At 35.4% G+C, this 57,671-nt stretch carries 45 protein-coding genes, 1 tRNA gene and 1 pseudogene (2 of these 47 running past the window's edge); 30 read left to right on the plus strand and 17 right to left on the minus strand.

Going from position 1 to position 57,671, the window contains the following annotated elements; all coding sequences use genetic code 11:
• A protein-coding gene (locus R2782_RS04010; RefSeq protein WP_371266783.1) for a mechanosensitive ion channel family protein crosses the window boundary here: on the plus strand, positions 1 to 77 show its 3' end. The gene continues 766 nt to the left of window position 1, outside the view; the window shows 77 of its 843 coding nt (coding positions 767-843); its start codon lies beyond the left edge, outside the window; the stop codon is at positions 75 to 77.
• Here R2782_RS04010 and R2782_RS04015 read toward each other — a convergent pair whose 3' ends face one another.
• Together R2782_RS04015 and R2782_RS04020 are read right to left on the minus strand one after the other, a co-directional pair.
• On the minus strand, positions 78 to 872 hold the full coding sequence (locus tag R2782_RS04015; RefSeq protein ID WP_371266784.1) for an alpha/beta fold hydrolase: 795 nt from the start codon (positions 870 to 872) through the stop codon (positions 78 to 80). It abuts the gene before it with no gap.
• Between the two features lie 257 nt (positions 873 to 1,129).
• Positions 1,130 to 2,422 carry an aminopeptidase P family protein gene (locus tag R2782_RS04020; RefSeq protein WP_371266785.1) on the minus strand — a complete coding sequence of 431 codons (1,293 nt, stop codon included), beginning with the start codon at positions 2,420 to 2,422 and terminating at the stop codon, positions 1,130 to 1,132.
• A gap of 126 nt (positions 2,423 to 2,548) precedes the next feature.
• Here R2782_RS04020 and R2782_RS04025 point away from each other — a divergent pair, with 126 nt between their 5' ends.
• The 7 genes from R2782_RS04025 (at position 2,549) to R2782_RS04055 (ending at position 13,934) form a co-directional block, all read left to right on the plus strand.
• The gene (locus tag R2782_RS04025; RefSeq protein ID WP_371266786.1) at positions 2,549 to 5,374 is read left to right on the plus strand and encodes a glycosyl hydrolase; all 2,826 of its coding nucleotides are present in this window, start codon (positions 2,549 to 2,551) and stop codon (positions 5,372 to 5,374) included.
• A complete protein-coding gene (locus R2782_RS04030) occupies positions 5,352 to 6,236 on the plus strand; it encodes a ChaN family lipoprotein (protein WP_371266787.1) in 885 nt (294 codons plus the stop codon). Before R2782_RS04025 ends, R2782_RS04030 begins: the two co-directional genes overlap by 23 nt.
• Position 6,237: 1 nt before the next feature.
• Positions 6,238 to 7,119, plus strand: coding sequence for a hypothetical protein (locus R2782_RS04035; RefSeq protein ID WP_371266788.1), 882 nt, complete (start codon positions 6,238 to 6,240; stop codon positions 7,117 to 7,119).
• A gap of 159 nt (positions 7,120 to 7,278) precedes the next feature.
• Positions 7,279 to 8,151 carry a succinate dehydrogenase cytochrome b subunit gene (locus R2782_RS04040; protein WP_371266789.1) on the plus strand — a complete coding sequence of 291 codons (873 nt, stop codon included), beginning with the start codon at positions 7,279 to 7,281 and terminating at the stop codon, positions 8,149 to 8,151.
• A gap of 19 nt (positions 8,152 to 8,170) precedes the next feature.
• The gene (locus R2782_RS04045) at positions 8,171 to 10,180 is read left to right on the plus strand and encodes a fumarate reductase/succinate dehydrogenase flavoprotein subunit (protein WP_371266790.1); all 2,010 of its coding nucleotides are present in this window, start codon (positions 8,171 to 8,173) and stop codon (positions 10,178 to 10,180) included.
• Positions 10,181 to 10,186: 6 nt separating this feature from the next.
• Positions 10,187 to 10,945: a succinate dehydrogenase/fumarate reductase iron-sulfur subunit gene (locus R2782_RS04050; protein ID WP_371266791.1), complete on the plus strand. Its 759-nt coding sequence runs from the start codon at positions 10,187 to 10,189 to the stop codon at positions 10,943 to 10,945.
• A 181-nt stretch (positions 10,946 to 11,126) separates the two neighbouring features.
• A complete protein-coding gene (locus tag R2782_RS04055) occupies positions 11,127 to 13,934 on the plus strand; it encodes a GH92 family glycosyl hydrolase (protein WP_371266792.1) in 2,808 nt (935 codons plus the stop codon).
• 113 nt (positions 13,935 to 14,047) lie between these two features.
• Here the strand turns inward: R2782_RS04055 and R2782_RS04060 are convergent, their stop codons facing one another.
• Entirely contained in the window at positions 14,048 to 14,611 is a 564-nt protein-coding gene (locus R2782_RS04060; protein ID WP_371266793.1) for a hypothetical protein, read from the minus strand.
• 71 nt (positions 14,612 to 14,682) lie between these two features.
• Between R2782_RS04060 and R2782_RS04065 the strand changes: the two genes are divergently transcribed.
• Positions 14,683 to 15,450 carry an amidohydrolase gene (locus R2782_RS04065; protein ID WP_371266794.1) on the plus strand — a complete coding sequence of 256 codons (768 nt, stop codon included), beginning with the start codon at positions 14,683 to 14,685 and terminating at the stop codon, positions 15,448 to 15,450.
• A 35-nt stretch (positions 15,451 to 15,485) separates the two neighbouring features.
• Here R2782_RS04065 and R2782_RS04070 read toward each other — a convergent pair whose 3' ends face one another.
• Together R2782_RS04070 and R2782_RS04075 are read right to left on the minus strand one after the other, a co-directional pair.
• Positions 15,486 to 17,078, minus strand: a complete 1,593-nt coding sequence (locus R2782_RS04070) for an Ig-like domain-containing protein (RefSeq protein WP_371266795.1) — start codon at positions 17,076 to 17,078, stop codon at positions 15,486 to 15,488.
• A gap of 82 nt (positions 17,079 to 17,160) precedes the next feature.
• On the minus strand, positions 17,161 to 17,625 hold the full coding sequence (locus R2782_RS04075; RefSeq protein ID WP_371266796.1) for a ComF family protein: 465 nt from the start codon (positions 17,623 to 17,625) through the stop codon (positions 17,161 to 17,163).
• Between the two features lie 332 nt (positions 17,626 to 17,957).
• Here R2782_RS04075 and R2782_RS04080 point away from each other — a divergent pair, with 332 nt between their 5' ends.
• From R2782_RS04080 to R2782_RS04105, 6 genes are all read left to right on the plus strand, one after another.
• Complete coding sequence (locus tag R2782_RS04080; protein WP_371266797.1) at positions 17,958 to 19,499, plus strand: glycine--tRNA ligase; 1,542 nt, start codon at positions 17,958 to 17,960, stop codon at positions 19,497 to 19,499.
• A 352-nt stretch (positions 19,500 to 19,851) separates the two neighbouring features.
• Complete coding sequence (locus R2782_RS04085) at positions 19,852 to 20,919, plus strand: LytR/AlgR family response regulator transcription factor (protein ID WP_371266798.1); 1,068 nt, start codon at positions 19,852 to 19,854, stop codon at positions 20,917 to 20,919.
• A 209-nt stretch (positions 20,920 to 21,128) separates the two neighbouring features.
• A complete protein-coding gene (locus R2782_RS04090) occupies positions 21,129 to 21,362 on the plus strand; it encodes a hypothetical protein (RefSeq protein ID WP_371266799.1) in 234 nt (77 codons plus the stop codon).
• 105 nt (positions 21,363 to 21,467) lie between these two features.
• Positions 21,468 to 23,492 carry an ATP-binding protein gene (locus R2782_RS04095; RefSeq protein ID WP_371266800.1) on the plus strand — a complete coding sequence of 675 codons (2,025 nt, stop codon included), beginning with the start codon at positions 21,468 to 21,470 and terminating at the stop codon, positions 23,490 to 23,492.
• Between the two features lie 78 nt (positions 23,493 to 23,570).
• A complete protein-coding gene (locus R2782_RS04100) occupies positions 23,571 to 24,116 on the plus strand; it encodes a hypothetical protein (protein ID WP_371266801.1) in 546 nt (181 codons plus the stop codon).
• Positions 24,117 to 24,206: 90 nt separating this feature from the next.
• Positions 24,207 to 24,872, plus strand: coding sequence for a response regulator (locus R2782_RS04105; protein WP_371266802.1), 666 nt, complete (start codon positions 24,207 to 24,209; stop codon positions 24,870 to 24,872).
• A 926-nt stretch (positions 24,873 to 25,798) separates the two neighbouring features.
• Here R2782_RS04105 and thiL read toward each other — a convergent pair.
• Positions 25,799 to 26,845, minus strand: a complete 1,047-nt coding sequence (gene thiL, locus R2782_RS04110; protein ID WP_371266803.1) for a thiamine-phosphate kinase — start codon at positions 26,843 to 26,845, stop codon at positions 25,799 to 25,801.
• 151 nt (positions 26,846 to 26,996) lie between these two features.
• Positions 26,997 to 28,793 carry a translation elongation factor 4 gene (lepA, locus tag R2782_RS04115; protein WP_371266804.1) on the minus strand — a complete coding sequence of 599 codons (1,797 nt, stop codon included), beginning with the start codon at positions 28,791 to 28,793 and terminating at the stop codon, positions 26,997 to 26,999.
• Positions 28,794 to 29,011: 218 nt separating this feature from the next.
• Between lepA and dusB the strand changes: the two genes are divergently transcribed.
• Positions 29,012 to 30,004, plus strand: a complete 993-nt coding sequence (gene dusB, locus R2782_RS04120) for a tRNA dihydrouridine synthase DusB (protein WP_371266805.1) — start codon at positions 29,012 to 29,014, stop codon at positions 30,002 to 30,004.
• 65 nt (positions 30,005 to 30,069) lie between these two features.
• On the opposite strand, the gene R2782_RS04125 is transcribed toward dusB, so the two are convergent.
• The 3 genes from R2782_RS04125 to rbfA form a co-directional block, all read right to left on the minus strand.
• A complete protein-coding gene (locus tag R2782_RS04125) occupies positions 30,070 to 31,497 on the minus strand; it encodes an MATE family efflux transporter (protein ID WP_371266806.1) in 1,428 nt (475 codons plus the stop codon).
• 156 nt (positions 31,498 to 31,653) lie between these two features.
• On the minus strand, positions 31,654 to 32,853 hold the full coding sequence (locus R2782_RS04130; protein ID WP_371266807.1) for an ABC transporter permease: 1,200 nt from the start codon (positions 32,851 to 32,853) through the stop codon (positions 31,654 to 31,656).
• A gap of 1 nt (position 32,854) precedes the next feature.
• Positions 32,855 to 33,247: a 30S ribosome-binding factor RbfA gene (gene rbfA / locus R2782_RS04135; protein ID WP_371266808.1), complete on the minus strand. Its 393-nt coding sequence runs from the start codon at positions 33,245 to 33,247 to the stop codon at positions 32,855 to 32,857.
• Between the two features lie 132 nt (positions 33,248 to 33,379).
• Here rbfA and R2782_RS04140 point away from each other — a divergent pair, with 132 nt between their 5' ends.
• Positions 33,380 to 34,525: a cystathionine gamma-synthase gene (locus R2782_RS04140; protein ID WP_371266809.1), complete on the plus strand. Its 1,146-nt coding sequence runs from the start codon at positions 33,380 to 33,382 to the stop codon at positions 34,523 to 34,525.
• Between the two features lie 52 nt (positions 34,526 to 34,577).
• Here R2782_RS04140 and R2782_RS04145 read toward each other — a convergent pair whose 3' ends face one another.
• Positions 34,578 to 35,366, minus strand: a complete 789-nt coding sequence (locus tag R2782_RS04145; protein ID WP_371266810.1) for a glutamate dehydrogenase — start codon at positions 35,364 to 35,366, stop codon at positions 34,578 to 34,580.
• A gap of 266 nt (positions 35,367 to 35,632) precedes the next feature.
• On the opposite strand from R2782_RS04145, the gene gdhA reads away from it, so the two are divergent.
• Positions 35,633 to 36,976, plus strand: coding sequence for an NADP-specific glutamate dehydrogenase (gene gdhA / locus R2782_RS04150; RefSeq protein ID WP_371266811.1), 1,344 nt, complete (start codon positions 35,633 to 35,635; stop codon positions 36,974 to 36,976).
• Positions 36,977 to 37,099: 123 nt separating this feature from the next.
• Entirely contained in the window at positions 37,100 to 39,394 is a 2,295-nt protein-coding gene (locus R2782_RS04155) for a two-component regulator propeller domain-containing protein (protein ID WP_371266812.1), read from the plus strand.
• A 378-nt stretch (positions 39,395 to 39,772) separates the two neighbouring features.
• On the opposite strand, the gene R2782_RS04160 is transcribed toward R2782_RS04155, so the two are convergent.
• The 3 genes from R2782_RS04160 to R2782_RS04170 form a co-directional block, all read right to left on the minus strand.
• Positions 39,773 to 39,846: transfer RNA gene (locus R2782_RS04160), tRNA-Asn, on the minus strand.
• An 89-nt stretch (positions 39,847 to 39,935) separates the two neighbouring features.
• Positions 39,936 to 41,258, minus strand: coding sequence for an RIP metalloprotease RseP (gene rseP / locus R2782_RS04165; RefSeq protein ID WP_371266813.1), 1,323 nt, complete (start codon positions 41,256 to 41,258; stop codon positions 39,936 to 39,938).
• Positions 41,259 to 41,336: 78 nt separating this feature from the next.
• Entirely contained in the window at positions 41,337 to 43,289 is a 1,953-nt protein-coding gene (locus R2782_RS04170) for a M1 family aminopeptidase (protein WP_371266814.1), read from the minus strand.
• Between the two features lie 158 nt (positions 43,290 to 43,447).
• Between R2782_RS04170 and serS the strand changes: the two genes are divergently transcribed.
• The 5 genes from serS (at position 43,448) to mgtE (ending at position 49,109) form a co-directional block, all read left to right on the plus strand.
• Positions 43,448 to 44,719 (plus strand): serine--tRNA ligase, encoded by a 1,272-nt coding sequence (gene serS, locus R2782_RS04175; RefSeq protein ID WP_371266815.1) that lies wholly within the window; start codon positions 43,448 to 43,450, stop codon positions 44,717 to 44,719.
• A 74-nt stretch (positions 44,720 to 44,793) separates the two neighbouring features.
• A complete protein-coding gene (locus R2782_RS04180) occupies positions 44,794 to 46,572 on the plus strand; it encodes a tetratricopeptide repeat protein (protein WP_371266816.1) in 1,779 nt (592 codons plus the stop codon).
• 65 nt (positions 46,573 to 46,637) lie between these two features.
• Positions 46,638 to 46,967: a DUF4286 family protein gene (locus R2782_RS04185; RefSeq protein ID WP_371266817.1), complete on the plus strand. Its 330-nt coding sequence runs from the start codon at positions 46,638 to 46,640 to the stop codon at positions 46,965 to 46,967.
• Between the two features lie 20 nt (positions 46,968 to 46,987).
• Positions 46,988 to 47,767 carry a 16S rRNA (adenine(1518)-N(6)/adenine(1519)-N(6))-dimethyltransferase RsmA gene (gene rsmA, locus R2782_RS04190; RefSeq protein ID WP_371266818.1) on the plus strand — a complete coding sequence of 260 codons (780 nt, stop codon included), beginning with the start codon at positions 46,988 to 46,990 and terminating at the stop codon, positions 47,765 to 47,767.
• Positions 47,757 to 49,109, plus strand: coding sequence for a magnesium transporter (gene mgtE, locus R2782_RS04195; RefSeq protein WP_371266819.1), 1,353 nt, complete (start codon positions 47,757 to 47,759; stop codon positions 49,107 to 49,109). The genes rsmA and mgtE overlap by 11 nt, the downstream gene beginning before the upstream one ends.
• Positions 49,110 to 49,167: 58 nt before the next feature.
• Here the strand turns inward: mgtE and R2782_RS04200 are convergent, their stop codons facing one another.
• Positions 49,168 to 49,821 (minus strand): hypothetical protein, encoded by a 654-nt coding sequence (locus tag R2782_RS04200; RefSeq protein WP_371266820.1) that lies wholly within the window; start codon positions 49,819 to 49,821, stop codon positions 49,168 to 49,170.
• A 69-nt stretch (positions 49,822 to 49,890) separates the two neighbouring features.
• On the opposite strand from R2782_RS04200, the pseudogene R2782_RS04205 reads away from it, so the two are divergent.
• From R2782_RS04205 to R2782_RS04215, 3 genes and pseudogenes are all read left to right on the plus strand, one after another.
• Positions 49,891 to 50,835: pseudogene (locus R2782_RS04205) on the plus strand (2-hydroxyacid dehydrogenase); the annotation flags it as partial.
• A 15-nt stretch (positions 50,836 to 50,850) separates the two neighbouring features.
• Positions 50,851 to 51,243, plus strand: a complete 393-nt coding sequence (locus R2782_RS04210; protein ID WP_371266951.1) for a VOC family protein — start codon at positions 50,851 to 50,853, stop codon at positions 51,241 to 51,243.
• 43 nt (positions 51,244 to 51,286) lie between these two features.
• The gene (locus tag R2782_RS04215; RefSeq protein WP_371266821.1) at positions 51,287 to 51,610 is read left to right on the plus strand and encodes a TM2 domain-containing protein; all 324 of its coding nucleotides are present in this window, start codon (positions 51,287 to 51,289) and stop codon (positions 51,608 to 51,610) included.
• 34 nt (positions 51,611 to 51,644) lie between these two features.
• On the opposite strand, the gene R2782_RS04220 is transcribed toward R2782_RS04215, so the two are convergent.
• Complete coding sequence (locus tag R2782_RS04220; protein WP_371266822.1) at positions 51,645 to 53,438, minus strand: GNAT family N-acyltransferase; 1,794 nt, start codon at positions 53,436 to 53,438, stop codon at positions 51,645 to 51,647.
• A 178-nt stretch (positions 53,439 to 53,616) separates the two neighbouring features.
• On the opposite strand from R2782_RS04220, the gene R2782_RS04225 reads away from it, so the two are divergent.
• From R2782_RS04225 to R2782_RS04235, 3 genes are all read left to right on the plus strand, one after another.
• Positions 53,617 to 54,378, plus strand: coding sequence for an exodeoxyribonuclease III (locus R2782_RS04225; protein ID WP_371266823.1), 762 nt, complete (start codon positions 53,617 to 53,619; stop codon positions 54,376 to 54,378).
• A gap of 25 nt (positions 54,379 to 54,403) precedes the next feature.
• Positions 54,404 to 55,369 (plus strand): OmpA family protein, encoded by a 966-nt coding sequence (locus R2782_RS04230; protein WP_371266824.1) that lies wholly within the window; start codon positions 54,404 to 54,406, stop codon positions 55,367 to 55,369.
• A gap of 92 nt (positions 55,370 to 55,461) precedes the next feature.
• Positions 55,462 to 56,496 carry an NADP(H)-dependent aldo-keto reductase gene (locus tag R2782_RS04235; RefSeq protein ID WP_371266825.1) on the plus strand — a complete coding sequence of 345 codons (1,035 nt, stop codon included), beginning with the start codon at positions 55,462 to 55,464 and terminating at the stop codon, positions 56,494 to 56,496.
• A 167-nt stretch (positions 56,497 to 56,663) separates the two neighbouring features.
• Here R2782_RS04235 and R2782_RS04240 read toward each other — a convergent pair whose 3' ends face one another.
• Positions 56,664 to 57,671 carry the 3' portion of a PQQ-dependent sugar dehydrogenase gene (locus R2782_RS04240; RefSeq protein WP_371266826.1) on the minus strand. 369 nt of this gene lie beyond the right edge of the window, so only the last 1,008 of its 1,377 coding nucleotides appear in the window; the start codon falls outside the window, past its right edge — the gene reads right to left on this strand; its stop codon occupies positions 56,664 to 56,666.

Below are 57,671 nucleotides of genomic sequence, written 5' to 3' on the forward strand. Positions count from 1 at the left end.
AAGTACTCATGCGTTTAACGGAAGAAGGATTTAGTTTGCCTTCAAATATTGTTGAAATTAAACAATATGAAGGCTAATTATATTTTTTTTAAAAAGTTAACCAAAACCGACTTCAATTCTGATTCATTTTCAATATGACTCATGTGTCCGTCCGAGAAAGAGACTAATTCAACTTTGGTGTTTTCAATTTGCTCTAAATTGTCTATGTAATTTAAAACACCGTCTTTTTTTCCTAAAACCAACAGCATCGGATAAGGAGCAAAATGAAGAATGACTTCTCTGTCTTTTCTGATTTTCATGCCTTCTAAAGCAGCAACAATGCCTTGAAGTGGCGTTTTTAACGCTTCGTTACGAACTTCTTCGATTTTATCCGCTAAACGCTCCCGATTGTCTTCACTAAATAAATTAGCGATACTCATTCGAACAAAAGCTGAATAGTTTTGTTTCACGGCAGCTATCGCTCGGTCTCTATTCCCCTTGCGTTCCTCGCTATCGGCACGCGAAGTCGAGTTGAGCAAAACCAAACCTTTTACATTATCTGGATACAATTCGGCGAAAGCCAATGCCACATAACCGCCCATGGAATGCCCGATAAAAATCCCTTTTCTAATTTTGAGTTCGTGCAAAACGTGATGAACCATATCCGCCTGATCTTCCATCGTGTGAATGTAACCTAAACATTCAGTAGCTCCATGACCTAGTAAATCAATGTTGATTACACGGTTTTTCTTTGAAAATTCATCCACATAAGCATTCCACATGGAAAGGTTTTCCAAAAAGCCGTGTAATAGCACAACAGCCGTTCCTTTTCCAATGTCGGTGTAGTTGATTTTGGTGTTTTTATAGAGGATGGTTTGGGTTTCAGGTTTCAAGTTTAATGTTAAAAAGTTACGCTTACAAAGTAAATTATTACCAAACTAAAATCCTATTTTTTGAGAAAAGGAATTTTGAGATGAATAGATTAATAGCAATAAATCCCGTGTCATTTCGACGAAGAAGAAATCACATAAAGTTGTTCAGATAATGAGATTCCTCCTTCGTCGGAATGACAACTTTTTGGGCAAAAAAACGACCTACATTCCTGCAAGTCGCCTTTTAAACTTATAAACCTTTAAACTTTTAAACCAAACTAAGCATTCATCAAAGATTCAATCTCCTCAATTTCAATCGGAATATTTCGCATCAAATTAAACGGTTCGCCACTTTTTTGAATCACCACATCATCTTCCAATCGAATACCAAAACCTTCTTTTGGAATATAAATGCCGGGTTCCACGGTAAAGACCATATTGGCTTGCATGGGTTCATGCAACAATCCGTAGTCGTGCGTGTCTAATCCCAAATGATGCGAGGTGCCGTGCATAAAATATTTTTTATAAGCCGGCCATTCCGGATTTTCATTTTGCATATCGGCTTTGTCCAACAGACCTAAACCTAATAATTCTGAAGTCATTATTTTACCCACTTCCACATGGTATTCTTTCCATAATGTGCCGGGGACTAAAAGTTTGGTAGCTTCGTTTTTTACATTCAAAACCGCATTGTAAACGGCTTTTTGACGGTCGTTGAATTTCCCTGAAACCGGAATCGTTCGCGTCATATCACTCGAATAATTGGCATATTCCGCACCCACATCCAACAAAATCAAATCGCCTGCTTTGCATTGTTGGTTGTTTTCAATATAATGTAAAACATTCGCATTATTACCAGAAGCAATAATCGGCGTATAAGCAAATCCTTTCGAACGATTTCTAATGAATTCGTGAGCAAATTCGGCCTCAATTTCATATTCCATTACGTTCGGTTTTACAAAAGATAGCACTCTTCGAAAACCTTTTTCAGTTAAATCACAGGCTTTTTGCAACAAATCAATTTCTTCACTTTCTTTTACCGAACGTAAACGCTGCAAAATCGGATTGCTTTTTTCCACTTTGTGAGCCGGATAATTTTCTTTCCACCATTTGATAAAACGAGCCTCGCGGGTTTCTGTTTCAATCGAAGCACGGTAATGCTCGTTGGTGTTGATGTACATCGTATCAGAATAAGCCATGACTTCTTTCAAAATCTTATGAAAATCACTTAACCAATACACCGATTTAATACCTGAAACTTCAAAAGCTCGTTCTTTAGTGAGCTTTTCACCTTCCCAAACGGCAATGTGTTCATTGGTTTCTCGTAGAAATAAAACCTCCTTCAAATGTTGATAAGGAGCATCGGGAAACAAAAGCAAAATACTTTCTTCTTGATCAACACCAGACAAATAGAGGATGTCACGGTGTTGAGCAAAAGGCAACGTCGAATCAGCACTCACCGGATAAATATCATTCGAATTAAAAACCGCCACACTATTTGGCTTCATTTGAGCTGTAAATTTTGCTCTGTTTTTGATGTATAAATCGCGATCAATCGGATGGTATTTCATAATTGAAAAGATGTAAATTGTGTAAAAATCAAAATTAGTAAGAATACAACGATTTGCTGTTAATTCAACGATAAAATTTTGTCAACAGCGTAGTTATGCCTAATTTTCCGTACTAAATTTAATCAAATGAGGAAAGAACGCGTCGGTTTTGTTTGGCTTCTCTTTTTTGTTTCCTTTTCATGGGCTCAAAATGCCACTGTTTCAAACGAAAATTCTCTCGTCAAAAACATTGCTTTTCAAAGTGTTGGACCAACCATTATGAGTGGAAGAGTGGTGGATGTAGATGTGAATCCCAACAACCCAATCGAATTTTATGTAGCATATGCCTCTGGCGGACTTTGGTATTCCAACAATAATGGAATGAGTTTTGAACCGGTCATGGATACTGCTCCAACTATAAATGTAGGTGAAATTGCTGTAGATTGGAAAACCGGAACCATTTGGGTGGGAACCGGTGAACACAATTCCTCTCGTTCTTCTTACGCCGGTATCGGAATTTTAAAATCCACCGATAAAGGGAAAACATGGAAAAATATGGGCTTAACCGACAGTCATCACATCGGGAAAATTGAAATTAATCCCAATAATTCAAACGAAATAATAGTAGGCGTTACCGGACATTTGTATTCCAAAAATAATGAAAGAGGAATCTTCAGATCAACCGATGGAGGACAAACGTGGAAACAAACGTTGTTTATTGATGATGAAACCGGAGTTATTGATATTTCAGTTTCGCCAAAAAATTTCAACATTCAGTATGCTGCGGCCTGGAAAAAAGACAGAAAAGCTTGGAATTTTTTAGGAAACGGCTCTACTTCCGGAATTTATAAAAGTGAAGATAGCGGAAATTCTTGGAAATTAATTTCAACCCCCGAAAGTGGTTTTCCAACTGGAGATGGAGTAGGAAGAATAGGCTTGGCAGCATTTGATAATCAAACGGTGTATGCAGTGTTAGACAACCAATTCAATCGTCCTAAAACTGAGGAGAGGCAAAACGATTTGCCAACCATGTTCAGTGTACCGGGTGATGTTTTTATGCAGATTTCAGACAAAGAAATTAACACTGTTTTAAAAAAGCACGGACTTACCGAGAAATATAGAGCTCAAAATTTAAAAAATATAGTCAGTAACGGTGATATTCTTCCGGAAGAATTGTTAGCTATTTTTAAAGATGCGAACAAAGCCTTGTTTGAAACCGAAGTCATTGGAGCCGAAGTTTATAAATCAACCGATGGAGGGAAAACATGGAAAAAAACACATACCGATTTTATTGATGATTTCTTTTATACGTATGGATATTATTTCGGAAGAATTGCAGTAGATCCATCAAATGTAGATAAACTTTATGTTTGTGGTGTACCATTGATTAAATCGGACGATGGCGGAAAAACTTTTGTTTCCATCAATCGGGAAAATGTGCATTTAGACCATCATATCGTTTGGATAAATCCGAAGAAACCAGGGCATTTAATCAACGGAAATGATGGTGGATTAAATATTTCGTATGACGATGGAGCAAACTGGACAAAATGCAATTCACATGGCGTGAGTCAGTTTTATTCAGTGAATGTTGATTATCAAAAACCGTATAACATTTATGGAGGAATGCAAGATAACGGTGTTTGGTTTGGTCCAAATAATTACAAGTACAACGTAGAATGGCACCAAGAGGGAAAATATGCCTACGAAAGTTTAATGGGAGGCGATGGTATGCAAACGCAAATTGACCGAAGAAATCCTGACATTGTTTTTACCGGATTTCAGTTTGGGAATTATTATCGCATCGATAGAAGTAAAAAAGAAACCAAATACATTTCGCCAAAAGCCAATAAAGACGAAAAACCATTGCGATTCAATTGGCAAACCCCAATTTTGCTGTCTTCGCATAACCAAGATATTTTGTACATGGGTTCGCAGTATTTGCATCGTTCCTTCGATCAAGGTGAAACGTGGACACCTATTTCTTCTGATTTAACGCAGGGTGGAAAAGAAGGAAATGTGGCTTATGGAACCCTCACCACCATTAGCGAAAGCAAAAACCAATTCGGAGTAATTTATGTGGGGAGTGATGACGGTTTGGTGCATATTACGAAAGACGGCGGCGTGAATTGGCAGAACATTTCAACTACTTTTCCAAAAGATTTGTGGGTTTCCAGAGTAGTTGCTTCGACTCACAAAACCGAACGGGTTTATGTTACTTTAAACGGTTATCGCTGGGATGATTTTAAATCGTATGTATATGTTTCGGATGATTATGGACAAACCTGGAATTCTATTGCTCCACAACTCGAAACACTTTCTGTGAATGTTTTGGTAGAAGATAATGTAAATCATAATATTTTATATTTAGGTTCGGATAATGGTGTTTACATTTCGTTCGATCAAGGAAAAAATTGGCAAGTTTTTAATAACGGAATGCCTCCCGTTGCTGTACACGATATGGTTATTCAAACCGAAGCACATGATTTGGTGGTTGGTACGCACGGAAGATCAATTTTTAAAGTGAATTTAAAATCAATTCAGCAATTGAACGAGGAAACATTAGCGTTAGAACTAAAAATATTTTCATTGGATAATCTTCCACATTCGAAATTCTGGGGAAGCACTTGGAGTAAATGGTTGCCTGCCAATGAACCAAAAATCGATGTAGATTATTACGTAAAAAATCAAGGCGAAGTAATCATTCAAGTTATTCACGAAAACGGAATTGTTGTATTCGAAGAAAAACAAACTGCGTCAACCGGAATAAATCAATGGAACTATAACGTTGAAATTTCAAAATCCGGAATTGAGAAATGGAAGAAAAAAAATAAAAAAGTTACTTTAACCGAATCGAAAAACGGAAAAACGTATCTAATTCCGGGAAAATATCAAATTAAAATCACACAAGGGAAAGTTTCACAATCAACCCCTTTTGAAATCATAAAAAATGAAAGAAATAAAAAAGAATAATTTTTCAAGTAAATATCTGTTAGTAAGGCTCTTATTGTTGTTAATATCAGCATTTTCATTAGCCCAAAACAAATCCCCCTACCAAGTTTTCGATAAAAACGGCAAAAAATCATCCTATGAAAAAATCCTAAAAGCAGCCGAAAAATCAGAACTTGTTTTGTTTGGAGAGCATCATGATAATTCAGTCGTGCATTGGTTACAATTGGAATTTACAAAAGATTTAGCTGAGAGAAAGTCACTAGTTTTAGGAGCAGAAATGATTGAAGCCGATAATCAAAAGCAGTTAAATCAATACCTGAATGACGAAATCGATCAAAAAAAGTTTGATACGACAGCTCGTTTGTGGAATAATTACAAAACCGATTACAAACCATTAGTTGATTTTGCGAAAGCGAAAAATTTTCCTTTTATCGCTACAAATGTTCCACGTCGATATGCCAGTGTAGTTTTTAAAAAAGATTTTGTTGGTTTAAATGATTTATCAGATGAAGAAAAAAGCTGGATTGCTCCGTTACCCATCCCGTTTGATATCAATTTAGAGGGTTATAAAAAAATGTTAGAAATGATGGGTGGTCATGCAGGTGAAAAAATGCCTAAAGCTCAAGCTATTAAGGATGCAACAATGGCTCATTTTATTGTTCAAAACCTAAAAAGCGGCACCGTTTTTGTGCATTATAATGGCACCTATCATAGTGATTTTTTTGAAGGAATTAGTTGGTATGTTAATCAATACCGTAAAAACACCAAAATTATTACAATAGCTACTGTTGAACAAAAAGAGTTAACCAAATTAGAGCAAGAGCATTACAATAAAGCCGACTTTATTCTCGTTATAGACGAAGACGTGACCAAAACCTACTAATATGACCAAATGGATTAAATTGACCGCTGTAATTTTTCTCTTAGTGATAAGTTACGGATTTTTCTCTTGTAGTTCCGAAGACGGAGCTTCCGAGTCGGCTAATTTAATCATCAAAATTAAGTTTGATCCTAACCAAACTCGATTAAACAACTTGGGTCAACCTTCCGTCATTCCGGATGGAAATGCTGCTCAAACCCCCGATATGAAAAACATTAGTGCTCATTATTTAGAATTAGCACCCTCGGCAACCACTTTATTAGGACAAGGAAAAGTTTTGTATCACGCACCAGAAACTGATTTGGGTGGTGCATTGGCGATTGATTTCAGTCAGGCAAAAATTGTAGGTCAAAACGAAGTCTTTTTAACTATTCCCATCACGCCACAATTGGCAGGCTCGTATGAGTGGGTGCGACTTTCCCTATCTTACCAAAGTGGAAAAATTCAAGTATTAAGTCAAGGAACAACCTATAATGGGACTTTAGATAGCTTTTTAGGATACAATACCTATATCGGCTCACATAGTATAGGAAATAATGTTTTTCCTGTAAATGGAAATAAATTACAAGGCTATTGGGCATTTGCTTTAGATTCTTTTCCGTATATGACTTCCGGACAAGCTCCTCCCGGGGCGACAACAGTTCCTAACCCATTATTTCAAACTTCACCTATTCCACAAGGTTCCTGTGTCGTGACCGGAAAATTTGAAAATAGCCTAACTCTAGTCGGAAATGAAAAGTCCGATGTAGTCGTAACATTATCACTTTCAATTAACAACAGTTTTGAATGGACAGAAGTAATTGAAGACGGTAAATACCAACCTTCAGTTGGAGAAAATGTTGTAGATATGGGGATACGCGGTATGGTTCCTAGCTTTATTAAATAAAAAGAGTAAATATACTTAGTATCAAGACTAAATTAATTTCTTTTAAACAGATGTTAATCCTTCTTTAAAATCGTTTTAAATAATAGCGAAAAGGTTGTAGTTAATACTAATTAGCTGTAAATTTGTGTGAAATTTTTAAAAATTTATTTACACAACGTTATGGCAAAATCTGCACTTCTAAAGTCATCTATCGGGAAAAAGTATTGGATGGCTCTTACGGGTTTATTTTTATGCTTGTTTTTAGTGGGTCATTTGGCGGGTAACTTACAGTTACTAATGCCAAATAGTCAATTGCAATTTAATCAATATGCATTGTTTATGACTACTAATCCGGCTGTAAAAATTCTTTCTTATCTTACCTACATTTCTATTTTATTCCATGCTGTTGATGGAATTCTTTTAGCAATTCAAAACAAAAAAGCAAGACCGGTTGGTTATGCAAAATCAAACCCTTCCGCAAACAGTAGTTTCGCATCAAGAAATATGGCGGTATTGGGAACATTAGTGTTGGTATTTATTGCTACACACATGATTAATTTTTGGGCAAAAATGCATTTTGACAAAAATATGCCTCTAATGACCCAAACAATTGAGCCTGCTCCGGGGATGAAGAGCGAATATTATGTTGGGAGAGCTACTGGTCAATACTATAAAATAGATCAAGTAAAATTACCCGGAGAAAAAGAACTTGAAGCAGGTTTTCCTCCAAAACAAATGGAAATTAGAAACGGTACAGATTTATACAATGTGCAAGCAAATGTAAAAGTAGGTGAGGTTTACAAAGATTTATATAAAATTACGTTTGATTTTTTTAAAGATAAAAAGTACGGGTTGTATTTTACAATTTTTTATGTCTTTTCTATGCTTGTTTTAGCTTTTCATTTATGGCATGGTTTCCAAAGTGCTTTTCAATCATTGGGATTAAATAGTTCAAAATGGACGCCTGTGATAAAATTTACCGGAAAAGTTTTTGCAGTAATCGTTCCGTTACTATTTGCAATTATTCCGCTTTATATTCATTTTAGTAAATAATCAACATCAGAAATATATCATGAAGTTAGATTCAAAAATTCCGGAAGGTCCATTAGCAAATAAATGGACAAACCACAAAAATCATTTAAAATTAGTTGCTCCCAATAATCGTCCGAAAATTGATGTTATTGTTGTTGGAACCGGTTTAGCAGGGGCTTCAGCAGCCGCTTCTCTTGGTGAAATGGGATATAATGTGAGTGCTTTTTGCTTTCAAGACTCTCCTCGTAGAGCTCATTCCATTGCCGCTCAAGGAGGAATTAACGCCGCTAAAAATTATCAAAATGATGGTGATAGTATATACCGTCTTTTTTACGATACTATTAAAGGCGGTGATTACCGTGCTCGTGAAGCAAACGTGCATCGTTTAGCTGAAGTTTCCGGTAGTATCATCGACCAATGTGTGGCTCAAGGTGTTCCTTTTGCTCGTGAATACGGCGGAATGTTAGATAACCGTTCCTTCGGTGGAACACAGGTTCAACGTACATTCTATGCAGCGGGTCAAACCGGGCAACAATTGTTATTAGGGGCTTATTCTGCTTTGTCAAGACAAATCGGTTTAGGGCGTGTTAAAATGTACAACCGCCACGAAATGTTAGAGTTGGTGAAAGTGGACGGTAAAGCTCGCGGAATTATTGCTCGAAACTTAATTACAGGTGAATTAGAAAGACATTCTGCTCATGCTGTAATTATTGCTTCTGGAGGTTACGGAAATGTATATTTCCTCTCTACTAATGCCATGGGAAGTAACGTTACTGCTTCATGGAAAATTCACAAACAAGGTGCTTTATTTGCCAATCCTTGTTATGTTCAAATTCACCCAACGTGTATTCCGGTTCATGGCACCAATCAGTCTAAATTAACGTTGATGTCTGAGTCATTGCGTAATTCCGGACGAATTTGGGTGCCTAAAAAGAAAGAAGATGCCGAAGCAATTCGTGAAGGGAAATTAAAACCAACACAAATTGCAGAACAAGACAGAGATTATTATTTAGAAAGAAGATACCCTGCATTTGGGAACTTGGTTCCGCGTGATGTTGCTTCTAGGGCAGCGAAAGAACGTTGTGACGAAGGATTTGGAATAGAAGCCAACGACACCAACGAAGGCGTTTACCTTGATTTCTCTACAGAAATTAAAAACAAAGGAAAGCAAGCTGCGTATGCACAAGGGAATCATAATCCTTCCGAAGAGGAAATCATTAAATTAGGTAAAAAATGGTTGGAAGAAAAGTATGGTAACTTATTTACCATGTACCAAAAAATTACTGACGAAAATCCCTACGAAACTCCGATGAAAATTTATCCTGCCGTGCATTATACCATGGGAGGTGTTTGGGTAGATTATAATTTAATGTCTACTATTCCGGGATGTTTTGTGGCGGGAGAAGCTAATTTTTCTGATCACGGTGCCAACCGATTAGGTGCTTCTGCCTTAATGCAAGGTTTAGCGGATGGTTATTTCGTATTACCTTATACCGTTTCCAACTATTTAGCAGACGAAATCAGAACCGGAAAAATTTCAACTGATTTGCCGGAATTTGCCGAAGCCGAAAACAATGTTAAAAACCAAATTGACAAGTTTTTGAATAATAACGGTACCAAAACGGTTGACCATTTCCACAAACGTTTAGGATTAATCATGTGGAATAAAGTAGGTATGGCTCGTAACGAACAAGGTTTAAAACAAGCTATTTCCGAAATTGCTCAACTGAAAGAAGAATTCCATAACGATGTATTCGTACCAGGAAGTGCTGATGAGTTAAACCCTGAATTGGAAAAAGCTCTTCGCGTTGCCGATTTCATCGAACTCGGACAATTAATGGCTATGGATGCGTTGCAACGTAACGAATCATGCGGTGGTCACTTCCGTGAAGAGTACCAAGATGCTGAAGGAGAAACATTACGTGACGATGAAAACTTCAAATTTGTGGGAGCATGGGAATACAAAGGTTCAGATATTTCAAAATCAGAACTTCACAAAGAAGAATTGAAATACGAAGAAATCAAAATTGCAGCTAGAAATTATAAATAAAAGACTATGAGTGCAGCCAAAAATATAAACATCACCCTAAAAATTTGGCGTCAAAAAAACGCAAAAACTAAAGGGTCATTAGAAACATACAAACTAGATAATGTTTCAACATCGAGTTCGTTCTTGGAAATGTTAGACCAATTAAACGAGCAATTAGTAAATGAAAGAAAAGAGCCGGTTGCGTTTGACCACGATTGTCGCGAAGGAATTTGCGGAATGTGTTCTTTATACATTAATGGACGTGCCCACGGTCCGGATACAGGCATAACAACTTGTCAATTACACATGCGTATGTTTAACGATGGCGATACCATCTATGTAGAACCTTGGAGAAGTAAAGCTTTTCCGGTAATCAAAGATTTGGTGGTAGATAGAAGTGCGTTTGACCGTATCCAACAAGCTGGAGGTTTCGTGTCGGTAAACACTTCTGGAAACACGATTGATGCTAATTCGCTTCCTATACCTAAGGCTGATGCAGACAAAGCATTTGAAGCAGCCGCTTGTATCGGTTGTGGAGCTTGTGTGGCGACTTGTAAAAACGGTTCTGCAATGCTTTTTGTTGGAGCAAAAGTGTCGCAATACGCTCTTCTACCACAAGGAAAAGTAGAAGCAACAGAACGCGTTCTAAACATGGTGCGTCAAATGGACGAAGAAGGTTTCGGAAACTGTACCAACACGGGTGCCTGCGAAATCGAGTGTCCAAAAGGCATTTCCCTCGAAAATATCGCTCGTATGAACCGCGAATATTTAAAAGCGAGTTTATAAAATAATTTGCAGCAGTATATCAAAAGCATTCAGCAACAGTTGAATGCTTTTTTTTGTGGGCGTTCCCCAAGGGTCGGGCTTTCCGCTATATCTTTTGTTCTCCCGATTGCTATCGGAAGAACAAAAGGGTGCCACTGCAATCCCTAACGCAAATCCTGCTTAAAAAGAAAAAGTAGTATATTTGAAGGACAAACAACCAATCATGCGAATTTATATTCTTTCAGTTTTTCTTTTCATATCCGGACTAACTTTCAGCCAAAATTACCAACAATACGTTAATCCTTTCATCGGGACAGGTGGAACGGGTCATACCTTTCCTGGGGCTACTGTACCCTACGGAATGGTACAACTTTCCCCAGACACCCGAATCGACGGCAGTTGGGAAGGCTGTTCCGGCTATCATTATTCCGATAATCGCATTTATGGTTTCTCGCACACCCATCTCAACGGAACCGGCGTTTCCGATTATGGCGATATTTTGCTAATGCCAACCATGGGAGAACCATCCTTTGACAATAAAATCTATTCTTCTACTTTTTCACATGCCAACGAAAAAGCCTCAGCCGGATTTTATTCCGTCAAATTAGATAAACATAACATCGATGTTCGATTAACTACATCAACCCGAGTTGGTTTTCACGAATATACCTTCAATGAAAGCGGCTTAGCCAATATTATTTTAGATTTAAATCATCGGGATAAATTGCTGGAAGGCTATGTTCGAGTTATTGATGACAAAACTATCGAAGTATTGCGAAGAAGTGAAGCATGGGCTCAAAATCAATATGTTTATGCCAGAATTGAGTTTAATGTTCCTTTAAAAATAAACAAAGAAAAAACCATTTTTAAAGGTGTAAACGGAGAATATCACGGGACAGAACTTGCTTTTAGTTTCTCCAAAAAAGTAAAAAAAGGTGAAAAACTACTCGTAAAAGTAGCTCTTTCACCCACAGGATTTGAAGGTGCACAACTCAACAGCACTGAAATTCCACATTGGGACTTCAATAAAGTAAAAAAAGCAGCAGAAGAATTATGGAACAAAGAACTATCCAAAATTGAATTGACTTCTTCCGATAAAAACAAACTCACCATTTTCTACACGGCCTTATATCACACGATGATGCAACCCAACATCGCTCAAGATTTAGATGGAAAATACCGAGGTCGCGACAACAAAATTCATCAAGCCGAAGGATTTGATTATTATACCGTTTTTTCACTTTGGGATACGTTTCGAGCTGCTCATCCGCTGTATACGTTGATCGATAAAAAGCGAACATCCGACTATATCAACACGTTTATCAAACAATTTGAACAAGGAGGTCGCTTACCCGTTTGGGAGCTCGCTTCCAATGAAACCGATTGTATGATTGGATACCATTCCGTTTCCGTGATTGCCGATGCTATGGTCAAAGGCATCAAAGGTTTTGACTATGAAAAAGCGTATGAAGCGGCAAAACATTCCGCTATGCTCGATCATTTAGGATTGGAGGCCTACAAAAAACAAGGTTTTATTTCGATTGATGACGAACACGAAAGTGTTTCCAAAACCCTAGAATATGCCTATGATGATTGGTGTATCGCTCAAATGGCTCAATTATTAGACAAAAAAGAAGATTATCAGTATTTTATGCTTCGTTCTCAAAATTGGAAAAACCTTTTTAATTGGGAAACCGGATTCATTCAACCCAAGAAAAATGGCGGATGGGACAAACCCTTCGACCCAAAAGAAGTGAACAACAATTACACCGAAGCGAACGGTTGGCAATACACGTTTTTTGTACCTCAAGATATTGAGGGACTGATACAAGCAATGGGCGGACATGAAAAATTCGAAGCCAAATTAGACGAAATGTTTAATTCTGCTAGCGAAACATCAGGTCGTCATCAAGTCGATATCACCGGTTTAATCGGGCAATATGCTCACGGAAACGAACCTAGTCATCACGTAGCGTATTTGTACAATTATGTCGGTAAACCCGAAAAAACAAAAGAAAAAGTACATTTCATTTTAGATAATTTCTATAAAAATGACCCCAACGGTTTAATTGGAAACGAAGATTGCGGCCAAATGAGTGCGTGGTATGTGTTGAGTTCAATGGGGATTTATAATGTGACTCCTGGTCAACCAAATTGGATGACTTCAGAACCTTATTTTGAAAAAATAAAGGTGAATTTTGAGGATGGAACTATGGGAACGATTGACAAATCAACCAATGACCGTATGTTTGGATTAAGTTTAAATGAAATGCCCGACAAAAATTATTTTATTAGAAATCATTCTGTTGTTCCGGTAATTGTTGCTGAAAGTAAGGCTTTTCAAAACAAAATGGATATTTCTTTTGATTCTCAAAATAATGAAGTTGAATTTTTCTATAGTTTGAATGGTAGTGACTTTAAAATGGCTAATAAGAACACTTTAACTCTTGATAAAACAACAGAAGTAAAACTTTATACAAAAAACGGTAATGGTCAACAAAGCAACACCGTCTCTGCCAAATTCTACAAAAAACCAAACAATTTCACCATCGATATCAAATCAACCTACAATCCGCAATACCACGCCGGTGGTCCGGAAGGCCTGATTGATGGTATTTTTGGTACAGAAAACTGGCGAAAAGGCGATTGGCAGGGCTATCAATCGCAAGATTTTGAAGCAATCATTGATATGCAATCTACCCGTGAAATCAGTCAAATTACGGCCAACTTTTTGCAAGACACCCGCTCTTGGATTTTGATGCCCATCAAAGTGGACTACTATATTTCAGATGACAACGTGAATTTCACCCTTTTCGACACGCAAGACAATACGATTGACCCGAAAGAGTACAAATCCACCATCAAAGGATTTAAAAGCGTTAAAAAGCCTGTAAAAGCTCGCTATGTAAAAGTAAAAGCGACCAACTTTGGCAAACTACCGGAATGGCACCAAGGTTTTCCGTTTAATGGGGAAGCGTTTATTTTTGTGGACGAGATTACGGTCGAGTAGAGAAGTTTTTGTTTGAAGTTTGAAGTTTGCTTTGCCAGTCGCCTTTCAGGCTCGTGTCAGGTTTCAAAACCTGCGACCAAAAATTTCCGAGTTTTCCGTGCTTTCTGTGCGAATTAATCCTTCCAACCCCAAGGCGACTCAGGATTTTCAACTGTTTCACTCAAATCAAATGACACCGAGAAAACCCGATCTGTTCCAATTCTCCGCAGATTATAAGTAAAAGCTTTGTCATCCACGGTTATCCACCAAACATTCATAGATGCATACGGAATCAATTCGCTTGTAAATTCATCCGCCGGGAAAAACTGAATGCTGTGCGACCCACCGTTGGTTGAAGTTCCGCCGTATTGTGTTACTTTATCCGGTTTGCCATTTTTCTGACGATGGTCGTGTTTGAGTGTAATTCGACCGTTCTTATAAGTCAATACCCAAGTTCTGGACTTATCATCACCCACAAAAAAAGGAATTCGGATTTTATTTTTTTCGCACCTTTTTACATGCATAACTAACTTTTTTCCGCGAAATTCATCGTTGGCCGGGGCTTCAATTAGTTCGCCTTCAAACGATTTTCCACAATGTTTTTGCAAGGCTTCCCAGAATTTTTGGGAAGCTGATTTTTCTTGTGCTTGCAGTGAGAAGCAAATTAATAGAGCAAATAAAAGAGTTCGTTGTAGCATAGAGTGTTTTTTCGTGAAGATAGTGAATAATCTCAAATTAGTAATTTGTATCTTTATCAAAAAAGATAAAAATGATTGTTTCACTCATCCAAGCCCCTTTAGTTTGGGAAAATCCATCTGAAAACCGATTTTATTTTGAACAAAATATAAAGGCAATTTCGCAACAAACCGATTTAATTGTACTTCCCGAAATGTTTACCTCCGGATTTACAATGAATCCAAAACAAGTTGCTGAAACTATGAAAGGCGAAACAATCGAATGGTTAATTAATCTTGCAAAAGAAAAAAACGTAGCGATAGTGGGAAGTTTAGTCATCCAAGAAAAAGAACATTTTTTTAATCGTTTGGTATTTGTTTTTCCTTCCGGCAAATTGGAATATTATGACAAAAGACATCTTTTCACTTTAGCAGGGGAAGAAAAAGTTTATCAACCGGGAAATGAAAAGAAAATAATTGAATACAATAATTGGAAAATTTGCTTACAGGTTTGCTATGATTTGCGTTTTCCCGTTTTCGCCCGAAATATAGAAGAATACGATTTACTGATTTATGTTGCAAATTGGCCAAGTGTAAGAACAAATGCATGGGATATCTTGCTGAAAGCTAGAGCGGTAGAAAATCTAGCCTATGTAGTTGGTGTAAACAGGATTGGATTGGATGGTAACGGACATGAATATGTTGGACATTCGCAAGTGATTGATGAATTAGGGAATTATCTCTTGGAACCGCAACGCAATGAATATGTTTTTCATGTTGCGTTAGATAAAGAAAAAATGCTTGAAACACGAAAAAAACTGAATTTTTTGAATGATCGTGATGATTTTTCGATTGCTTACTGAACTCTGTAAACTGCGAATGCAAACTCAAATAACGATCATCCACCACTAAACTTCAGCGTTTGATTGACATCCCAGTTTGCTCTGACTTCAACCGGGGTGGGAAAATAGCGGACTTCTTCGGCTTGACGTTTTTCTAGGTAATTCCCAGTGTCCCAGGTTTTGTTCTTGTTTTCATCATAAATGATTCTAACCGTAAACATTGCCGGTTCAATTAGATCAAAATCCAAAATTGTTTCTCCCTCTGAGTAAGCCGAGGCCAATAATTTTCCTTTGTCATCGGTCAATTCAACAATGATAGGGAACGATTTTATTCCTTCCAATTGAAGCCGGAGATTACCATAATCGGCCACATCTTTTGTCGAAACTCTATAGCCGGTAGAATCGCTTTCGCGTTCTAACAAATCAGTAAACGCCCCTTTTTCTAGAGTGAAATTATACTTTTCGAGAGGTTCTTTTTTAAAATCAATTTCAACTTCTTGTTTTTCGGTGATGTATTTAGTCGAAAAAGCAACAGCAACTGAATCTTTATTTATTAATTTAATTTTTGATTCATCAATTTTTATCAATGGAATTGAACTCGTGAGCGTAAATTTATTTCTAAAATGGAGCGTTCCGCTCTGTTTCGCTTTGATAATCAATGAATCTGCTTTTTGATTCTTCATTTTAACCGTAAATTCTCTTTCAAAATTATTTCGGTTTAATTTTAAAGAAAGCGAATCGGTTTTAATGGGTTTAAACCAAATTTGAACAGAGTCTTTCCCCTCAAATGGCGTAATGACAGTGGGAATAATTTCGTTGCCGTTTTTCAATGCTGCTTTTAAGTTGTCTGATTTTCCTTCGTATCCAACGATTATTCTGTTTCCGGAAGCCTGTGTTGGTTTTAAAGGTTTAAAAGGCAATTCTTCTTTAAATAACTCTAATTCATAAGCAAAATCACTAGGAACGGTGATGGTTTCATTAAAAAAAGCAATTTTATCGGTTTTGGGGTCAAATTTATTGTTATTGTTTATGTCTTTTAAGGCAATAAGTTGATAATTCCCTTCCTTTAAATTTTCAAGTTTAAATGTTTCTAAACTATCTAATGTATTGGTTATATAACGCGGAACCTCTTTGTATACAATAGAATCATTATAGCTTTCATTTTTTTCATATAACATCACTGAAACAAAATTGTCGGTTTTAAGACTAAATGCATCTTTAATGGTTCCTCTTAGTTCAAGCGAATCGATGTAGGTTCCGGTAGAAAAAATATATTTAAATTGTTGATAAGGGTTACCTTCGTTATTATCCTGAATACTATTACCGAAATTTAAACTATATGTAGTATTTTCAAGCAATGTGTCTTTAAGTGTAATTTTTATTTCTTTAGAAGCAACCATCGGAGAGATGAGCGGTTGCGTTTTCATTGGTGGCGAAATAATCAATTGTTTGTTTATGTCTTTTAATTTCACATATTCGTCAAATTGCAATTTGATGGTATTTCCTTTAAAGTTTACAGAGAAATTCTTTGGTTCACTCAGTTTTAAAACGGGTGCAATTGTATCTTTCATCCCGCCGGTAATGTAACCTCGTTTGGCACAGCTCGTAAAAAACGCTAAGACAAGAAGCAAAAACAGAAATTTCTTCATTTTAAAAAACGCATAAAGTTGTCACAAAATAACAATTATATTTAGTTTAAAAGAAATGTTTTAGGTTTTTATTTAAGAATGACTAATGTGTGTAAGCCATACAAACAATGCTTAATCGGGCTCCTGGAATGCTGAGTATTTCTTTGCCGCATCGTTCTAACGTTGCTCCTGTAGTTATTACATCGTCAATCAAAAGAAAGTGTTTGTTGTGATGGTTTTCGTTAAACTCAACTTCAAAAATAGTTTTTTTTGCTTCCGTTCTTTCTAAAAATGATTTTTTGGTTTGCGTTAAAGCATACGTTTTTCTGTGTAAAACATTTTCATAAAAGGGTATTTGTAGTGATTTTGAAAGTGCTTGACCAAATGTGGTTAATTGATTATAACCACGCTCTTTCATTCTCTTTTTGTGTAGAGGAACCGGAATAATTGCATCAAATTTTAATTGAGAATGAATTTTTTGAAGTTCTTCACCATACCAATCGCCTAAAAATACTCCTACTTGTTGTTTATTCTTGTATTTGAGATGATGAATGAGTTCTTGTACCATTCCTTTTTTGTAAAAATAAAGATGAGCAGAGGCATGCTCTAAAGGTAAACGGCCATAAAACTTTCTTAGAACTTCATTATCTATTATTTCTGTATGTCGAGTGAGCGGTAGCTGATGCCGGCAGTTTGTACAAACACAAACTTCATTTGATAATAATGGATTTTTACAGGTTAGGCAAACCTCAGGGAAAAATAAATGGAGTATACTTTTTAGCATTTAGGCGTGTAATTAAGGATAGAAGTTTAACTTTTAAATAACAAATGTATTATTTTTTTTAAAACTTTAACAACTTAGTAGTAAATCGAATCACTTTATTCTATTTTTGCACCATTATGGCGAAACAAGAAGATAATTTTAAGAATGTAATTTCACATGCAAAAGAGTACGGATTTATTTTTCCGTCCAGTGAAATTTATGACGGTCTGAGTGCCGTGTATGATTATGCTCAAAACGGAGCAGAATTAAAGAAAAACATCAGAGAATATTGGTGGAAATCGATGGTGCAAATGCATGAAAACATTGTTGGTATTGATGCTGCGATTTTTATGCACCCCACTACTTGGAAAGCTTCCGGTCACGTGGATGCGTTTAACGACCCGTTGATAGACAACAAAGATTCAAAAAAAAGATACCGTGCTGATGTGTTAATTGAGGATTATGCCGAAAAATTAAACCAAAAAGCTCAAAAAGAAATCGACAAAGCAAGAGAACGTTTTGGCGATGCGTTTGACGAAGGTCAATTTGTGACCACTAATGCTCGTGTGATAGGATACAAAGCCAAACAACGTGAGATTTTGGAAAGAATGGCACGTTCGTTAGGCAATGAAGATTTGGCCGATGTAAAGGCGTTAATTGAAGAATTAGAAATCGCTTGTCCGGAATCCGGTTCACGTAATTGGACCGAAGTACGTCAGTTTAACTTGATGTTTGGCACCAAATTAGGTGCTTCTGCTGATAATGCGATGGATTTGTACTTGCGTCCGGAAACGGCACAGGGAATTTTCGTGAATTTCTTAAACGTACAAAAATCGGGTCGTATGAAGATTCCGTTTGGAATAGCTCAAACCGGAAAAGCCTTCAGGAACGAGATTGTAGCTCGTCAGTTCATCTTCCGTATGCGTGAATTTGAACAAATGGAAATGCAATTTTTCGTGAAACCGGGCGAAGAAATGAAATGGTATGAATACTGGAAAGAAACCCGCTTAAAATGGCATTTATCATTGGGTTTAGGCAAAGAAAATTACCGTTTTCACGACCATGAAAAATTGGCTCATTATGCAAATGCAGCGGCGGATATTGAATTTAATTTCCCATTCGGGTTCAAAGAATTAGAAGGAATTCACTCCCGTACCGACTTTGATTTAAAAGCTCATGAGCAATATTCAGGAAAAAAACTGCAATACTTTGATACAGAGGAGAATAGAAATTATGTTCCGTATGTTGTAGAAACATCTGTTGGTTTAGACCGAATGTTTTTAGCTGTTTTCTCTAATTCTCTAGTTGAAGAAGCGTTAGAAGACGGTTCAACCCGTACCGTTTTGCGTTTGCCTTCGGTTTTAGCACCAACCAAAGCCGCTATTTTACCTTTGGTAAAGAAAGACGGTTTGCCTGAAATTTCAAGAAAAATTGTAGAAGAATTAAAATGGGATTTCAATGTGGCGTATGATGAAAAAGATGCCGTAGGTCGTCGTTACAGAAGACAAGATGCATTAGGAACACCATTTTGCATCACTGTTGACCATCAAACTATAGAAGATGAAACGGTTACCATTCGCTACAGAGATTCAATGCAACAAGACCGTGTGAAAATTGCTGAATTAAGAGATATTATTACCAATGATGTTTCGATGCGAAATTGGTTAATGAAAATGTAAAATTGATATATTCACAAGTATAAACAGTCCAAGTACTATCAAAATAGTGCTTGGACTTTGTTGTTAAACGACATTTTTTTACACCTTATCGAAAGCTTTGCCTGTTGTTTTTTTTCGATTATTTTTTAACTTATGTTTGTTAATAATTATAAAAAACGAAATCATTTTACATTCTTTATTATAATTAACATTGCAATGTAGAAAAACCGCCCTGTTTTATACATTTTAACCTACAAATCAATTTTTTTTAACGAAATAAAAGCAGGAGTGATGTCCTGATTTTGAATTCAGAAGATTTTGTAGGTTTATGGTGCATTCTTACCTCATTCTTGACGATGATAGCAAAAGCATTTTGAAAATCCAATCTGTGATGGAGGGGTTTTCAAATTTTCAGCTTATGGCTACCGCGACCAATTATGAGGACGGTTTAAATGCTATTTTAGAATATCAACCGGATTTCGTTTTTTTAGAGATTAATCCGCTTTCTCCCTCTTCTAACCTTTCTTTGTTGCTAATCAATGAGCTACATCGGTTTTTAAAGAAAATTCCTAAAATTATAGCTGTTTCGCACGATTCAAGCAAAGCGTTTGAAGCAGTAAAATATGATGTATTAGATTTTTTAGTTAAACCTTTTGCCGCTTCAGACGTTCGAAAGGCATTACTAAGGTTCGAAAAAAACAACGATACTCCGGTAATTCGTTTAAACCCGGAGCCAAGAAAATTAGGAGTTTCTAAAAATATAGAAACAGAACAAGAGGTTTTAGAAAATGGTCATCCGGAGAATGAATTGATTATGTTGAAGCCTGAGTCAATTCAGGCCCCTACGGTTAATGATGAAGTGATTACACTTTTAAAGACAGAATTATCCGAATTAAAAGAGGCAATTATAGCGTTGGCAAACCATGAAAAACCAATAGTGGATTCAGAAGCCATTACCAAGCAACTCATCACAACTTTACAAGAAGCTCTACCGAAAGAAACGCCTAAAGTTGATTTAGAACCTATTCTATCTGAAATCAAAAACATTACGATTGAATCGCCCAAAGCAATTGTTGCTTCTGATGAAATTCACCGCAATTTAATTTGCATCAAATCGTATGGCGATTATCGTTTTTTAGAACTCGATGAAATTACGTTCCTCAAAGCAGATAATAATTCTACCGATATTACTTTACACAATGGAGAAGTAATAACTGCTTTTAAAACACTTAAATATTTTGAAGAAAATCTTCCGGTTAACTTTTTCAGAATACACAATAGCTATATTGTCAATAAAAACTATGTGTCACGAGTACATACCGGTAATACGGTTTGTTACATCAAAAACACCAAGACACAACTCCCGTTTTCCAAGAGCTACAAAGAGAATGTTGAGCAAATTATAGCCCAATTAGCAGGCTCAGAATTCAAAGACATCTAAAATAGATAATTTTACCAATATTTTAGGTTAATCTACAACCAAACGAATACAATCTACCAATCACCCCTTGATTTTATTGGCTGTGCGTGATATGCACTCTACTTTTACACCGTGAATGATTGTCTCCACGTGATGCAACAACATGTAAACAATTGCATGCGTTCACCATCAAAATCGAAATTCAACTCATAACTTAATATCACAACATTATGAAAACTTTATTCGCATTATTAGGACTTTTTATGTTTGCTTCTGTATCTTCTACAGATTTGACAATTGAAAGAAATGATAAAACTCAACAATCTAATTTATCTTTAGAGAGTGGTGGTAATCAAGTTGGTGGCAACAAAAAAGATAGTGCACTAATAGGTTTAGCTCTTGAGTCAGGTGGAAATCAAGTAGGTGGGAATAAAAAAGATAGTGCTCTTATAGGATTAAGCTAAGTTTATCACGGACATATTTATTTGTCAGTAATAATTAAAAAAATTTTGTTATTTCTGACCTTATTAAAATCTTTTCAATATTTTTGAATTATAAATTTAAAAATATTGAAAAGATTTTTATTTTACTCTGTATTCCTTATTTTTATTAATTGTTCAAAAGAAGATCTTAAAGTTGTTAATTCTAATACAATTAATGATAGTATAGATTATTACCTAGAACAATCGAATAATTATGATTTATCAGATTCAGATAGATTACATTCTGCAAATAGAGCATATAAATTAATCAATAATCAAAAAGCAGATTCTCTAAATTTTCTCAACCGTTATTATGTTGCTTTTCGATTTTATAATCTTAATAAATTAAATAATTATAAACAAGTTATTTCTACAACACTTGATTTAGCCATCGAAAGACATGACACTATTAATATGGCTAGGTCTTTTTCTTATCTGGGAGATTATTATTATGATGCTAATATGAGTGATAGTGCTTATTATAATTATTATCAGGCCGAAAAATTATTTTTTAAACTTAAAAATAATAAATTGATTGGTCTTATGTATTTAAAAAAGGCAAATACTCAAATTAGAATAAAAGATTATTTTGGAAGTGAAAAATCCGCTGTAACAGCCTTAAATTATATAAGAATAGACGGAAATAAAAACTATGAATATGATGCATATAATATATTGGGCTTGTCTTGTTTAGAAATAAAAGATTTTGAGAAAAGTTTGGATTATTTTAATAGAACACTAAAGTTAGCAAATGAAGGGAAAGTAGTTGATTATTACCAAACAAGAGCACTTGCGTTATCTAATATAGGAAATGTTTACCTAAAGAAAGAAAATTATAAAGAAGCATTAAGCTATTTTGAAGAAGCAATTAAAGAGCCAAATCTTTACAATGAGTACACTACTTTATATGGTTCAATTCTAAATGAGATGACCTACTCTAAATTTAAATTGGGCAAGAATGGTAATATTCCTGTAGATTTTTACAAAGCTTTAAAAATTCTAGAGGCATCTGAAAATATTCCTAATATTTTTGGTAGCAAAATTTATTTATCTGAATATTACGAAAGTCTTGGTGAGATAGATAGTGCAAGAAAATATGTTGATTTAGCTTATAAGTTATCTAAAGATAGTAAAATAATCAATCTACAGCTCAAAGCTTTAAATCAATTAACAAGAATAAATCCTGAAAATGCAAATGTTTATTCTAAGGAATATTTAACACTTAATGATAGTGTCATAAAAATGGAACGAAGCGTTGCAGAAAAATTCGCACGTATCGAATACGAAACCGATGAAATCAAAAGACAAAAAGAACAATTGGCTTCACAAAATCGCAACATTATTCTTTTTGCTGTTTTGGCTATATTTATTATTGTGTTATTGTATGTAATTCGTGATCAACGAAGTAGAAATAAATATTTTCGTCTGCGAGAACAACAACAAAAGGCCAATGAAGAAATTTACAGCATGATGTTAAGCCAGCAAAAAAAATTAGACGAAGTAGTATTAAAAGAAAAACAACGCATTGGTCAGGAATTGCACGATGGGGTGTTAGGTCGTTTGTTTGGAGCTCGTCTTAACCTAGACAGTTTAAATAAGCAAAGTGACGCTTTGGCCATTGCCGGAAGGGACCATTATATTACAGAACTCAAGTTTATTGAACAAGACATTCGCGAAATATCCCATGAATTGAGTCGTGAAAAATTTGCATTAATCAATAATTTTGTGGCCATTTTAACCAATTTGTTTGAAGAGCAAAAAAATTTATCTGAAGACACAAATGTAAAATATGCAATAGACCAAGCCATCAAGTGGGATAAGGTGGATAATGATGTGAAAATTAATTTGTACCGCATTATTCAAGAATCCCTACAAAACATTAATAAATATGCAAAAGCCAAAAATGTTTCAGTTAATGTATTAAAAGATAATGAACATTTGCATGTAATGGTGATAGACGATGGGATTGGATTTGATGTGTCAAAGAAAAGCAAAGGTATTGGGCTTCAAAATATCACTTCTAGGGTAGAAACCTGTAAAGGAACTTTTGAAATCAAATCAAAACCCGGAAAAGGAACAACCATTACCATAGATTTGCCGTTTAATAAGTAAAATATGATTTTGTTTTAAAAAAATTAAATTTCAAATAATCTAATTACAGACAACACAAATTAAATTATCTGTCTCAGTATGATGAAAAAAATTATTTTATTTTTTGTATTACTTCTGCTCTTATTTGTTGTGTTTGTAATATTATTTGGTAAAATAAGTATCAAACAGACAAAAGAAAAATCTTCACTAGAAGAAAGTTCTTTTTACAAAAATTATTACAGTAAAGAGGATTTATTATTGATTAATGTTTGGTCAATTGGCAGTCAATCAATTCTCGAAGGAAACCCAAAAATAGAAGAAATCGTGAATAATTATGAAGTAAGCCTAATTACAATCTCAACAGAAGAAGATACTCTTAAGCTAAAAGGTTACTTATTAAATAAACCAATTGTGAAAACTAAAGATATAACACTTCAGAATTATAACGCACGAGATAGAATTTTTGAAGTTATAGAATTCAGTGATTATAAAAAAGGGTTGTCTAATATTGTAACTTTTAGTGTCAAAAAAACACCCTACACGGTATTAATAAAGAATAAAGAAATAATTTTTAAATCTGACGATAATTTAGACATTAAAAAATTAGATGAGATTCTTAAATCTATTAAAAATAAACATTTTTAAAACAAACACTTTTGAATTTACCAAAAGTGTTTTTTCTTTTTTTATATTTGAATGTTATTTTCATCCAAATAGACAACCAACAACTAAATCATGTCAAAAAATTATCAAATTATTATTGTTGATGATCACCCGTTTATCATCGAAGCCTATAAAAATGCTTTAAAAAGTTACAGTGCCAATTCGTTTGAATATACTACCACGCAGGCTAATAACTGTAAGGCGGCTTATGAAACCATTACAAATGCCACCCAAGCCTTTGATATAGCTTTTTTAGATATCAGTATGCCACCCTATGAAGAAAAAGGCATTATGTCAGGTGAAGATTTGGCTAAATTATTACGTAAATTGATGCCGGATTGTAAAATCATTTTGCTCACTATGCATACCGAATTAATCAAAATAAATACAATTATTAAAGAAATTAACCCAAACGGATTAATCATCAAAAACGATTTAACTTTTGACGAACTGTTAAATGCTTTTGATAAAATCTTAAATAACGATAATTACTATAGTCAAACTGTGGTAAAGTTTGTGAGTCAATCGCAATATGAAAATTTACAGGTAGACGAGTTTGACAAACAGATTTTATACCAGTTGTCAAAAGGAATAAAAACCAAAGATTTACCAAGTTACGTGCCACTTTCTTTAAGTGCTATTGAAAAGCGAAAGCTTAATTTAAAGGAAATATTAGGCGTAAAAGGAAGTAGTGATATTGAATTGATTACGGAAGCAAAAAACAAAGGGTTGATTTAGTCAGCCCTTTTTTAGTATAATAAACCGTATTAAAGTTGGTAGGAAACCACAGCAAAAAATGTGGTAAACCGTAACTAATTGTTTAAAAATCAAGCTACTTTTACATCGAGTTAGTGAACATACTGAAGTTTCTAATTAACCTAGGAATGAAAGAAGAGTAAACCGAATAAATACCACCCTTTTGTAAGTCCCCCAAGACTTAACCTACTAATCGGAAACTCAAAGAAAAAATTGAAAAAGCAATAGGCCCCAAACTATTGCTTTTTTGCTTTTATTAAAGTTGAATCAAAACACATGAATTTTTTCTCGAATCTCAAAAGTTTTATCAGCAATAAAAACTAAGTTTACGGGAAACCACAACAAAAAAGGAAGAATACCGTAAAATATTCTGAGTAAAACCGTATTTAGATATCAAGAAGGTCTATATATCTTTACATCATCAATAACGTAGTAATTAATCATCATTAAAATATTGACCCAAGAACGTACTGAGTAGCCACATCGAAAAAGAAATACCACCCTTTTGCCCCAACGAAAGATCTGATTCAAAAACAAACGCTACTTACTTACAAAAACAAAAGAAAAAGCAATGCACCCCAAGGCATTGCTTTTTTTGTTTGAATGGAATGAATGAAGTTTTCACAAATTTAATCATTGAATTTTCGACCTCAATAAAATTTACGGAAAACCGCAACAAATTCTGAGTAAAACCGTATTTAGATATCAAGGAGGTCGATATATCTTTACACCATCAATAACAAAGTAATTATTCATAATTAAAGATATTGACCCAAGGACGTTCTGAGTAGCTAAATCGAATTAAAATACCACCCTTTTGCCCCAACAAAGGTTTATTTCAAAAAAAAGCTACCGTTTTCGTAAGGTTTAGATAAAAAAAGCGATAGCCCCAACTATCGCTTTTTTTATTATTCCGCTAAGGCATTCCAGCCTCTTGCTTTAAGTTCTATTTTTTGATTAGCTCGGGTAACCAAATGTTTGCCTTCACTTTCTTTTACCATATGACCAATAACCGTCAAGTTTGGATTAGCTTTGATTTTATCGAAATCTTCAATCGAAATAGTAAACAACAATTCATAATCTTCGCCACCGTTGATGGCTACTGTTGTGCTGTCGATGTTGAATTCTTCGCAAACGGAGATGAGTTGCGGATCTAAGGGTAATTTTTCTTCGTAAATTGTACAACCTACGTTGGAGTGCTTGCAAAGATGCATGATTTCAGACGAGAGACCATCTGATATATCAATCATAGAAGTAGGTTTTACTTCTAGTTTTTCTAACAATTCTTTAATGTCTTTTCGAGCTTCCGGTTTTAGTTGACGTTCGATTAGATAAGTATAATTATCTAAATCGGGTTGGTTGTTAGGGTTAACTTGAAATACTTGTTTTTCGCGTTCTAAAACTTGTAAACCCATGTAGGCCGCACCAATATCGCCGGTAACCACTAGTAAATCGTTTTCTTTTGCATCATTTCTGTATACAATATCTTCTGCATTTGCTTCGCCTAATGCCGTAATAGAAATAATTAATCCTTTTTGAGACGAAGTGGTATCGCCACCAATTACATCTACGTTATAATGTTTTGAAGCAAGCGTAATTCCGGCAAACAATTCTTCCAACGCTTCGAGCGGAAATCGATTAGAAACCGCAATGGAAACCGTTATTTGAGTAGGCGTAGCATTCATTGCACAAATGTCCGATACATTCGCCACCACAGCTTTGTAACCCAGATGTTTTAACGGCATATACGCCAAATCAAAATGTACCCCTTCGATTAATAAATCGGTAGAAACAACGGCTTTTTTATCTTTAAAATCCAAAACGGCAGCATCGTCGCCAATGCCTTTGATTGTGGAGGGTTGATTAATGTTGAAATGCTTGGTTAAATGATCGATTAAGCCAAATTCGCCTAATTGAGCGATGGAAGTGCGTTGTGGTGATTTTTCTTCTAACATAGTGTTTTTATGAAGGGCAAAGGTAGGAAGATTTTAGGAAATTTGTCCACGGTTTCAAAACTTGGGCTAACAAAAAACCCAACAACGCTCGTCATTGGGTTCTCCTATATTATCCTCAGTACCTTAGTCCCTCAGAACCTCAGCACCTTTCCTAATCATTCAACTTCAACACCGCCATAAACGCCTCCTGTGGAATCTCTACATTCCCCACCTGACGCATTCTCTTTTTACCTTTTTTCTGTTTTTCCAACAGTTTTCGTTTACGGGAAATATCTCCACCGTAACATTTAGCAGTCACGTCTTTACGCAAGGCTTTAATCGTTTCACGAGCAATGATTTTTGCACCAATTGCCGCTTGAATCGGAATGTCAAACTGTTGTCTTGGAATCAATTCCCGCAATTTTTCACACATTTTCTTACCAATATTATACGCATTGTCTTCGTGAATCAAGGCGGATAAAGCATCTACTTGATTGGCATTTAACAGTACATCTAACTTTACCAATTTCGAAGCACGCATTCCAATAGGATGATAATCAAACGAAGCATATCCTTTGGATACCGTTTTTAAACGATCATAAAAATCAAATACAATTTCTGCTAACGGCATATCAAAATTCAATTCAACACGTTCTGTCGTTAAATATGTTTGATTGGTGATGATTCCCCGTTTTTCAATACACAAACTCATCACATTCCCCACAAAATCGGATTTCGTAATGATAGTGGCTTTGATAAACGGTTCCTCCACACGGTCTAATTTAGAAGGTTCCGGTAAGTCCGAAGGATTATTTACAATAATTGCCGTGTCCGGTTCTTTTTTGGTATACGCCAAATAGGAAACGTTAGGAACGGTTGTAATTACCGTCATATCGAATTCACGCTCCAAACGTTCTTGAATAATTTCCAAATGCAACATGCCCAAGAATCCACAACGGAAACCAAAACCAAGAGCAGCGGAACTTTCCGGAGCAAAAACCAACGAAGCATCGTTCAGCTGTAATTTCTCCATCGAAGCCCGTAAATCTTCAAAATCTTCAGTATCTACCGGATAAATTCCGGCAAAAACCATCGGTTTTACGTTTTCAAAACCGGTAATCATATTGGTAGTTGGGTTTTTAGCATCGGTAATCGTGTCACCCACTTTTACTTCTTTGGCTTCCTTAATTCCGGAAATCAAATAGCCTACATCGCCCGTAGAAATGACGTCTTTCGGAACTTGATTTAATTTCAAAGTACCCACTTCATCGGCAAAATATTCTTTGCCGGTAGCCATGAATTTAATTTTCTGTCCTTTTCGTATCTCGCCGTTTTTCACTCGGAAAATAACTTCAATACCGCGAAACGGATTGTAATGCGAGTCAAAAATTAATGCCTGCAACGGTTCTTCTCTTTCGCCTTTTGGTGGCGGAATTTTCTCAATAATAGCGGCCAAAATATTTTCCACTCCAAAACCGGTTTTACCCGAGGCATGAATAATATCTTCTAAATCACAACCTAATAAATCAATAATATCGTCGCTCACTTCCTCCGGATTTGCACTGGGTAAATCCACTTTATTTAACACCGGAATAATTTCCAAGTCGTTTTCCAACGCCAAATATAAGTTGGAAATCGTTTGAGCCTGAATGCTTTGAGCGGCATCCACAATCAACAAAGCTCCTTCACAAGCAGCAATGGATCGGGAAACTTCATACGAAAAATCAACGTGACCCGGCGTATCAATCAAATTCAAAATATATTTCTCGCCTTTGTACATGTATTCCATTTGAATCGCGTGACTCTTAATCGTAATCCCACGTTCACGCTCCAAATCCATGTTATCCAGTAACTGAGCTTTTTCCTCACGAGCCGTCACCGTTTGCGTAGCACTAAGCAATCGGTCGGCCAACGTACTTTTTCCGTGGTCAATGTGAGCAATAATGCAAAAATTTCGTATGTTCTTCATCTTCGTTTAATTCAAATTTTTTGGGCGTTTCCCAAGGGTCGGGCTGTCCGCTATATCTTTTGTTCCTCAAGCTTCACAAAAGGATGCCGCTTCCATCCCTAACGCAAACCCTGCTCCTTAGCGAATTGTGTGCAAATATAAAGTAAAGTTTTGATTTATAGATTTGAAACTTAAACCCGAAACCAACAAAAATTAGTATTTTTGCAAAAAAAATTTCAATGCCAACTATTGGAAACATCATCTTGCCCGACTTTCCCTTACTTCTTGCCCCTATGGAAGATGTGAGTGATCCGCCGTTTCGTCGCTTGTGCAAATTGCACGGAGCCGATTTGATGTATTCTGAATTTATTTCGTCTGAAGGCTTGATTCGCGACGCCATTAAAAGCAAGCAAAAATTGGATATTTTTGATTATGAACGTCCGGTGGGCATCCAAATTTTTGGTGGCGATGAAGAAGCGATGGAAATGTCGGCCAAGATTGTGGACACTGTTCAACCCGATTTAGTCGATATCAATTTTGGTTGTCCGGTTAAAAAAGTCGTTTGCAAGGGTGCCGGTGCGGGTGTTTTAAAAGATGTTGATTTAATGATTCGCTTGACAAAAGCAGTTATTAAAGGAACCAATCTTCCGGTAACGGTAAAAACCCGTTTGGGTTGGGATGAAAATTCCATCAACATTGATGAAGTGGCTGAACGTTTGCAAGATGTGGGTGTGCAAGCCTTAACCATTCATGCCCGAACACGTGCACAGATGTATAAAGGACATTCCGATTGGTCGCACATTGCCCGTGTAAAAAATAATCCGAGAATTACAATGCCTATTTTTGGAAACGGCGACATCGATTCACCGGAAAAAGCATTAGAATACAAAAATAAATATGGTCTTGACGGAATGATGATTGGTCGTGCCGCCATTGGTTATCCTTGGATTTTCAACGAAATCAAACATTATTTTAGAACCGGCGAACATTTACTCGAACCTACCATGAAAGATCGCATCGAAGCCGCCCGAAATCACTTAATCTGGTCGATGGATTGGAAAGGTGAACGAGTAGGAATTTTTGAAATGCGTCGTCACTACACCAATTATTTCAAAGGCATTCACGGATTTAAAGAATACAAACAAAAATTAGTCACCACCGATGGAGCAATGGCTTTAATGGATATTTTTGATGAGATTGCAGAGGTCTATGCTAATTATCAGACGGTTTAAATTTACCGTATAAGTCATATAAGTTTAGTTTTTCTTATATGACTTATAGGGTTAAAATGAAAAAGCTACACCACCATTTTTTTCCATTTCCCTTTTTTATACAAAAGATAACCGGAAATGGTAATGCACGTTTCCGCAATTGGAACTGCCATAAAAACGCCTGTTGGCCCCATTTGTAAATACTTCGCTAAAAAATAAGCTAACGGAATTTGAAACAACCAAAACCCGAAGAAGTTAATTTTCGTGGGTGTCCATGTATCACCTGCTCCGTTGAATGCATTGATGAGCACCATTCCAATTCCATAAAAAACATAGCCTAAACTCATAATTTGAATGGCTTCTACGGCTATGTCTAAAACGGCTTTGTCATTCGTAAACAAAGTAATAATTGGTCGGGCTGCGGTTAATGTTACTATCATAATCAAGGCCATGAAGATAACATTGTATTTTGCGGTTACAAAAACTGATTTTTCAGCACGTTCAATCTGTTTGGCTCCTAAGTTTTGACCCACTAACGTAGCGGCAGCACTACTCAATCCCCAAGCAGGAAGTATAAAAAACATCATAATTCGAAGAGCGGTTTGATAACCGGCGGAACCAATATCTCCTCCGGTTGTTGCGACAAGGTTAGCCATAAAAATCCAACTACAAGAAGCAATCACAAATTGCAAAACACCTGGAGCAGCAATTTTAACTAACGCTTTTATCTGATTAAAATCAGGAGTTATGTAAGCAACCATCATTTTGATAATGCCTTTTCCGTTGAAAAGGTGATAGAGTTGATAAATTACTCCAATACTTCTCCCAATTGTAGTCGCAATAGCAGCTCCGGTTAGACCATAAGCAGGAATCGGTCCCCAACCGTTAATCAAAATTGGATCTAAAATAATATTACAACCATTGGCCAACATCAAACTTTTCATTGCAATGGCGGCATTTCCTGCACCACGAAAAATCCCGTTGATAAGAAAAAGTAGCATAATGGAAATACTTCCCCCCATCATAATTTGCACAAATGAAGTTCCGTAAACGGCTGATTCCTGCGAAGAACCCATCCAAATTAAAATATTAGTTGCATAGATGATTCCAAAAATACTGAGAATGGTATTTACAGCTACGGCAATTAATATGGCTTGCATTCCGGCTTTTGCCGCAGCAATTGGATCTTTTTCGCCTATTCTTCGGGCAACAACAGCAGTCGCTGCCATACTGATTCCGATGGCTAATGAATAAATTATAGTGAGAACCGATTCGGTTAATCCAACGGTTTGCACGGCAAAACTGCTGTTTTCAAGGTGTCCGACAAAGTACAAATCGACTAATGCAAAAACCGATTCCATCATCATTTCCAACACCATTGGAATGGCAAGTAGGATTACTGCGGTTTTTATTTTTCCGGAAGTATAATCAAAATTGGCTTCTCCTTTTAAAGCCATTTTTATAGTAGAAAAGATACGTGAAAACATATCTTGTGATAGTTTATTTTCTGTCATTTTTTATAAAGATTAAGTGAATAAAAATTTATCTAAAAGAATTTTCAGATTAAATTAAAGCAAGAAGAACGTCTTTATACGAAATAAGGACAAAAAAATACTATCATATTTCTTGAAGTGAATTACAAATGTAAATTTATTTTTAAAAGAAGAAAATTATTCCAACAATTTTTTATTCACTCGGCTACTGGCAATCCAAGAGGCTAGAAATCCTAAAACGGCGAAGGTTGCAATCACAATAAATACATTTACAAATGAAAACCGAACCGGATAGGCCATGTTTTGGTTAATCATTATGAACCCATATTTTTGTTGTAAAAAAGTAGTTATTATTCCAAGAATTAAACCAACTATTCCACCAATTAAACAGATTAAAAACCCTTGGTAAAGAAAAATTTTTCTTAATTCTTCAACGTCAGAACCTAAATTGAACAATGTTTTCAGATTTGATTTTTTTTCGATAATAATCATAATCAAAGCTCCAATCAAAGTGAAAAGTGTGACGGCAATAACCAATGAAAAAATTAAATACAAAACTAAATTTTCAGTGTTTAACATTTTATAGAGCGAATCATTCAGTTGTGCTCTGTTTTTAACGGTAACCGTATTTTGTAGAATTTTTTCAAGAGAACTTTTAACGTCAGTTTCATCTGCGTTTGGTTTGAGTTTTAATTCTATTCCGGAAATTTGAGTGGGTTTATAGGCTAATAATTCCTGTACAATACTTAAATCAGCAAACACATATTTTTGGTTGAGGTCTTCATTGATAAAGTAAAAACCCACCGGAACTAAAACGGAACGGTTAAAAGCTCCTTCCGGCGAGTCAATCGTTCCTTTACCTGGTTTTGGCACAAAAGTTTCAAATACATTAACCAAATCAAACAAACCCATGGATAGTTTTTGACTAATACCATATCCCACAACTACTTGCTCTGTGTTTTCTTCAATCCATTGTCCTTGAAAAATTGTCTTTTCAACTTGATTTACTTTGTTGAAGTTTTTGTCAATACCCTTAATGTTGGCCAAAATATCCTTTCCATTAAAGGTAAACAGAGCTCTTTCTTCAATAATTTTACTAAAGTAGGCAACTCCTTCTAAATTATTGATTTCGGCTTCTTGTTGACTTGTAATGCTGATGGTTTTACCCGATTTAGCAACTGCCTTTAAATCTGGGTCAAAATCATTGGCGAACGATAAACTAAAATCTTTCAATCCGCTAAAAACAGACATAACAACAAACAAAGCCATTGTTCCTACAATTATCCCTACAGAGGCAATGATAGTTATAATGTTTATTGCTGTATTTTTACTACCGCTAAAAAGGTATCGTTTGGCTATGTAAAGAGAGAATTTCACCTTAAGATTTCTTTCTTTTAGCTAATAGAGCTGGATTTTCAATTGGGTTTTCTTCTCCCGTTAGGGCTTTGTCTATTTTTTCTATATAATCTAACGAATCATCAATATGGAACGAAAGATTCGGAACTTTTCGCAATTGAAGTTTCACCCGCTGTGCTAAATCATGTTTGATAAGAGGCGTATTTGTTTTGATTGCGGCTAAAATTTCAGGGCCTTTTTCAGTAGGAAAAACGCTTAAAAATACTTTTGCAATAGATAAGTCAGTTGTAACGGCCACTTTTGAAACGGAAATAATTAAGTTAGCAATTCCGTTTTTTCGCACTTCTCCCTGCAAAATATCAACCAAATCATTTTGCAAAACGGCACCTATTTTTTTTTGTCTGTTTGTTTCCATGATGCAAAAATACAGATTTTTGTTAGTATATAAATTTAATTAATTTTTGTATATATATTTATCTAATCTTTAGTAATTTGTTAGAAAATTTATAAAAGGCAACTTCTTATCTTTGCAGAAACAATAAAGAATATGAAGTTCAACACAAAAGTCATTCATGGCAATCAACACCATGATCCAAGCACGGGTGCGGTAATGCCCCCGGTTTATAATACGTCTACCTTTGCACAAAAGAGTCCTGGGGTTCCCATCAATCATTATGAATACAGTAGAGCGGCCAATCCAACCCGTCAGGCATTGGAAGACGCCTTGGCAAGTATTGAAAACGGTGTTCGAGGGTTAGCATTTTCCTCCGGTTTAGCGGCAACAGATTCTGTTTTAAAATTGCTTAAACCCGGAGACGAAGTGATTGCGATGGATGATTTATATGGCGGAACTTACCGTATGTTTTCTCGCATTTATCAAGATTTTGGCATTAAGTTCCATTTTGTGGACATGAATAATTTGGAGAAATTCCAATCGTTGATTAATACCAATACCAAATTGGTTTGGGTTGAAACACCAACGAATCCCTTGATGAAATTGGCTGATATTGCTGCGATAGCAAAAATAACAAATGAGAAAAAATTACTCTTTGCGGTTGATAACACATTTGCTACTCCTTATCTTCAAAAACCATTAGATTTGGGTGCGGATATTGTGATGCATTCCGCAACTAAATATTTAGGGGGGCATTCGGATGTGATAGCCGGTGCTTTAGTTGTAAAAGATGCTGAATTAGGCGAAAAATTACACTTTGCACAATTTGCAACGGGTGGAACATTAGGTCCGCACGACAGTTATATGGTGTTGAGAGGAATTAAAACCTTACACCTTCGAGTACAAAGACATTGTGAGAACGGAATGAAAGTAGCTGAGTTTTTAAGCAATCATCCTGAAGTGGAGAAAGTTTTTTACCCAGGGTTACCGGATCATCCTTTTCATGCAATTGCCCAAAAACAAATGCTAGGTGGTTATGGGGGAATGGTTTCCTTTACATTTAAATCAGGGAAAAAAGCTGATGCTGTATCCTTTTTAGAAAAATTAAAAGTATTTACATTGGCAGAATCATTGGGTGGAGTAGAATCATTAGCTAATCATCCGGCTTTAATGACACACGCATCGATTCCTGAAGAAAAAAGAAAAGAGATTGGAATTTCAGACGATTTGGTTCGTTTAAGTGTTGGAGTAGAAGATATTGATGATTTATTAGCAGATATTGAACAGGCATTTAGATAAAATAAAAATCCCGTCTAAAATTGACGGGATTTTTTTATAATGTAGAAAAGGGTTAATCGAGATAATAAATGTAGCCAAAATTTAACCAAACTAACCAGTCGTTTGCTTTGTTTTCGGTATATACATCAGGGTTTGGATTCAAACCATCCACCCAGTTTGAAAAATAATATTGCCAACGTAAATCGATCATTAAATCAGAAAGTACCGTTAATTTGTAGCGTGTTCCAATACTAGCCACCACAGACCAAACTGTTCCACTTTCATTCGTTACACCATCAATATATTTTACAGGAGTAACTTCTAATAATTCTCCCAAGCCAGGACCTAATGTTGAATAAGCTTCCGGTTTATAATAACTGAATTGAGCTCCTAAACTTGCAAATGGAGCCAATTTTCCAGGGGTTGCAGAAAACTCTCGAATACTTAACGGGAAATATTCCAACTGCATACCTATATTGGTTACAGATGTACTTCCTTCCATCGCTCTTAATTGTTGTGCAAATACAGAGTTTCTACTGTCATCTACCCACTTTCCGTAATGTTCAAGCTTTGTTTTATTATAAGAAAGCTCACTTCTCAATTTGAAATGGTCATTAAAATAAGTTGGTGTAGCATAACAGTTACAATCCGCACGATAAGAAAAATTCATGTAATGAATAATTCCAATTCCAAAACCTGTGTTGCCAAAGTTTGTTTGGGCATCACCACGTACACCATAATCAGATTGAAACGCAACCGGACCAACAATCGCACCAATTTCATGCGAAAAACCAAACTGAGCATGAACAGTGTTGATAAAACCAAATAATAGCAACAAAGGAATTATAAGATATTTGGGCATTTGCATATATTTTAAATGTCAATTCTCGACAAATATATAAAAACATAATTCACTTCTAAAATAAAATGAAAAAATACTTCTTTATATACGAAAAAAACTAAAATTTGTTTTAAATGTTATGATTTAATGCTGACTTTATCAAGATTTCTTAACAAAAAAATAAATCTATTGAGAATATAAAAAAAAGTATAGCCATATTTTAATAAAATGTATATTTGTCGCAACAAACGAAAACGTTTTCATAAAACGTTATTAAACTAATAATCATGACAGAAAGTATTCATTCTTTTGTTGAAGCTGTTGCTAAAAAAAATCCAAACGAACCTGAATTTTTACAGGCTGTTAAGGAAGTAGCCGAAACGGTGATTCCTTTTATTGAGCAAAATAAAAAATATCAAAACCAAATGCTTTTGGAGCGTATGGTGGAGCCGGAAAGAGTAATCATGTTTCGTGTAACATGGATTGATGATGCCGGAAAAACACAAGTAAACCGTGGATACAGAATTCAAATGAACTCTGCGATTGGTCCATACAAAGGAGGAATTCGTTTTCATCCTTCAGTAAATTTAAGTATTTTAAAGTTCTTAGCTTTTGAACAAACGTTCAAAAACAGTTTAACTACTTTGCCAATGGGTGGAGGAAAAGGAGGTTCTGATTTTGATCCAAAAGGAAAATCTGATATCGAAATCATGCGTTTTTGCCAAAGTTTCATGACTGAATTATCAAAACATATTGGTGCTGATACCGATGTTCCTGCCGGTGATATTGGTGTAGGAGGTAGAGAAGTAGGTTATATGTTTGGTCAATACAAAAGATTAAGAAACGAATTTACCGGTGTTTTAACCGGAAAGGGAATTTCATTTGGAGGGTCATTAATTCGTCCGGAAGCAACAGGTTATGGAAACGTATACTTCGCTCAAAGTATGTTGAATACGAAAGGAGATAGCTTTAAAGGTAAAATTGTTACTGTTTCCGGTTCCGGAAACGTAGCACAGTATGCTGCCGAGAAAGCAACCGAATTGGGTGGAAAAGTGGTAACATTATCCGATTCTTCTGGATATATTTATGATGCTGACGGAATTGATGCTGAGAAATTGGCTCACGTAATGCACATCAAAAATGAATTAAGAGCAAGAATCAGCGAGTACGTGAAAAAATACCCTAATGCGAAGTATGTTGACGGAAAACGCCCATGGGAAGTAAAATGTGATATTGCATTACCTTGTGCTACCCAAAACGAATTAAACGAAAATGAAGCAAAAACATTAATTGCCAACGGATGTATTTGTGTTTCTGAAGGTGCAAATATGCCTTCTACTCCTGAAGCTATAGAAGTTTTTACGAAAGCAAAAATTTTATTTGCTCCCGGTAAAGCATCCAATGCAGGTGGTGTGGCAACTTCCGGCTTAGAAATGTCTCAAAATTCTTTACGTTTAAGCTGGACTTCTGAAGAGGTAGACCAACGTTTAAAAGGAATTATGGCTAATATTCACGAAGCATGTGTAAAATATGGATCAGACGGAAATGGTTATGTTGACTATGTAAAAGGAGCAAACGTTGCAGGTTTCGTTAAAGTTGCCGATGCTATGTTGGGTCAAGGAGTAGTGTAATTTATACTCTTAATAAAATAAAAAAGAAAGCTGTCTGAATTAGGGCAGCTTTTTTTATTCTCTAAATATTAAAAGAAGGATTCTTTCGTTTTACCTATATTTGTGTGTCAATTTAAACAGCTAATGAAGAATTTTTTTTGGATTACATTATTACTACTGTTTCCAGTGATTAACTTTTCTCAAAATCTTTTGTGGCAAGGTTACTTTTCCTATAACGAAGTACGCGATTTATCTGAATCTGAAAATAGATTGTTTGCTGCTTGTGAAACGGCTTTGTTTTCTAAAAATCGTTCTACCAACGAAATAAAAACGTTTAATACGGTAGACGGACTTTCTGGAGAAACAATTTCTACCATCTACCATAGTCAAGCATACAACAGAACTTTTGTAGGACATGACAACGGGTTACTAATTATGATTAATGAAGCCACCGAAGAAATTACGTTATTGGTAGGAATTCGCGATCAAGCCGGAGGGATTCCGCCCAATAAAAAGAAAATCAATCACATTTATGAATACAATGATAAACTCTATATTTCGACAGATTTTGCTTTAGTAGAATTCAAATTAACCGATTTTACCTTCGGAGATACCTTTTACGTCAGTCCAACCGGAGCACAAGCAGAAGTACTGGAAACGACTGTTTTAAATGAGGTAATTTATGCTGTTACCTTAAATCATGGTATTCGTCAAGCTCCCTTGTCAAATCCTAATTTAGTTAATTTTAATGCCTGGCAAACGTTCTCAGGAGACTTTTGGAGAGGGATTGTTACCTTTAACAATCAGCTTATAGCGATTAGTTCAAATAATATAATTTACAGGTTTAATGGAGCTAATCCAATTGCTATATTAAATATTGGCCAGCCTTTTATTGATTTACGAAGTAGAGGTGATAAATTGGTTGCTACAACATCTTCTCGTGTTGTTGTAATGAACGAATCCTTTGCACAAACAGTTACAATTCAAAGTGCTTCCATCCCTGATTTGACCTCTAATTTTACATCGGGTACGATTATTGGAGATTCTATTTATATTGGCACATTTGAAAACGGAGTGATAGAAACAACAATGACCAATCCATCTTTATTCGAAGTTTTATTACCACAAGGACCGAATAAAAACAATATTTTTTCAATCACCATTACACCATCAGGAACGTTATGGGCTACATTTGGGGATTACTCTCAATTCAACAATCCTTATCCCTTAGATGAGTTTGGAATCAGTAAATTGTCTCAAGAAGAATGGTTGAATATACCCTATGAAGAATTACTTGAGGCAAAATCAATTGTTCGTGTAACCGTAGACCCATCCAATGAAAACATTGTTTATGCAAGTTCTTATTTTTCCGGTTTATTAAAATTAGAAAATGATGTTGCTACCACAATTTATAATACTACAAATAGCGGGTTACAATCTTTAGTTATACCCGGAAACCCATCATATGGACCCGATATTCGTGTTGAACAAACCGCTTTTGACAAAGAAGGTAATCTTTGGGTTTCAAATGGTTTAATTGCCAATATGCTTAAAGTATTTCGTGCAAATGGGCAATGGCAGTCTTATGATGTAAGTGATGTTTTAGGAGGTTTTACCAGTAACTCGAGAATGTCGGTTGACAAAAATAATACAAAATGGCTTTGCACATTAGACGAAGGATTGATTGCCTTCAACGAAAACTTCAGTAATCGTTTAATAAAAATTACCGAAGGCCAAAACGAAGGAAATTTACCTTCCTCTGCTGTTCAATGTGCGGTTGTAGATAACCGCAATCAGTTGTGGATCGGTACTCGTAGAGGATTACGTGTTTTACCCTCTGTTGATCGGTTTTTAAACGAAGACGAGCTGACCACCAATTCTATCATTATTTTGGATGATGGATTGGCTCAAGAACTTTTATTCGGACAATTCATTACCGACATCGCTGTAGATGGAGCGAATAACAAATGGATTGGAACAGCCGATGCGGGCGTATTTCAGTTTTCGCCAAACGGTCAGCAAACGTTACAGCGTTTCACTTCGACCAATTCGCCGTTGCCAAGCAATGTTATCAATGATATCGAAATCAACGGAACCACTGGTGAAGTTTTTATTGCCACTTCCAAAGGAATGGTGTCTTTCAAAGGAACGTCCACTAAACCAAAAGATAATCTGCAAGATGTCTACGTATACCCCAATCCAGTTCGTCCCGGTTTTGATGGTACCGTTAAAATCTCTGGACTCACTAGCAAAGCCAATGTAAAAGTAACCGACATTGAAGGAAACCTCGTTTACGAAGAAATCTCCGAAGGTGGCACGATTGAGTGGGATACCACCGCATTCGGAAAATACAAAGTAGCTTCCGGAGTCTATATGATTTTTATATCTACCGATGATGCGTTAGATACTACAGTGAAGAAGGTGATGATAGTGAGGTAATCAATTAGCTTTTGAATTTGTAATTTTGCATGTCAAGCCCTATTCATTGCAAATCTTTTCAAGAAAAATCATACTTCAAAGAAGTCTTTAAGTAATTTTAATTTTATTAAATAGTGTTTAAAAAATCTATAAGCCAAAGAAATAGTAAAATAGCATAAGTAATTATAATTATGCTAATAAATCCTATTAAAGATGCAAATTTATGATTTTTACATTCGGTAAAGGATTTGCTTTTATTGGAAAATATCCATATAAAAAATCCTCCTAATATTACTAAAGTAAGATGACCACCTGACATTTTTTTGTTTTGAATACTTAATTAAATAAAAAATCATCGTTAAACAAAAAAAGAGCAATACTTTCGTATTACTCTTTCTGCTCCCCCTCTTGGGCTCGAACCAAGGACCCTCTGATTAACAGTCAGATGCTCTAACCAACTGAGCTAAGGAGGAAGGTATATAACCTTTTTTGCGAGTGCAAATATAAAGCGAAAATTGATTTATCCAAACAAAATTTACACTTTTTTACACTTTTTACTTTATTATTTTCCGGTAACCAAATGCCAGATGTCGTTACCGAATACTAATGCCATCAATGTCAGCAAAATAACAACACCAATTGTTTGAGCCACTTCTAATGTTTTTTCCGTAGGTTTTTTGCGGGTAATCATTTCAATCAAAATAAATACAGCATGACCACCATCTAATCCCGGAATCGGTAGCACATTTAAAAACGCTAACCAAACCGAAAACATTGCTGTAAACGACCAAAAGAAGGTCCAATCCCATTCCGGTTTGAAAATTTTAAACATTCGCAACGGACCACTCACTTGTTTGTATGCTTCGGTTTTAGTATTGAAGATAATTTTAAATTGTTTGATTTGTCCGGTTAACGTAGAAATTGTTTTGTTAAACCCTGCCGGAATTGATTCTAAAAAAGAAACCTCTTTGGTAATAAAAGCATCTTTTAAAGTATTTGACCTATGATAAAAACCAAGTTTTGCATCAGCCGTTGTTTTAGCTTTGACCACAATTGTTTGGTTGTTACGAATAACTTTTAGGTCTATACTGTCGTTTTTGTATTTTTTTATTTCATTTGTAAACTCATCAAAATAGGTAACGTTTTGATTATTTACAGCTATAATTTTATCACCTAATTGTAGTCCGGCTAAAGCGGCCGGTTGATTGGCAACTAGTGAATCCACAACGGTTTCTTCACGGGCACCTAAAAAATTCTTACCTGCTCTTTTGATTACGTCACGTTTGCCTTCGTCAGACAAATCAAAGGTAAGTTCTTTGCCGTCTCTTTGAACGGTGATGTTATCGCCAAATAAAATTTCTAAAGGCAATTGTTCAAACTTTTCTTGTGGTTTTCCATCCACTTTTAAAATTTTGTCTCCGTTTTTTAATCCTAGAATCGTTCCGACGGAATCCACCGCAATACCGTGTGTAATTTTTGAATTATCAATAAAATTATCACCGTGGTTGATGAAAAGACAAGCATATATTATCCAAGCCAAAAAAAAGTTTACAATTACACCACCCATGATGATGATTAAGCGTTGCCAAGCCGGTTTGCTACGGTATTCCCATGGTTGAGGTTCTTGTTTCAATTGCTCCTTATCCATGCTTTCGTCAATCATTCCGGCAATTTTCACATAACCTCCCATTGGCAACCATCCGATACCGTATTCGGTTTCACCTATTTTTTTCTTCACCAAAGAAAACCAAGGGTTAAAGAAAAGGTAGAATTTTTCAATTTTTGTTTTAAAGTATTTTGCCGGTAAAAAATGACCTAATTCGTGCAATATTACCAAAAAAGAAAGACACAAAATTAATTGTGCTATTTGAATTAATGTTTCCATTGATGTGTTTTAAATTTCAAAATCGTGCACAAAAGTAAGGTTTTCACTTTACAAATGAATTGATTTTATCGAACGGAATTAGTTTTTTATAAATTTTTTATGAAAAGTTCCTTCAGAAGTGGTTAGTGTAAGAAAATAAATTCCATTAGACAAAGAAGATACATCAAGTAGTGAATTTTGAGTATTTAAAACAAGCTGTCCTAAATTTGAATAAACCCGAATATTTTCGATGTCTATGTTGGAAGGACTTTCTACTTTTAAGAAAGCAGTAGTAGGATTCGGGATTAGTTGAATGACACTTGCTAATTCCAAAGTGTTTAGACCTAAAGTAGCCGAGTTATTTTTTGAGATAATATGTCTGTTAGGGTCAAAGTCAACATCGGTCACATCAAAAGGAACATCTACAACAAATTGTTGACCGTTTATTGTGTTTTCTACAACCACATCTAAAGCTTGATTTCCTTGTCCGTAAAGTCTAATCTCAACGGGCATTTCAAAGAAACTTACGCTAGAATTTGATTGATTTTGATTGATTGTAATCACGGCTTGGCTATTCCCATTATTACTTACAGAAACTGAATAAGAGGGATGGCCTTGTCCGTACACCCAATCTTCAAAAAACTCCGTTAAATCTATTCCGGAAGTGGCTTCCAGGTGCATTTGTAAATCATCGGTGATAGCATATCCAAAAGCTAAAACCGGATCAGCTAAGAAATTTTTTAAGCCTTGGAAGAATAACTCATCGCCCATTTTCCATCGTAACATGTGTGCAACCATAGCACCTTTATTGTAACTAAGTCGGCTGCTGAAAATTCGGTTGACACTTGTCGCTTCAGTATCCGTTAAATAAACTGCACCACTATTTGATGAGGTAATGTTGTTAATTAAATTATTTTTCCAGTTGACAAAATTAGTGGAGCCATCAAAATTTTCTACTACTAGACCTGACAAATAGGTGGCGAATCCTTCATTTAACCAAATGTCTTTCCATGTTCCGCACGTTACTTTATTGCCAAACCATTGATGAGCCAATTCATGAGCGATTAAGTTTCGTCCAAAACTACCCATGAAAGAAACAGTCGTATGTTCCATTCCTCCACCCATATTCGTTTGGGCATGACCGTATTTTTCGTTGGCAAACGGATAGGTTTCAAACAATTCTTCAAACAAATCCATGATGGGAAGTGTCACTGCCAAGCTGTTTTGTGCTGAAGATAAACTTTCGGGATAAATATAATTTACAACCGGAAAGTCGTCGGGAGCCGTTCCTGCTTGTTGCGTAAAAATGCTGTAATTCGTTACTGCAATAGCAATTAAATATGCCGGAATTTTGTAGTTGTGTTGAAAATGCGTTGTTTTAGTACCGTTCCCATTGTCAACCACACTTTGTTGCACTCCGTTGGCAACACTCACATATTGCGATGGAGCAGTAATAAAAACGTCTATCGAGTCTATTTTATCATTCAAATCCTGTTTGCAAGGCCACCAATCTCTTGCTCCAAAAGGTTCAGATAATGTCCACAATAATGGAACACCACTATGTGTGCTGATGGAAAAACCTTGTTCGGTTGTATTGGGAGCACCGGCATAACTGATAGATACTGAGTTGGTAGTTCCTGAAAGCAGAGTGTTAGGAAATTGAATAATCAATTCTTTTGATGCTGAATTATGCTCAAAATCAAGCGGTTCTTCATTCATCATTACAGAACCTACCGTAATTCTATTGTTGTAGTATGGATTATTTGTATTCGTAATTCTTCCCAAATCAAACGTAATGGCATTCATATTTTCAAGTGCAATGAAATCTGTGGTTACATTCCCACTAATAAAATATTCTGCCGGATCTACCTCAAATTCTAAACGATGATAAATTACATCATAGTTTAAAGTATTTGGATTAACCTGAATATCAACAAGAGAAGAAGAGGATTTTAATTCCGCCTCAGCAATTTCATTTATTTCTTTCAAATAATCTTGTGCAGAAATTGAAAAGCTAATCAAAAGAAAGAAAAAAAGTAGGATTTTATTCATTTTAGTTAAAAATTGGTTGCCAAATGTATAAAATTGTATTGATTTATCATATTTCTTTTTGTTTTTTAGCATTTGTTCAAAGGTGTTTCATTTTCAAAAACAGTTCTTTTCGTTCCAAAACATTTATGTACATTTGCTTTCGCAAAAAATGAATTATTATGTTACAATTGGCTGTTATTCGGGAGAATAAGGAAAAAGTGATTAAAGCATTGGCTAAAAGAAATTTAGATGCTAATCGTCTAGTAGAAACGGTATTAGATTTGGATGAAAAAAGAAGAGCTACGCAGGTAGAATTAGATAACATTTTAGCCGAATCCAATTTACTGTCGAAAGAAATTGGCGAAATGATGAAATCGGGCGAAAAAGCTAAAGCTGAAATCGTTAAGCAAAAAACAGCTCAATTAAAAGAGAAAAGTAAAGAGTTGTCGGAGAAATTAGAAGTTTTTACCACTTCTCTTTCGGAAGAATTATATAAAATTCCGAATACTCCGGCTGACATCGTTCCTGAAGGAAAAACACCTGACGATAATTTAACTGTTCATCAAGAAGGCGATATTCCGGTTTTGCATGATGGTGCTTTACCACATTGGGATTTGGTAAAAAAATACGATATCATCGACTTTGAATTAGGTGTAAAAATCACCGGAGCAGGTTTTCCGGTTTATAAAGGAAAAGGAGCCAAATTACAACGTGCGTTAATTGCTTATTTCTTAGATAAAAATACCGAAGCGGGTTACCAGGAATACCAAGTTCCGCATTTGGTGAACGAAGCTTCCGGCTTTGGAACAGGTCAATTGCCGGACAAAGAAGGACAAATGTACCACGTGGGTGTGGATGATTTGTATTTGATTCCAACTGCCGAAGTTCCGGTTACGAACTTATTTCGCGATGTAATTTTAAACGAAAATGAATTACCTGTATTATGTACCGGTTATACACCTTGTTTCCGAAGAGAAGCCGGTTCGTATGGGGCTCACGTTCGAGGATTAAACCGTTTGCACCAATTTGATAAAGTAGAAATCGTTCGCATCGAGCATCCTGATAAATCTTACAAAGCGTTAGACGGAATGGTGGAACACGTAAAAACATTATTACAAGAACTAAAATTACCATATCGAATTTTGCGTTTATGCGGTGGCGATATGAGTTTTGCCTCTGCTTTAACGTATGATTTTGAGGTGTTTTCAACCGCACAAGAACGTTGGTTGGAAATCAGTTCTGTTTCAAATTTTGAAACTTTTCAATCTAATCGTTTAAAATTGCGTTTTAAAGATAAAGACGGAAAGAACCATTTGGCACATACTTTAAACGGAAGTTCGTTAGCGTTGCCACGTGTTATGGCAGGAATTATCGAAAATTACCAAACACCTGAAGGTATTGTAATTCCCGAAGTATTGCGTCCGTACACCGGATTCGACATAATTAATTAAAAAGTTAATCTTTCTACAATCAATGTACTAATTGGCGAAAAAAAGCTATTTTAGTACATTCTTTTTTATATAATATGCACAAGTTTATTATTTTATTCTTTCTCATCTGTAGGTCAATTGTTTTTTCACAAAACGAACAATTGGCTCAACACTATTATGAGCGAGGAGAATTTGAAAAAGCAGTAGTAAGTTATCAGGAATTGTTGAAAACACATTCTTACAATGGACCCTATTTCATTCGTTTGATTGATTGTTATCAACAGCTACAACAATTTGATAAGGCCGAGTCTATGCTAGTTGAAAGCATTACAAAGAATAAATACGCCAATTTATACGTAGAATTAGGCTATAATTACCAACTTCAAAAAAATCAGGAAAAAGCCGATTTGAATTATAAAATTGCAATAGAAAAAATAAAAGAAAATCCCTCAAATGTTTACGGAGTTGCCTCTACATTTGAAAAGAAAGTCTTATTAGATTATGCTTTACAAGCTTATCAAACCGCTATTTCATTAGATCCAAAATATAAATTCAATTATCAAATGGCTCAAGTTTACGGACAAATGGGTAAGCAAGATTTAATGATTGAAAAGTACTTGGAAGAAATGCATGAAAACCCGCAAAACAATATCATGGTTCAAAATCAACTTATGCGATTTATGAATGATGAAGCCGGAGATTCATTTAATGAAATGCTTCGAAAAGCACTTCTAGTAAAGGTGCAAAAAAATCAAGATCTTTTTTGGAATCAAATGCTAAGTTGGTTTTTTGTACAACAAAAAGAATACGGGAAGGCATTTATCCAAGAAAAAGCAATTTATAAAAGAGAACCAGATTCCTTTTCAAATATTGTCAATTTAGCAGAACTTGTCATCGAAGAAGGCGACAATGAAATTGCAGGAGAGATTCTTTCGTTTATTCTTGAAAACACACAAGATATTGATTTACAGATTTATGCACAAGAATATTTGATGCGAATTAAAATAGAAAAAGCCAAAAAAACAGATTATTCTAAAATTGAAACAGAAATAGAACTCCTCTTAAAACAATACGGAATCAGTCCTTATTCGTTAGCTTTACAACGTTTACAAGCAGAATTTTTAGCCTTCTATCAAAACAATCCCGAGAAAGGAAAGTTAGTTTTGCAAAAAGCAATGGAATTACCATTAAATAAATTTCAATCAGCAGAAGCCAAAATGGAATTAGCTGATATTTTGTTATATGAAGAAAAATTTAATCAGGCCCTTTTGTATTATTCACAAATTGAAGAAGATTTAAAAAATGACGTATTGGGTCACGAAGCTAGTTTGAAAGCCGCCAAAACAAGTTATTTTAAAGCCGATTTTGATTGGGCACTCACGCAGTTAAAAGTCTTAAAATCAGCTTCCACACAACTCATTGCTAATGATGCATTAGAATTATTTTTGTTAATCAACGATAATACAGTAGCCGATTCAACCAGGACAGCTTTAAAGAAGTTTTCCAAAGGGGATTTTTATATTTATCAAAATAAAAATCAAGAAGCGTTAACACAATTTCAACAGATTTTAAAAGACCATAAAGACGAAGAAATTGAAGATGAGACGATACTTCGAATTGGTCAAATCTACCAAGAATTAGCTGACTACAATACTGCCTTGTCGTTCTATCAACAAATTATTGATAACCATCCGGAGAGTATTTATCGCGACGAAGCCTTATTTTTCTCGGCAGAAATTTACAACAAGTACCTCGGTCAACCTGAAAAAGCAAAATCATTATACGAAGTAGTTATTTTCAATCACCAAGACAGTATTCATTTTGTCGAGGCCAGAAAGAATTTCAGGCAGCTTCGTGGTGATTCAAATTTATAATAAAATTACCTTAGCTCACTCCCCTCTCCAAAGGAGAGGGGTTGGGGGTGAGGTGTAAACAATCTATGATTCTATACAACGTAACTATCAACATCGATCAAAGCGTTCACGATCAATGGTTGCATTGGATGCAAACCAAGCACATCAGTGATGTTTTGGCCACCGGAAAATTTACTTCTGCCCGTATGGTAAAAGTATTAGTAGAGGAAGAGGGAAGTACAACCTACTCCATTCAATATACTGCCGAAAACAAAGAAAAATTAGAAAGCTATTACCGCGAGGATGCTCCACGATTACGTCAAGAGGGATTGGCTCTTTTTGCAGATAAAATGCTTTCTTTTCGAACAGAATTACAAGTTATCAGTGAACACTTCCCGAAATCAGTACTGCAATAAACGCTGTAATATATCCTAAAATGGAAAAAGTAAAAGCGAAAAAACACCTCGGTCAACATTTTCTTACCGATGAAAATATTGCCCAAAAAATAGCTGATTCACTCACGTTAAACGGATATCAAACGGTTTTAGAAATTGGTCCGGGAATGGGTGTTTTAACAAAATATTTGTTAGAAAAACCGATTTCTACTTATGTAATTGAAATCGACTTAGAATCAGTTGATTATCTGAACAAACATTATCCGAAATTGCATGGAAAAATCATTTCAAAGGATTTTTTAAAATACGATTTAAGTGAAGTCTTTGGTGAAGATTCTTTTGCAATTATAGGAAACTTCCCTTATAATATATCTTCGCAAATTGTGTTTAAAACATTAGAACTCCGTGAAAGAATACCTGAGTTTTCAGGGATGTTTCAAAAGGAAGTAGCCGAACGAATTTGTGAAAAAAAAGGGTCAAAAACGTATGGAATTTTGTCTGTGTTAACTCAAGCTTTCTATGAAGCGGAATACCTTTTTACGGTTTCAGAACATGTGTTTTCACCGCCACCAAAAGTAAAATCAGGTGTGCTGAGGTTAAAACGGAAAGAAAATTTTCAATTGCCATGCGACGAAAAATTGTTTTTTAATGTGGTGAAAACTGCTTTTAATCAACGGAGAAAAACACTTCGTAACAGTTTAAAAACATATCAACTGTCCGATAATTTAAAAGAAGATAGTATCTTTGACCTCAGACCGGAACAACTATCAGTAGAACAATTTATTGAACTCACGCAAAAAATAGCTGCCAATGGAGTTTAAAATCAGCAGAGAATTTCTCACTCAAATTGAGCAATTAATTAAGGAAAATAAGGAGCAGGAACTTCTCGACATGCTTCAAGAAATCCACTATGCTGATATTGCCGAAATCATGGAAGAACTTGATGATTACGGAGCTATTTATATTTTTAATACGTTAGATTCTGAAAAAACATCCGAAATTCTTCTCGAATTGGATGAAGAAGTACGTGAAAAAATTCTTCGAAAGCTAACACCAAAAGAAATTGCCGAAGAGTTAGATGAATTGTCAACAGATGATGCAGCCGATATTATTGCCGAACTTCCGCAAGAACGAAAAGAGCAAGTAATTTCTGAGTTAGAAGACGTTGAACACGCCAAAGATATTGTTGATTTATTACGCTATGACGAAGACTCTGCCGGAGGATTGATGGGTAAAGAGCTTGTAAAAGTTAACGAAAACTGGAACGTGCTTACCTGCGTGAAAGAAATGAGAATTCAAGCCGAAAATGTTTCCCGCGTGCATTCTATTTATGTGGTGGATGACGAAAATCGCCTCAAAGGTCGATTATCGCTTAAAGATTTGTTGACCACTTCTACCAAAACGCCGATTAGTGAAGTCTATATTCCCAAAGTGGATTATGTAAAAGTAGATGCCAAAGACGTTGAAGTGGCTCGTATCATGCAAAAATACGATTTGGAAGCCATTCCTGTTGTAGATGAATTAGGACGGTTGGTGGGCCGAATTACCATCGACGATATCATTGATGTTATTAAAGAAGAAGCTGACAAAGATTATCAATTAGCGGCCGGTATTTCGCAAGACGTTGAAGCCGATGATAGCATTTTAGTACTTACCAAAGCAAGACTTCCGTGGCTTGTTTTAGCACTTTTAGGAGGATTTATTGCTGTAAAAGTATCCGGTCAGTTTGAAGGGGCTATGGAAAAGTATGGTGTTTTATTTTTCTTTACACCGTTGATTGCCGCAATGGCCGGAAATGTAGGTGTGCAATCCTCTGCAATTATTGTACAAGGTTTGGCAAATAATACCTTAGGAGGCACCTTGTGGCAGCGTCTTTACAAAGAAATGCGATTAAGTCTATTTAATGGTCTTATTCTAGCTGTTATTCTATTACTAGGAAGTCACTTTTTACTTGGGGTGGAATATATCATTGGTATTACTGTGGCGACAGCTTTGGTATCCGTTATCATTATTGCTTCTCTTATTGGGACTTTTGTTCCAATCACACTGAACAAATACGGTATAGACCCTGCTTTGGCTACCGGACCATTTATAACCACAAGTAATGATATCTTCGGAATTTTAATCTATTTTTCTATTGCGAAAGTAATTTTAGGGTTTTAATAAACAAAATTAATTTCTGTGAATTAAAATATCAATTGTTTCACTTATTAATCTAGAGCTATTTATTTCGCAAACAATCTTCAGGAATTAGAAAAAACTTTTCAATTTTATAAGCTTTTTTTAATTGCATTTTGTAGGTAATTTCGCCTTTAAAATTTTTGTGAAAAATAATGAAGGGTAAACCATTTGGTACTGTTCTGTTTTTTTTCCATATTTCTTGAAATAAATCATTGTAAAAAAACGGCATACAATCGGGACTATTTTTGTCAACAATGAAATGAACGGTTTTATATTTTTTTTTCATTTTTATATGTTTCATTTGATAATGGTAATAGGAAACACCATCAATCAAAGTATCCCTCAGGTTAACCGATGTGTATTTTTTTAGTTTTTTTTCATAAGGATATTGGTATTTAGAAATCAAATCACATGTATTTTCTATAAAAGTAGCCTTTAAAAAATCATTTTTTTTCATTGATGATCTGATTCTAATATTTTCACCTCCTGCAAAAATCATTTCATACTTTAGACTATCTCCTTCAAGAAGACATAATCTTGTTCCATTATCTTTTGAATTGTAATAATATTCTAATTTATTGACTTTTAAATTATTTTTTAACTCAAATTCAAGAGCATAATCGAGCGAATATTTTTTTTGTGTATACACAAAAGAAGAAATTAAAGAAAATGATATAAAAATGATGTTTTTCATGTTATTGAATAAAATAAATCCATTAATTAAAATAGATTGCGTTAATTTTGAACATAAATTTATACAAAATTGAATACAAAAAAAATAAAAATCCTTCACCTCGATTCCAATCACTCACTTTTACGGGATCAATTGGAAGCGTTAGGTTTTGAAAATCACCAAGATTTTACTTCTTCCAAAGAAGAAATTGAAGCTAAAATTCAAGATTATCACGGCATCGTGATTCGAAGCCGGTTTAAAATTGATAAAACTTTCTTAGACAAAGCCATCAATTTGCAATTCATTGCAAGAGTAGGAGCCGGATTAGAAAGCATCGACTGTGACTATGCCATTTCAAAAAATATTCATCTAATCGCTGCACCTGAAGGCAATCGAAATGCGGTGGGTGAACACGCTCTTGGCATGTTACTTTCACTGATGAATAAACTCAACCAAGCCAATCAATCGGTAAAAAGCGGGAATTGGCTTCGCGAAGGACATCGGGGTTATGAATTAGAAGGAAAAACGGTCGGCATTATCGGTTATGGCAACATGGGAAGATCATTCGCTAAAAAATTACGCGGATTTGATGTTGAGGTGCTGTGCTATGATATTCTACCCAATGTAGGCGACCAAAATGCAAAACAAGTTACGTTAGAAGAACTGAAACAAAAAGCAGATGTGCTTTCGCTTCACACACCATGGACACCGGAAACCGATAAAATGGTTAATGAAGAATTTATTAAAGCGTTTGTCAAACCGTTTTGGTTTATAAATACCGCTAGAGGAAAATCGGTAGTTACTGCCGATTTAGTAAAAGCTCTTCAAACCGGAAAAATTTTAGGAGCAGGATTAGATGTGTTGGAATACGAAAAACTCTCTTTTGAAAAATTATTCGAAGGTGAAAAACCGGAAGCCTTCACTTATTTATTAGCTGCCGATAATGTTTTGCTATCACCACACATTGCCGGATGGACGTTTGAAAGTCATCAAAAATTAGCTCAAATAATAGTTGATAAAATCACCGCCATTTATTTTCCAAAAGAGGAATTGACTGAACAAAAAAGAGTAACAGGAATTGGAGGCTTCTTTTTCAAGGCAAACGATTCTAAAAAATTAGTAGAATGGTATGGAAAACATTTGGGTTTAAAAACGGATCAATACGGTTCCACTTTTTGGTGGAAAGACAAAGAGGGTAATGATTGTTCAACACAATGGTCACCTTTTGCAGAAGACACAAACTATTTTTCTCCATCAAAAAAACAATTTATGCAAAATTTTCGAGTAGAAAATTTAGAACCACTTTTAAAAAAGTTAAAGCAAGAAGGCGTAACTATTGTTGGGGAAATGGAAACTTATGAGTACGGAAAATTTGCTTGGATAATGGATCCGGAGGGAAATAAAATTGAACTTTGGGAGCCAATTGATAAAGCCTTTCAATAAATTTTTATATTTTTATGTTCATAATCAACTAATCAATAATTTTATGGAAACAACTCGACCAACTGAAGATTGGAATAAACCTAATCAAGATTTGCCAAAACAAGAAAATAAAAAAATATTAGCAGGAATTTTAGCTATATTATTGGGTTCACTTGGTGTACACAAATTCATACTTGGATACAATCAAGAAGGTATTATTTTATTAGGAATCACAATACTTGGCTACGCGACACTTTGCTTAATTGTAGGTGCTTTTATCGTTTGGATTCCCGGTATTATTGGTTTAATAGAAGGGATAATTTATTTGACAAAAACAGACGAAGAATTTTATAATACATATCAGGCGAACAAACGGCCATGGTTTTAAAATAAGAAAGTCCCAAAACGGGACTTTTTTTACTTTATCCTTTGTCTTTTTTCTCAAGTTCTGCCTGAAATTCTTCCATAACAGGTTTTACTGTGCTTTCGGGTAAATCTGAAATTTGAATATACATTAAACCATCTACCGCATTATTAAATAAAGGATCCACGTTGAATGCTATTACACGTGCATTTTGCTTGATATATTTTTTAATCAGAACGGGTAATCGCAAATTGCCGGGTTCTACTTCGTCAATAATTTTATCAAATTTATTCAAATCGGCTTCTGTTTCATTAAAAACAAAATCCTTATCAGCATCTTTTAATTTTACTTTATATTCTTTTTTTGGATGGACATATTGGGCAACCCATGGGTCATAATAATGTGACTTCATAAATTCAATCATTAATGATTTTGAGAAGTCAGAAAACTGATTGCTGATACTCACCCCACCGATTAAATATTTGTGTTCCGGATGACGTAATGTAGTGTGTACAATTCCTTTCCATAGCAAAAACAATGGCATCGGCTTTTGTTGGTACTCTTCAATAATGAATGCTCGTCCCATCTCAATAGATTTACTCATCATATCATAAAGTTCAGGTTCAAACCGGAACAATTCATGTAAATAGAAACCATCAATACCGTATTTTCCGTAAATTTCAGATCCTAACCCCATTCTATAAGCTCCCGCAATTACTTTTGCATCATTATCCCACAAAAACATATGATGATAATATTTGTCATATTGATCTAAATCTAACGATTCATTTGTTCCTTCCCCAACAGCTCTAAAGGTGATTTCTCTTAATCGACCAATTTCGTGAAGAATATTTGGTATTTTGTCAGCAGTGACTAAATAAACGTGGTAATTTTTACTTTGAAGTAATCGCCAATCACTTTTTTCCAGCATGTCAATTTCTTCTAGAATTTTATCTTGGTTGGCCGGTTTGGCGATTTCTTTTACACTTTTTGGAAATTTTAAACTTGGAGCAGCTAAAAGTTTATTCCCTTTTTCAAATGCGTTAGCAAGCATATATGTTTTTTTTCTGAGAAATTCAGAATATGCTTCAAGATTTTCATACTCATTTTGTTCAGCGACCGAAATAGGCTTTCCTATACGAACTTTGATAATCCTTTTTTTCTGAGTCAATAATTCAGAAGGTAATTTTGCTGTTCGAAGCGTATCATTTAAACTTGATAAAAAGTAAAATAATCTACTGTTTTTGGCATGAAAATATATTGGTACAACTGGGACTTGAGCTTTACGAATCACTTTAATAGCTCCTTCTTCCCAAGGTTTATCTACAACTAAAACACCGTCTTTGTAAGTTGAAACTTCTCCGGCTGGGAACATTCCTAAGGGTTTGCCATCATTCAAGTGACGAAGCGTTTCTTTTAAACCAACCACACTTGATTTAATATCTTTGTGATTATCAAACGGATTAACCGGCATGATATACGGTTTCATTGGTTCTATTCTGTGTAATAAAAAATTGGCAATGATTTTGAAATTGGGTTCACGCTCTAACATTAATTTCAATAGCAAAATTCCGTCAATTCCGCCAAGTGGATGGTTTGAAACGGTTATGTAGGGACCTTCTTTAGGGAGACGTTTTAAATCTTCTTCCGGGATTTCAAATTTTATTTGAAATTCATCCAAAATGCTATTCAGAAAATCTAATTCCTTTAAATGTTTTTTTTGATTGTACATTTTGTTTAGTGTAGAAATCTTTAATACTTTCATCAGTAGCCAACCAATGCCGGTACCAATGAAGCCGTATTTGTCAACATTTATGGCTTTTGCAACTTCTTTAGCGGAAACTAAACCCATTCGAATTTTTTTGTATGTGTAATTTTGGTCGAAGTAACAAATATAGTAATTCTGTCAGTATACTTTTCACAAAAAACGATAAAAACAATAAGTTGTTAAACATTTATTATAATATAAAGAGGTGGTTTTGTTACTCAAGGTTTTTAACTATTTTTGAATCAGAAATCAAATACAACAAATGAAAATTATTTCCTATAATGTCAACGGAATTCGGGCAGCAATTACGAAAGGTTTTTTAGAATGGTTGCAACAAGCAAATCCAGATGTAATTTGTTTACAAGAAATCAAAGCAACGGAAGACCAAATCCCGACAGAAGCAATTGAGAATGCAGGTTACCCCTATCAATACTATTTTTCAGCTCAAAAAAAAGGATATAGCGGCGTGGCTATTCTTTCTAAAATTGAACCCAAAAAAGTAGTTTACGGAACAGGTATTGACTCAATGGATTTTGAAGGCCGAAATGTGAGAGCCGATTTTGATGATTTTTCTGTGATGAGTTTGTATCTTCCATCCGGAACAAACATCGAAAGATTGGATCATAAGTTCAAATACATGGACGATTTTCAACAATATATCAATGCGTTAAAAGTTGATATTCCCAACTTAATTATTGGTGGCGATTATAACATTTGTCATGAAGCTATCGATATTCATGACCCCGTTAGAAATGCTACTGTATCCGGATTTCTTCCGGAAGAACGCCGTTGGTTAGACGGGTTTATGAAAAGCGGTTTTATTGATAGTTTCCGACATTTTAACAAGGAACCTCATCAGTATTCTTGGTGGAGCTATCGTGCCAATGCCCGAAACAACAACAAAGGATGGCGGATTGATTATCATTTGGTAAGTGAACCGATGCGAAACCGATTAAAAAGAGCGGTCATTCTTCCGGAAGCCAAACATTCAGATCATTGCCCAATTTTGGTAGAAATTGATTAATAACAAACCTCAAATAACAAATAAAATGATTAAAAAAGTTTCTGTACTGCTTTTAATGGCGGTTTTGTCCGCTTCATGCGTTTCTAAAAAGGTGTATAATGAATTAGAAGGAAAATACGCTGCTTTAAAAAAACAACAACGTGAATTATCAGACGAAAACCACGGCTTAGAAAAAGCTAAAAATCAATTGGAAAATGACATAAAGCTTAACCAAGATGAGTTGGCCAAAGTCAAAGCCGAACGTGATAAATTAAAAACAGATTATGATGCTGCAGCCAATAATTTGAAGGCTTTACAATCTTCTTACACGGCGTTGGAGAAAAATTCAGATGAAGCTTTACAAGCCAACATGAAGAAAAACAGAGAGTTGTTAGCTCAGCTTGACGCCAAAGAAAAAGCATTAGCAGCCGAACAAGATCGATTGAACAAATTACAAGCCGATTTAAAAGATCGTTCGCAACGCGTGGATGAATTGGAAGGATTGATTTCTGCTAAAGAAGAAAACATGCGAAAGCTAAAAGAAACCCTTTCCAAAGCTTTGAATAGTTTTGAAGGGAAAGGGCTCACAGTAGAACAGAAAAACGGAAAAGTATATGTTTCCATGGAAAATAAATTACTCTTCCAAACAGGTAGTTGGGCAGTTGGGACAGAAGGTAGAAGAGCCGTTGTAGAGGTAGGAAAAGTACTGGCACAAAACCCTGATATTTCGGTGTTGATTGAAGGTCATACAGACAATGATAAAATCACAGGAACCTTGGGTGGTGGAGTTGAAAACAATTGGGATTTATCCACCAAAAGAGCCACTGCCATTGTGAACATCTTAGCTGAAAACAAAGGCGTTTTAAAAGAAAATCTTACTGCTGCCGGGCGTGGAGAATATGCTCCATTAATGTCAAATGATTCCCCGGAAGGAAAAGCAAAAAACCGTAGAATCGAAATTATTTTGACACCAAAATTAGATGAGATTTCTAAAATGTTGAATGAGTTGTAAAATAGGTTCTGAGATATTGAGGTTCTAAGGCACTAAGGGTTTTAACCTCAGTTCTTTAGAGCCTTAGTATCTTAATCCCTCAAAAGAAAAAAATGAAAACCACCACCATCCCCAACACCACTCTAAAAATCAGTAAAATCTGTTTAGGAACCATGACTTTTGGTGAACAAAACACCGAAAGCGAAGCCCACGAACAATTGGATTATGCCGTTTCTTGTGGCATTAATTTTATTGATACAGCAGAAATGTATCCCATTGCTGCCCGAAAAGAAACCTTGGGAAGTACCGAACGTTTTATTGGCAGTTGGTTAAAAAAAAGAGGAAAGCGAGATGATTTGGTAATAGCAACTAAAATCGCCGGACCCAACCGTGGGATGGAGTACATCCGGAAACCACTCGATTTTTCTGCTAAAAGCATCAATGAAGCGGTTGATTTAAGTTTGAAAAACCTGCAAACCGATTACATCGATTTATACCAAATGCATTGGCCGGAACGCGTGATGAACATGTTTGGAAAAAGAGGTTTAACCGAAATTGACACCTATTGGGAAGAAAATATTGCAGAAGTATTATCCGTTTATGATGAATTAATCAAAGCCGGAAAGATTCGACATATTGGTGTTTCTAATGAAGCTCCCTGGGCGGTGATGAAATTTATCAGCGAAAGCGAAAAACACAACTTACCTCGCATTGCCACGATTCAAAATCCGTATTCCTTATTAAACCGACTGTTTGAAGTGGGCTTAACCGAAGTTTGCATGCGAGAAAATATCGGTCTCATGGCCTATTCTCCTTTAGGTTTTGGAATTTTATCGGGTAAACATTTAAATGGAGTACAACCCAATTCACGAATAGCTTTGTTTCCGCAATTTACACGTTACACCTCTGAAAATGCTACCAAAGCCACAAAATTATACCAAGAATTGGCCAATAGCCATGGTTTAACTTTATCACAAATGGCTCTGGCTTTTGTTCAACAACAACAATTTGTGATGAGTACGATTATTGGAGCAACTTCTTTGCAACAACTAAAAGAAAATATCGATGCTCATGAAATTGTTCTTTCCAAAGAGATTTTAAAAGAAATTGATGTGATTCAGGAGATGATTCCGAATCCGGCACCGTGATTTTTCGGTTTTCGGTTATCTGTTGTCTGTTAAAAGTCGCAGAATACCCACAATATTGTCATTCCGACGCAGGAGGAATCTCATATTGTTATGCAAAAAAAGTTTAAAACTTTGACTGAGATTCTTCCAGCCTTTGAATGAAAACAAGACGAGAAAAGCATTAGACTTTACCTCACCACCAACTTACTTGTAAAATTACCTCCATTCACCTCTTCCACAGAAACAAAATACAATCCCGAAGTAAGGTTATCAATGGCTACAGTAGTCAATTCCAAACTATCCATTTTTTGGTTAGCTACTCTTTTTCCCATAGAGTCATAAATAGTTAATTCGGTTAAATCTAATAAATTAGTATTTTGTAAAGTAAAAGAATTACTCGTAGGGTTTGGATACAAACTTAGACCGTTTTGCTGAAAATCATTAGCACTCAAACTAGTGTCGATAATTCTAGAAATAATACCGTTGGAAATCCCGGCAACATATAATTCACCGTTTACATCCTCTCCAAATGAAGCAATATTACCTGAAAAAGCATTGGGAGTCCAAGTAATGGTCCCTCCCTCGGCAGAAATAAAACCTATTCTATTACTACAATAATCGGCAAAAAGGTATTTGTTTTGTAAGTTTGGATAAGTAGTACCGGTATAAACATAACCACCAGTTAATGAGCAGCCACCGGTAGAGGCATGGGTGTACTGAGCCACCGGGAACGTATAATTGGATGAATCACCACAGCCGGATATGTTGTAGGGAGAATTTCCTTCATAACAACGCCATCCATAATTTAAACCCGATTCGGTGGAAGCTGCTTTGTTGATTTCTTCAATGGCATTCTGACCCACATCAGCAATCCAAAGGTCACCTGTTAGTCTGTCAAATGAGAATTTCCAAGGGTTTCGTAAACCTACAGCCCAAATTTCATCCTCGCCGGCTATTCCAACATATGGGTTGTCTGAGGGTATTGTATAACCGGTTTCGCCATTTACATCTAAACGAAGCATTTTACCTAAGAGTGAATTGAGATTTTGTCCGTAATTGTTTGGATCTCCACCACTTCCTCCGTCACCCATTCCTATATATAAATAACCATCAGGACCAAAATTAATCGAACCGCCGTTGTGATTGCCAAAAGGTTGTGCAATGGTTAACAAAATTTCACCACTATTTGCATTAGC

The sequence above is a fragment of the Flavobacterium sp. genome, from assembly GCF_041392085.1.
Classification (GTDB): Bacteria; Bacteroidota; Bacteroidia; order Flavobacteriales; family Flavobacteriaceae; genus Flavobacterium.

Bases quoted from the DNA above. Each gene is read 5' to 3' on its own strand.
- R2782_RS04020 (WP_371266785.1), bottom strand. From the start codon at position 2,422: ATGAAATACCATCCGATTGATCGCGATTTATACATCAAAAACAGAGCA.
- R2782_RS04025 (WP_371266786.1), top strand. From the start codon at position 2,549: ATGAGGAAAGAACGCGTCGGTTTTGTTTGGCTTCTCTTTTTTGTTTCC.
- R2782_RS04030 (WP_371266787.1), top strand. From the start codon at position 5,352: ATGAAAGAAATAAAAAAGAATAATTTTTCAAGTAAATATCTGTTAGTA.
- R2782_RS04035 (WP_371266788.1), top strand. From the start codon at position 6,238: ATGACCAAATGGATTAAATTGACCGCTGTAATTTTTCTCTTAGTGATA.
- R2782_RS04040 (WP_371266789.1), top strand. From the start codon at position 7,279: ATGGCAAAATCTGCACTTCTAAAGTCATCTATCGGGAAAAAGTATTGG.
- R2782_RS04045 (WP_371266790.1), top strand. From the start codon at position 8,171: ATGAAGTTAGATTCAAAAATTCCGGAAGGTCCATTAGCAAATAAATGG.
- R2782_RS04050 (WP_371266791.1), top strand. From the start codon at position 10,187: ATGAGTGCAGCCAAAAATATAAACATCACCCTAAAAATTTGGCGTCAA.
- R2782_RS04060 (WP_371266793.1), bottom strand. From the start codon at position 14,611: ATGCTACAACGAACTCTTTTATTTGCTCTATTAATTTGCTTCTCACTG.
- R2782_RS04065 (WP_371266794.1), top strand. From the start codon at position 14,683: ATGATTGTTTCACTCATCCAAGCCCCTTTAGTTTGGGAAAATCCATCT.
- R2782_RS04070 (WP_371266795.1), bottom strand. From the start codon at position 17,078: ATGAAGAAATTTCTGTTTTTGCTTCTTGTCTTAGCGTTTTTTACGAGC.
- R2782_RS04075 (WP_371266796.1), bottom strand. From the start codon at position 17,625: ATGGTACAAGAACTCATTCATCATCTCAAATACAAGAATAAACAACAA.
- R2782_RS04080 (WP_371266797.1), top strand. From the start codon at position 17,958: ATGGCGAAACAAGAAGATAATTTTAAGAATGTAATTTCACATGCAAAA.
- R2782_RS04090 (WP_371266799.1), top strand. From the start codon at position 21,129: ATGAAAACTTTATTCGCATTATTAGGACTTTTTATGTTTGCTTCTGTA.
- R2782_RS04100 (WP_371266801.1), top strand. From the start codon at position 23,571: ATGATGAAAAAAATTATTTTATTTTTTGTATTACTTCTGCTCTTATTT.
- R2782_RS04105 (WP_371266802.1), top strand. From the start codon at position 24,207: ATGTCAAAAAATTATCAAATTATTATTGTTGATGATCACCCGTTTATC.
- thiL (WP_371266803.1), bottom strand. From the start codon at position 26,845: ATGTTAGAAGAAAAATCACCACAACGCACTTCCATCGCTCAATTAGGC.
- lepA (WP_371266804.1), bottom strand. From the start codon at position 28,793: ATGAAGAACATACGAAATTTTTGCATTATTGCTCACATTGACCACGGA.
- dusB (WP_371266805.1), top strand. From the start codon at position 29,012: ATGCCAACTATTGGAAACATCATCTTGCCCGACTTTCCCTTACTTCTT.
- R2782_RS04125 (WP_371266806.1), bottom strand. From the start codon at position 31,497: ATGACAGAAAATAAACTATCACAAGATATGTTTTCACGTATCTTTTCT.
- rbfA (WP_371266808.1), bottom strand. From the start codon at position 33,247: ATGGAAACAAACAGACAAAAAAAAATAGGTGCCGTTTTGCAAAATGAT.
- R2782_RS04140 (WP_371266809.1), top strand. From the start codon at position 33,380: ATGAAGTTCAACACAAAAGTCATTCATGGCAATCAACACCATGATCCA.
- R2782_RS04145 (WP_371266810.1), bottom strand. From the start codon at position 35,366: ATGCCCAAATATCTTATAATTCCTTTGTTGCTATTATTTGGTTTTATC.
- gdhA (WP_371266811.1), top strand. From the start codon at position 35,633: ATGACAGAAAGTATTCATTCTTTTGTTGAAGCTGTTGCTAAAAAAAAT.
- R2782_RS04155 (WP_371266812.1), top strand. From the start codon at position 37,100: ATGAAGAATTTTTTTTGGATTACATTATTACTACTGTTTCCAGTGATT.
- rseP (WP_371266813.1), bottom strand. From the start codon at position 41,258: ATGGAAACATTAATTCAAATAGCACAATTAATTTTGTGTCTTTCTTTT.
- R2782_RS04170 (WP_371266814.1), bottom strand. From the start codon at position 43,289: ATGAATAAAATCCTACTTTTTTTCTTTCTTTTGATTAGCTTTTCAATT.
- serS (WP_371266815.1), top strand. From the start codon at position 43,448: ATGTTACAATTGGCTGTTATTCGGGAGAATAAGGAAAAAGTGATTAAA.
- R2782_RS04180 (WP_371266816.1), top strand. From the start codon at position 44,794: ATGCACAAGTTTATTATTTTATTCTTTCTCATCTGTAGGTCAATTGTT.
- R2782_RS04185 (WP_371266817.1), top strand. From the start codon at position 46,638: ATGATTCTATACAACGTAACTATCAACATCGATCAAAGCGTTCACGAT.
- rsmA (WP_371266818.1), top strand. From the start codon at position 46,988: ATGGAAAAAGTAAAAGCGAAAAAACACCTCGGTCAACATTTTCTTACC.
- mgtE (WP_371266819.1), top strand. From the start codon at position 47,757: ATGGAGTTTAAAATCAGCAGAGAATTTCTCACTCAAATTGAGCAATTA.
- R2782_RS04200 (WP_371266820.1), bottom strand. From the start codon at position 49,821: ATGAAAAACATCATTTTTATATCATTTTCTTTAATTTCTTCTTTTGTG.
- R2782_RS04215 (WP_371266821.1), top strand. From the start codon at position 51,287: ATGGAAACAACTCGACCAACTGAAGATTGGAATAAACCTAATCAAGAT.
- R2782_RS04220 (WP_371266822.1), bottom strand. From the start codon at position 53,438: ATGGGTTTAGTTTCCGCTAAAGAAGTTGCAAAAGCCATAAATGTTGAC.
- R2782_RS04225 (WP_371266823.1), top strand. From the start codon at position 53,617: ATGAAAATTATTTCCTATAATGTCAACGGAATTCGGGCAGCAATTACG.
- R2782_RS04230 (WP_371266824.1), top strand. From the start codon at position 54,404: ATGATTAAAAAAGTTTCTGTACTGCTTTTAATGGCGGTTTTGTCCGCT.
- R2782_RS04235 (WP_371266825.1), top strand. From the start codon at position 55,462: ATGAAAACCACCACCATCCCCAACACCACTCTAAAAATCAGTAAAATC.